This is a genomic window from Chloroflexota bacterium (genome assembly GCA_035652535.1).
In the GTDB taxonomy this organism is placed as follows: domain Bacteria; phylum Chloroflexota; class UBA6077; order UBA6077; family SHYK01; genus DASRDP01.
This window is the reverse complement of sequence record DASRDP010000058.1, coordinates 1-57,671: the sequence shown is the minus strand read 5'-3', so window position 1 is coordinate 57,671 and position 57,671 is coordinate 1. Positions and strand designations below refer to the sequence as shown.

The 57,671-nt window shown below is 65.9% G+C and carries 57 protein-coding genes (1 of these 57 running past the window's edge); 10 read left to right on the top strand and 47 right to left on the bottom strand.

Translation table 11 applies throughout. From position 1 onward, the window contains the following. The 8 genes from VFC51_06320 to thiE form a co-directional block, all read right to left on the bottom strand. Positions 1–907: the 5' portion of a DUF512 domain-containing protein gene (locus tag VFC51_06320; GenBank protein HZT06628.1), read on the bottom strand. It extends 539 nt beyond the left edge of the window; only the first 907 of its 1,446 coding nucleotides appear in the window; its start codon is at positions 905–907; the stop codon falls past the left edge of the window. Further along, complete coding sequence (locus VFC51_06315) at positions 897–1,574, bottom strand: lysophospholipid acyltransferase family protein (protein ID HZT06627.1); 678 nt, start codon at positions 1,572–1,574, stop codon at positions 897–899. Before VFC51_06315 ends, VFC51_06320 begins: the two co-directional genes overlap by 11 nt. Next, complete coding sequence (cmk, locus tag VFC51_06310; protein ID HZT06626.1) at positions 1,567–3,165, bottom strand: (d)CMP kinase; 1,599 nt, start codon at positions 3,163–3,165, stop codon at positions 1,567–1,569. Before cmk ends, VFC51_06315 begins: the two co-directional genes overlap by 8 nt. Further along, positions 3,162–3,527, bottom strand: a complete 366-nt coding sequence (locus VFC51_06305; protein ID HZT06625.1) for a YraN family protein — start codon at positions 3,525–3,527, stop codon at positions 3,162–3,164. The genes cmk and VFC51_06305 overlap by 4 nt, the downstream gene beginning before the upstream one ends. Next, on the bottom strand, positions 3,520–4,140 hold the full coding sequence (locus tag VFC51_06300) for a ribonuclease HII (GenBank protein HZT06624.1): 621 nt from the start codon (positions 4,138–4,140) through the stop codon (positions 3,520–3,522). The genes VFC51_06305 and VFC51_06300 overlap by 8 nt, the downstream gene beginning before the upstream one ends. A gap of 31 nt (positions 4,141–4,171) precedes the next feature. Next, positions 4,172–4,531 carry a 50S ribosomal protein L19 gene (rplS, locus tag VFC51_06295; protein ID HZT06623.1) on the bottom strand — a complete coding sequence of 120 codons (360 nt, stop codon included), beginning with the start codon at positions 4,529–4,531 and terminating at the stop codon, positions 4,172–4,174. A 13-nt stretch (positions 4,532–4,544) separates the two neighbouring features. Beyond that, a complete protein-coding gene (locus tag VFC51_06290) occupies positions 4,545–6,722 on the bottom strand; it encodes a sodium-translocating pyrophosphatase (GenBank protein HZT06622.1) in 2,178 nt (725 codons plus the stop codon). A gap of 217 nt (positions 6,723–6,939) precedes the next feature. Next, positions 6,940–7,596, bottom strand: a complete 657-nt coding sequence (gene thiE / locus VFC51_06285) for a thiamine phosphate synthase (protein ID HZT06621.1) — start codon at positions 7,594–7,596, stop codon at positions 6,940–6,942. A 38-nt stretch (positions 7,597–7,634) separates the two neighbouring features. Here thiE and VFC51_06280 point away from each other — a divergent pair, with 38 nt between their 5' ends. Together VFC51_06280 and galU are read left to right on the top strand one after the other, a co-directional pair. Next, positions 7,635–8,795 carry an AI-2E family transporter gene (locus VFC51_06280; protein HZT06620.1) on the top strand — a complete coding sequence of 387 codons (1,161 nt, stop codon included), beginning with the start codon at positions 7,635–7,637 and terminating at the stop codon, positions 8,793–8,795. Positions 8,796–8,834: 39 nt separating this feature from the next. Further along, positions 8,835–9,719 carry a UTP--glucose-1-phosphate uridylyltransferase GalU gene (gene galU / locus VFC51_06275; protein HZT06619.1) on the top strand — a complete coding sequence of 295 codons (885 nt, stop codon included), beginning with the start codon at positions 8,835–8,837 and terminating at the stop codon, positions 9,717–9,719. A gap of 40 nt (positions 9,720–9,759) precedes the next feature. Here the strand turns inward: galU and VFC51_06270 are convergent, their stop codons facing one another. From VFC51_06270 to VFC51_06250, 5 genes are all read right to left on the bottom strand, one after another. Then, positions 9,760–10,275, bottom strand: coding sequence for a hypothetical protein (locus tag VFC51_06270; protein HZT06618.1), 516 nt, complete (start codon positions 10,273–10,275; stop codon positions 9,760–9,762). A 93-nt stretch (positions 10,276–10,368) separates the two neighbouring features. Further along, the gene (gene ruvA / locus VFC51_06265; protein ID HZT06617.1) at positions 10,369–10,917 is read right to left on the bottom strand and encodes a Holliday junction branch migration protein RuvA; all 549 of its coding nucleotides are present in this window, start codon (positions 10,915–10,917) and stop codon (positions 10,369–10,371) included. 17 nt (positions 10,918–10,934) lie between these two features. Further along, complete coding sequence (gene ruvC, locus VFC51_06260) at positions 10,935–11,459, bottom strand: crossover junction endodeoxyribonuclease RuvC (protein HZT06616.1); 525 nt, start codon at positions 11,457–11,459, stop codon at positions 10,935–10,937. Then, on the bottom strand, positions 11,456–12,208 hold the full coding sequence (locus VFC51_06255) for a YebC/PmpR family DNA-binding transcriptional regulator (GenBank protein HZT06615.1): 753 nt from the start codon (positions 12,206–12,208) through the stop codon (positions 11,456–11,458). The genes ruvC and VFC51_06255 overlap by 4 nt, the downstream gene beginning before the upstream one ends. 83 nt (positions 12,209–12,291) lie before the next feature. After that, the gene (locus tag VFC51_06250) at positions 12,292–12,993 is read right to left on the bottom strand and encodes a rhomboid family intramembrane serine protease (GenBank protein HZT06614.1); all 702 of its coding nucleotides are present in this window, start codon (positions 12,991–12,993) and stop codon (positions 12,292–12,294) included. Between the two features lie 128 nt (positions 12,994–13,121). Between VFC51_06250 and fusA the strand changes: the two genes are divergently transcribed. Beyond that, positions 13,122–15,164 (top strand): elongation factor G, encoded by a 2,043-nt coding sequence (fusA, locus tag VFC51_06245; protein HZT06613.1) that lies wholly within the window; start codon positions 13,122–13,124, stop codon positions 15,162–15,164. Positions 15,165–15,206: 42 nt separating this feature from the next. Here the strand turns inward: fusA and VFC51_06240 are convergent, their stop codons facing one another. The 22 genes from VFC51_06240 to VFC51_06135 all read right to left on the bottom strand — a co-directional run bounded on the left by VFC51_06240 (position 15,207) and on the right by VFC51_06135 (position 36,283). Next, positions 15,207–15,413, bottom strand: a complete 207-nt coding sequence (locus tag VFC51_06240) for a zinc ribbon domain-containing protein (GenBank protein HZT06612.1) — start codon at positions 15,411–15,413, stop codon at positions 15,207–15,209. A 21-nt stretch (positions 15,414–15,434) separates the two neighbouring features. After that, positions 15,435–16,376, bottom strand: a complete 942-nt coding sequence (locus VFC51_06235; protein HZT06611.1) for a bifunctional riboflavin kinase/FAD synthetase — start codon at positions 16,374–16,376, stop codon at positions 15,435–15,437. A gap of 19 nt (positions 16,377–16,395) precedes the next feature. After that, positions 16,396–17,370 (bottom strand): tRNA pseudouridine(55) synthase TruB, encoded by a 975-nt coding sequence (gene truB, locus VFC51_06230; protein HZT06610.1) that lies wholly within the window; start codon positions 17,368–17,370, stop codon positions 16,396–16,398. Positions 17,371–17,406: 36 nt separating this feature from the next. Next, positions 17,407–18,462 (bottom strand): bifunctional oligoribonuclease/PAP phosphatase NrnA, encoded by a 1,056-nt coding sequence (locus tag VFC51_06225; GenBank protein HZT06609.1) that lies wholly within the window; start codon positions 18,460–18,462, stop codon positions 17,407–17,409. Then, positions 18,455–18,805 (bottom strand): 30S ribosome-binding factor RbfA, encoded by a 351-nt coding sequence (gene rbfA, locus VFC51_06220; GenBank protein HZT06608.1) that lies wholly within the window; start codon positions 18,803–18,805, stop codon positions 18,455–18,457. The genes VFC51_06225 and rbfA overlap by 8 nt, the downstream gene beginning before the upstream one ends. Positions 18,806–18,843: 38 nt before the next feature. After that, the gene (infB, locus tag VFC51_06215; GenBank protein HZT06607.1) at positions 18,844–20,622 is read right to left on the bottom strand and encodes a translation initiation factor IF-2; all 1,779 of its coding nucleotides are present in this window, start codon (positions 20,620–20,622) and stop codon (positions 18,844–18,846) included. Positions 20,623–20,741: 119 nt separating this feature from the next. Next, positions 20,742–21,068, bottom strand: a complete 327-nt coding sequence (locus VFC51_06210) for a YlxR family protein (protein ID HZT06606.1) — start codon at positions 21,066–21,068, stop codon at positions 20,742–20,744. After that, a complete protein-coding gene (gene nusA / locus VFC51_06205) occupies positions 21,065–22,267 on the bottom strand; it encodes a transcription termination factor NusA (GenBank protein HZT06605.1) in 1,203 nt (400 codons plus the stop codon). The genes VFC51_06210 and nusA overlap by 4 nt, the downstream gene beginning before the upstream one ends. A 156-nt stretch (positions 22,268–22,423) precedes the next feature. Next, positions 22,424–23,491, bottom strand: coding sequence for a M50 family metallopeptidase (locus tag VFC51_06200; GenBank protein HZT06604.1), 1,068 nt, complete (start codon positions 23,489–23,491; stop codon positions 22,424–22,426). 72 nt (positions 23,492–23,563) lie between these two features. After that, on the bottom strand, positions 23,564–24,712 hold the full coding sequence (gene dxr / locus VFC51_06195) for a 1-deoxy-D-xylulose-5-phosphate reductoisomerase (GenBank protein ID HZT06603.1): 1,149 nt from the start codon (positions 24,710–24,712) through the stop codon (positions 23,564–23,566). Beyond that, positions 24,709–25,560, bottom strand: a complete 852-nt coding sequence (locus VFC51_06190) for a CDP-archaeol synthase (protein HZT06602.1) — start codon at positions 25,558–25,560, stop codon at positions 24,709–24,711. The genes dxr and VFC51_06190 overlap by 4 nt, the downstream gene beginning before the upstream one ends. Positions 25,561–25,630: 70 nt before the next feature. Next, positions 25,631–26,386 carry an isoprenyl transferase gene (locus VFC51_06185; GenBank protein ID HZT06601.1) on the bottom strand — a complete coding sequence of 252 codons (756 nt, stop codon included), beginning with the start codon at positions 26,384–26,386 and terminating at the stop codon, positions 25,631–25,633. Beyond that, positions 26,386–26,946 carry a ribosome recycling factor gene (gene frr / locus VFC51_06180; GenBank protein ID HZT06600.1) on the bottom strand — a complete coding sequence of 187 codons (561 nt, stop codon included), beginning with the start codon at positions 26,944–26,946 and terminating at the stop codon, positions 26,386–26,388. Before frr ends, VFC51_06185 begins: the two co-directional genes overlap by 1 nt. Before the next feature lie 35 nt (positions 26,947–26,981). Beyond that, positions 26,982–27,698, bottom strand: a complete 717-nt coding sequence (gene pyrH, locus VFC51_06175; protein HZT06599.1) for a UMP kinase — start codon at positions 27,696–27,698, stop codon at positions 26,982–26,984. Beyond that, a complete protein-coding gene (gene tsf, locus VFC51_06170) occupies positions 27,699–28,214 on the bottom strand; it encodes a translation elongation factor Ts (GenBank protein ID HZT06598.1) in 516 nt (171 codons plus the stop codon). 38 nt (positions 28,215–28,252) lie between these two features. Further along, positions 28,253–29,101 carry a 30S ribosomal protein S2 gene (gene rpsB / locus VFC51_06165; GenBank protein HZT06597.1) on the bottom strand — a complete coding sequence of 283 codons (849 nt, stop codon included), beginning with the start codon at positions 29,099–29,101 and terminating at the stop codon, positions 28,253–28,255. Positions 29,102–29,217: 116 nt separating this feature from the next. Then, a complete protein-coding gene (hslU, locus tag VFC51_06160) occupies positions 29,218–30,705 on the bottom strand; it encodes an ATP-dependent protease ATPase subunit HslU (GenBank protein HZT06596.1) in 1,488 nt (495 codons plus the stop codon). Between the two features lie 21 nt (positions 30,706–30,726). Next, a complete protein-coding gene (gene hslV, locus VFC51_06155; GenBank protein ID HZT06595.1) occupies positions 30,727–31,293 on the bottom strand; it encodes an ATP-dependent protease subunit HslV in 567 nt (188 codons plus the stop codon). An 84-nt stretch (positions 31,294–31,377) separates the two neighbouring features. After that, positions 31,378–32,466 carry an endolytic transglycosylase MltG gene (gene mltG / locus VFC51_06150; protein ID HZT06594.1) on the bottom strand — a complete coding sequence of 363 codons (1,089 nt, stop codon included), beginning with the start codon at positions 32,464–32,466 and terminating at the stop codon, positions 31,378–31,380. Next, complete coding sequence (gene ruvX, locus VFC51_06145) at positions 32,463–32,888, bottom strand: Holliday junction resolvase RuvX (GenBank protein HZT06593.1); 426 nt, start codon at positions 32,886–32,888, stop codon at positions 32,463–32,465. The genes mltG and ruvX overlap by 4 nt, the downstream gene beginning before the upstream one ends. A gap of 63 nt (positions 32,889–32,951) precedes the next feature. Next, a complete protein-coding gene (alaS, locus tag VFC51_06140) occupies positions 32,952–35,651 on the bottom strand; it encodes an alanine--tRNA ligase (GenBank protein HZT06592.1) in 2,700 nt (899 codons plus the stop codon). Further along, complete coding sequence (locus VFC51_06135; GenBank protein ID HZT06591.1) at positions 35,648–36,283, bottom strand: GNAT family protein; 636 nt, start codon at positions 36,281–36,283, stop codon at positions 35,648–35,650. Before VFC51_06135 ends, alaS begins: the two co-directional genes overlap by 4 nt. Positions 36,284–36,595: 312 nt before the next feature. On the opposite strand from VFC51_06135, the gene VFC51_06130 reads away from it, so the two are divergent. From VFC51_06130 to VFC51_06115, 4 genes are all read left to right on the top strand, one after another. Further along, entirely contained in the window at positions 36,596–36,934 is a 339-nt protein-coding gene (locus tag VFC51_06130) for a metallopeptidase family protein (GenBank protein HZT06590.1), read from the top strand. Positions 36,935–36,987: 53 nt separating this feature from the next. Further along, positions 36,988–37,446: a hypothetical protein gene (locus VFC51_06125; GenBank protein HZT06589.1), complete on the top strand. Its 459-nt coding sequence runs from the start codon at positions 36,988–36,990 to the stop codon at positions 37,444–37,446. 30 nt (positions 37,447–37,476) lie between these two features. After that, complete coding sequence (gene trmD / locus VFC51_06120; GenBank protein HZT06588.1) at positions 37,477–38,169, top strand: tRNA (guanosine(37)-N1)-methyltransferase TrmD; 693 nt, start codon at positions 37,477–37,479, stop codon at positions 38,167–38,169. Positions 38,170–38,313: 144 nt separating this feature from the next. Beyond that, entirely contained in the window at positions 38,314–39,045 is a 732-nt protein-coding gene (locus tag VFC51_06115; protein HZT06587.1) for a glycosyltransferase, read from the top strand. Between the two features lie 9 nt (positions 39,046–39,054). On the opposite strand, the gene VFC51_06110 is transcribed toward VFC51_06115, so the two are convergent. After that, the gene (locus VFC51_06110; GenBank protein ID HZT06586.1) at positions 39,055–39,948 is read right to left on the bottom strand and encodes a fumarylacetoacetate hydrolase family protein; all 894 of its coding nucleotides are present in this window, start codon (positions 39,946–39,948) and stop codon (positions 39,055–39,057) included. A gap of 129 nt (positions 39,949–40,077) precedes the next feature. Further along, positions 40,078–40,743 (bottom strand): isochorismatase family cysteine hydrolase, encoded by a 666-nt coding sequence (locus tag VFC51_06105; protein HZT06585.1) that lies wholly within the window; start codon positions 40,741–40,743, stop codon positions 40,078–40,080. A gap of 113 nt (positions 40,744–40,856) precedes the next feature. Here VFC51_06105 and VFC51_06100 point away from each other — a divergent pair, with 113 nt between their 5' ends. After that, positions 40,857–41,747 carry a hypothetical protein gene (locus VFC51_06100; protein ID HZT06584.1) on the top strand — a complete coding sequence of 297 codons (891 nt, stop codon included), beginning with the start codon at positions 40,857–40,859 and terminating at the stop codon, positions 41,745–41,747. A gap of 45 nt (positions 41,748–41,792) precedes the next feature. Here the strand turns inward: VFC51_06100 and VFC51_06095 are convergent, their stop codons facing one another. Further along, positions 41,793–42,755, bottom strand: coding sequence for a TAXI family TRAP transporter solute-binding subunit (locus tag VFC51_06095; protein ID HZT06583.1), 963 nt, complete (start codon positions 42,753–42,755; stop codon positions 41,793–41,795). Between the two features lie 191 nt (positions 42,756–42,946). Here VFC51_06095 and VFC51_06090 point away from each other — a divergent pair, with 191 nt between their 5' ends. Then, complete coding sequence (locus VFC51_06090; protein HZT06582.1) at positions 42,947–44,641, top strand: asparaginase domain-containing protein; 1,695 nt, start codon at positions 42,947–42,949, stop codon at positions 44,639–44,641. A gap of 10 nt (positions 44,642–44,651) precedes the next feature. Here VFC51_06090 and VFC51_06085 read toward each other — a convergent pair whose 3' ends face one another. From VFC51_06085 to VFC51_06065, 5 genes are all read right to left on the bottom strand, one after another. Continuing rightward, complete coding sequence (locus tag VFC51_06085) at positions 44,652–45,644, bottom strand: ABC transporter substrate-binding protein (GenBank protein ID HZT06581.1); 993 nt, start codon at positions 45,642–45,644, stop codon at positions 44,652–44,654. Positions 45,645–45,779: 135 nt separating this feature from the next. Next, positions 45,780–46,823, bottom strand: a complete 1,044-nt coding sequence (locus tag VFC51_06080; GenBank protein HZT06580.1) for a hypothetical protein — start codon at positions 46,821–46,823, stop codon at positions 45,780–45,782. A gap of 61 nt (positions 46,824–46,884) precedes the next feature. After that, entirely contained in the window at positions 46,885–47,883 is a 999-nt protein-coding gene (locus VFC51_06075; GenBank protein ID HZT06579.1) for an amidohydrolase family protein, read from the bottom strand. A gap of 580 nt (positions 47,884–48,463) precedes the next feature. Continuing rightward, entirely contained in the window at positions 48,464–49,663 is a 1,200-nt protein-coding gene (locus VFC51_06070; GenBank protein HZT06578.1) for a VOC family protein, read from the bottom strand. Positions 49,664–49,737: 74 nt separating this feature from the next. Beyond that, positions 49,738–50,250, bottom strand: a complete 513-nt coding sequence (locus tag VFC51_06065; GenBank protein ID HZT06577.1) for a GNAT family N-acetyltransferase — start codon at positions 50,248–50,250, stop codon at positions 49,738–49,740. Positions 50,251–50,446: 196 nt separating this feature from the next. On the opposite strand from VFC51_06065, the gene VFC51_06060 reads away from it, so the two are divergent. Next, positions 50,447–52,435, top strand: coding sequence for a VWA domain-containing protein (locus VFC51_06060; GenBank protein HZT06576.1), 1,989 nt, complete (start codon positions 50,447–50,449; stop codon positions 52,433–52,435). Between the two features lie 4 nt (positions 52,436–52,439). Here VFC51_06060 and VFC51_06055 read toward each other — a convergent pair whose 3' ends face one another. The 4 genes from VFC51_06055 to VFC51_06040 form a co-directional block, all read right to left on the bottom strand. Further along, entirely contained in the window at positions 52,440–52,943 is a 504-nt protein-coding gene (locus tag VFC51_06055) for a YceI family protein (protein ID HZT06575.1), read from the bottom strand. 117 nt (positions 52,944–53,060) lie between these two features. Next, a complete protein-coding gene (locus tag VFC51_06050) occupies positions 53,061–54,998 on the bottom strand; it encodes a S8 family serine peptidase (GenBank protein ID HZT06574.1) in 1,938 nt (645 codons plus the stop codon). A gap of 6 nt (positions 54,999–55,004) precedes the next feature. Further along, positions 55,005–55,484 (bottom strand): DinB family protein, encoded by a 480-nt coding sequence (locus VFC51_06045; protein HZT06573.1) that lies wholly within the window; start codon positions 55,482–55,484, stop codon positions 55,005–55,007. Beyond that, positions 55,481–57,193: an ABC transporter substrate-binding protein gene (locus VFC51_06040; GenBank protein ID HZT06572.1), complete on the bottom strand. Its 1,713-nt coding sequence runs from the start codon at positions 57,191–57,193 to the stop codon at positions 55,481–55,483. The genes VFC51_06045 and VFC51_06040 overlap by 4 nt, the downstream gene beginning before the upstream one ends. Positions 57,194–57,671: the final 478 nt, after the last annotated feature.

The window sequence follows — 57,671 nt, the reverse complement described above, 5'->3', positions numbered from 1 at the left end:
AAGAGCGGTGCGCCGGCAGGCGCCTGCCCGCGAGGAGGTACAGCTCATCGCTGGCATACGCGAAGCCCACGCCGAGGGCACGTCGACACCGACGTTGGGCCGATTCCACGATTCGGATCGCGGAGTCGGCGTCGGATGCCTCGACGGCGCGCATGGTCGCAGGCTGGTTATGGGTGGTGAAACCGACAGGCACCACGGCTGCACTCTCGACGGTCGGGTACCGAGCCATCAGGTCGCTGATGGTTCGCTGGAGGTGCTCGCCGTCGTTCTTGTCCGGCATCAAAACGATCTGCGCATGGATCCGAATGTCGTGGGGGGCCAGCTCATCGATCTGCGCCAGTATGTCCGGGGCGTGTGGGTTTCCGAGGATCTCACGGCGGAGGTCGAGATCTGTGGCGTGGACCGATACGCGGAGCGGGCTCAGCCGCTGGAAGATGATGCGCTGCCACTCGTGCTCTGAGAGATTGGTCAGCGTCGTGAAGTTCCCGTAGAGGAACGAATAGCGAAAATCATCGTCTTTGATGTAGAGGCTTCTGCGAAGACCCGGCGGCAACCCTCCAATGAAGCAGAAGGCGCAGCGGTTGTTGCAGGTCTTCATTCGGTCGAAAGCCGCGCTGGCGAACTCGACTCCGAGATCTTCGTCCACGCGCTTGTCCACCGCGATGACGATCCGTTCGCCGTTCCGCTCGACGTCGAGCTCGACGTGCTCGGACGTGGCGTCAAGGCGAACGTCGATGATATCGCGAGGAACGAGCCCGTTGACCGCGAGGACTCGATCGCCCGCCCGCAGGCCAGCAACCGCAGCGGGTCCATCGAGGAGCACGCGGATGACGTCGCCGTGGGGGAGGCGTGCGCGTCTTGGTCCGATGGGCTGGGTGACGTCGGCGCTGGCCACCCTACGATGCATGGACGATGTCTCCACTCGATCCATATACGCCCCGTCGATCCAGCGGGAGCAGGGCCGCGATGCGCTCCATAATGCGTCGCGACAGCGCCTCGGCGTCTCCATCGTCGGCTGTAAGCGCGAAGGGCTCCCCGAACCGAACCTCAATCGGCGGCCGGTGGACCAGGCTTCCGACGCCCGCGACGTGTTCGCTTCCCACGATGGCGACCGGCAGAATAGGACATCGGCCTCGCGTGGCCAGGTAGCTGACGCCGACATGCGCCTCACCGAGTCCGCCGGGCTGACGGGTGCCTTCGGGAAATACGACCACGGCATGACCGCGGTGGAGCAGGTCGAGCGCGGCCCGGATCGCGCGCACATCATGCTGTCCGCGCCGCACGGGGAAGGCGCCCCCGGTCAGGCGCGCCGCAAGCCGCGCGTACCATCGTCGAAACAGCTCAGATTTCGCCATGAAGGTGATGGGCCTGGGGGAGGCCGCCACGAGGATCAGCGGGTCGGCGATGCTGGCGTGGTTCGAGACGATCAGGACGCCGCCGCGGCGCGGCACGCGATCACCCCCGATAACGTGGGGACGCGCCAGCGAAAGCCCGACGCCCTGCGCCGTCCGACGAATGGCGTGGTACAGGGCGCCGCCCGGCGGAACGGGCGACCAGGAACCGGCGTCAAGCACGATCGCGTTCTGCCGCGGCGACGAGATCGACGATGCGATCCGTGACGTCTTCGATGGTGAGACCGTCGGTCTGGATGACCGTCGCGTCCGGTGCGGGTCGGAGGGGAGCGACGGCGCGGGACCGATCCGTTTCATCACGCCGCGCGATCTCTGCCCGCACAGCCTCCGAGGACGCCACGCCGGTGGATTCGAGCGCGCGTCGTCGCGCGCGCTCGTGCTCTGACGCATCGAGAAACACTTTCACCGCAGCGTCGGGAAAGATCACTGTGCCGATGTCACGACCGACGGCCACGATCCGACGTGCTTCTGCCGCCCGCCGCTGGACCGGGATCAGCGCGGCTCGCACCTGCTCATGGGCGGCGACCGTCGACACGTGAGCGTCGACGTCCGGTGAGCGAAGCGCGTTGGTCACGTCGCGCTCGTCGATGAACACCACCGTCGCCGCCTCCGTACCGGCCCCGCGCTCCGCCACGCGCACCTTCAATGAGCGTGCGAGTTCCGCGAGCGCGCGCTCGTCGGACGGGGGAACGCCACCCTCGAGGGCAACCAGCGTGACGGCCCGATACAGGAGCCCGGTATCGAGAAAGGTGGCTCCGAGCCGCCGTGCGACAGCCTGTCCGACGGTGGACTTTCCCGAAGCGGCCGGCCCATCGATGGCGACCACTAGCCGTGCCGTGTCGCCGGGATCGAAACCCGGCGATTCGGCTCGGCGCGGGCCGCTCCGCAGCGCCCGACGCTCGACGCCGCGGGCATATCCACGCGAGAGCTGCGCGATCTCCTGTCGGCGCAGAGGTCGATATTGTCCGGGCCGCAGGCCCGCGAGCCGAACAGGACCGATTCGCACCCGGACGAGGCGAGAGACCCCGACTCCCGCGGACGCGAGGAGTCGACGCACCTCGCGGTTCCGACCTTCGCGCAGAACCACGCGCACCCAGTGTTCGCGCGCGCGGCCTCGCTCGCCCGTGGGCAGCGCGTCGGGAGCTGCTATCTCCACGGCCGCCGGGACGACCGGCTGGCCGTCAATGACGATGCCACGCCGCAATCGCCGCAGGTCGCGGTCCGTGAGCGCGCGATCGATCATCGCCACATACTCTCGCTCCACTCTGTACCGCGGGTGCGCGACGAAATTCGCGAAAACGCCGTCGTTCGTCAACAGGATGAGCCCTTCTGAGTCGCGGTCGAGCCTCCCGACTGGGAACAGGCGGCCATGGCCCGGCGCCAGCTCCGCGATCGTGCGCGCCGCGTGCGGATCGCGCATGGTCGTCGTGACGCCGATCGGCTTGTACGCGGCCAGGTAGGTCCGCTCCTGCGGAGCACTTATGACGTGTCCGTCGACGCTGATCTTCGCCGCGTCGAGCGCAACCAGATGCGCCGGGTCCGTAACCGTGTGTCCATCGACCGCCACGCGTCCCTGACCAATCTGGCGCTCAGCCTCTCGCCGCGAGCAAAACCCGAGGACCGAGAGTGCCCGACCGAGCCGCATGGGGGAGGATTGCGTGGGAGGAAGGATGCCACGCGTCCGCGCGTTCGGACGATCCCCAATGGTGCGCGTCGAGCCTTCGCGCCCGGGCCTGGCGGTTAGCGCCCTCACACCGCCTCCACCGCGTTCACGACGTGGCGAATCTCCCCCGCGCGGCCGTCGGCCGTCAGCTCGACGGCGACGACGTCCGCGCGCCAGTCGTCGTTGCTGTTTCCTGCCCGCTGAAGGTACTGTTGAGCAAGCGCTATCATGCGATGCTGCTTTCGCGGAGAGATCGACTCCTCAGGCAGCACAAAAGTCGTTCGAACGGTCCGGACCTCCACGAAGACCAGGCAATTGCCATCACGCGCGACGATATCGATCTCACCATACCGCGTGCGAACATTGCGTTCCAGGATCCGGTAGCCCTTGCGGGAGAGAAAAGCGGTGGCGATCTCCTCTCCCAGACGCCCGGTTGCCCTTCGGCTATCCATCGACGCTGCCGGTAAGCTCGACGAGGGGCGCAAAACTCCGCCGATGGTGGCAGGAGGGTCCACGCTCGCGCAACGCGCGCGCGTGCGCAGCCGTCCCGTATCCGCGATTTTGGCCGAAGCCGTACCCGGGGGCATCGACCTCCAGGCGCTCCATCAACCGATCCCGCGCAACCTTGGCCACGATCGACGCGGCCGCGATGCTCGCGCAGATTGCATCGCCGTGGATGATCGCGGTCTGCGGGAACTGGGGAGACCAGAGGTGAAATCCGTCCACGAGCACGTGGTCGGGCTGAGCCGACAGGCTGCACACGGCGCGCCACAGGGCGAGCTGGCCGGCGAGTGCCAGCCCCATCTCATCGATGACCTGGGGAGGGACTACGCCGAGCCCGATTCCTCGCGCGGATGCCCGGATGACACGATCGGCGGAGGCGCGCTGAGCGGGGCTGAGCTGCTTGGAATCGCGGATGCCGGCGAAGGAAGTCCGACGGTCGGTTCCGCCGGGGAGGCCCTCGATCAGCGACTCCACCAGCGACCGATCGTTGGGGAAGACCACAGCGGCCGCGACCACGGGGCCGGCCCACGCGCCGCGGCCAGCCTCATCCACACCGGCGATAGTGCCGGCGCCATGGCTCCAAAGGAGCGATTCAATTCGCAGGTCGGGGCGTACGGCGCTCGCGGATGCGCGCTGCTTTGCCGGTGAGTCCGCGGAGATAGTAGAGCTTGGCTCGGCGGACCTCCCCATGGCGGACCACCTCCACCTTGTCAATGCGCGGAGAGGCGAACAGGAATGTTCGCTCGACGCCGATGCCATGAGCAATCCGCCGCACGGTAAACGTGCCGTCGACCTGCTTTGGCCGGTGCTCGCCGACAACGATCCCTTCGAAGACCTGCACGCGCTCTTTGCCGCCCTCGACGACGCGCACGTGCACCCGCACCGTGTCTCCCACTTCGACCGTGGAGTTTTCGGGTCGGCGTCCGTCGAGCAGCTCGTGGAGTTCGGTCATCGTTCGCCTCTCTTTAGATGAACAGGGGCGCCAGCACGAGGGTGATGGTGCTCAAGAGCTTCACCAGGACGTGCAACGATGGGCCCGCCGTGTCTTTGAACGGATCGCCGACGGTATCACCCACGACGGCCGCGGCGTGCGCCTGGGTGCCCTTCCCCAGCACGCCCCCGCCGACGTCGCGCAGGTGCCCAGCCTCGATGTACTTCTTCGCATTGTCCCATGCGCCGCCGCCGTTGTTGAGCACCGTGGCGAGGATGATCCCCGCGATCGTTCCAACCATCAGCAACGCGCCGACGGCCTCGGGCGCGTCGAGATGGAGCGCCTTGAAGAGGAGCCCGACGACCAACGACGCGAAGATCGGCAGCATGCCCGGCGCAATCATCTCGCGGAGCCCGGCCCGCGTCGTGATGTCGACGGCCCGGCCGTAATCCGGACGGACGGAGCCTGCCATGATTCCCGGTTCTTCGCGGAACTGGCGGCGAACCTCTTCGATGATGGCCGAGGCGGCCTTGGACACGGCGCGGATTGCGAGCGAGCTGAAGAGGAACACCAGCATGACCGCGAGAAGCGCGGCGACGAAGATTTCCACCCGCGTGAGGTCTACCGAGAAGTTATAGGTGCAGGTGGTGAGGGGTTGGCCCAACTTGCGACAAACGCCCTCGCGCACGGTGTCGCCATACGCGCCGAACAGCAGGAACGCGGCCAGCGCCGCCGAGGCCATCGCGTAGCCTTTGGTGAGAGCCTTGGTGGTGTTGCCGACCGCGTCCAGGCGATCGGTGATATCCCGGGCCTGCCCGCCAGCGCCGGCCATCTCGATCACGCCGTTCGCGTTGTCGGTGATGGGCCCGAACGTGTCCATCGCCAGCACGTATGCCGCCGTCATGAGCATCCCCATCGTGGCGACGGCGGTTCCGAACAGGCCGCCCTCAGCGGGTGACAGCGGCGGCTGGCCGGCGGCGACCGGAACCACCGCGGCCGCCTGGGAGCCCAAGCCGTAGGCGGCGAGGAGCGCGATGCCCACGGCGACGGCCGTGGACGCGGTGGTCTCGAACCCAACGGCGACGCCCATGACGATAACCGTCGCCGGTCCCGTCTGTGCAGCGTCCGCGATCTCGCGCACCGGACGCCAGGATCCAGCCGTGTAGAACTGCGTGATGAAGACGATAGCGATGCTGGTGACAATGCCGACGAGGCCGGCCCAGAAGAAGACGACGGCGTGGAGCTCGGTCGTCGTGACGTAGAAGAGCATCAAGGTGGCAAGCCCGACCGCGATGAAGTACCCGAAGTTGAGGGCGTTCATCGGGTCCTGGTCGGGGTCACGATTGATCCTTCCCCACAGCGGCACGCACAGGAGCCCGATCATCGTCGCGAAGACGCCAAAGGCGCGGACGATGAGCGGGAAGAGCACCCACTCGGCATGCCCTGTTCGTGTGGCGATGGCAACGCCCAGGATCATCGCCCCGATATTCTCGGCAGCCGTTGATTCGAAGAGGTCGGCGCCACGACCAGCGCAGTCGCCCACGTTGTCGCCGACGAGGTCCGCGATGACGGCGGCGTTCCGCGGATCGTCCTCGGGGATCCCCGCCTCGACCTTGCCTACGAGGTCAGCGCCCATGTCCGCGGCCTTCGTGTAGATGCCTCCGCCCAGCTGCGCGAAAAGGGCGACGAAGCTGGCTCCGAAGCCGAAACCCACGATCGTCGCGGGAGTGCTGATGGGGTCGTGTCCGTAGAGGTAGTAGATGCCCGCGACGCCCAGGAGGCTCAGGGCGACGATGAGGAACCCGGAAACCGCTCCGCCGCGAAGCGAGACGGTGATCGCCTCGTTGAGGCTGCGCTGGGCTGCCGCGGCGGTGCGAACGTTGGACTGCACCGCGACGTACATCCCGATGATTCCAGAGAGGGCGGAGGCTGCGGCCCCCACGAGAAATGCGATCGCGGTCTTCACCCCGAGGGATGAGTCGCCGGTGATTCCGCCGAGGACCGCGCCGACGAGGATGGCTGCGACGATCGCGATCATCGCGATCGTCTGGTACTGCCGTCGGAGAAAGGCGGTAGCTCCCTCGAAGATCATTCCGCCGACTTCCTGCATCGCCTTTGTGCCGGTGTCGCGGCGGAGAACGTCCCACGCGAGATACATGGCGAAGAGTACCGCCACGATCCCAGCGATGGGAATCACCAAGGCAAGATCCATAAGCTCCTCTCCTCCTTCATTGGCGGACGGCGCGCCATTGCGCCGGGAATCAACGGATCAGTCCGAAGTCGGCAGCACGCGGCGACGCGTATTGGCGCTGGGAGCCCAGATCGTCGCCGGGCTCGAGTGTCATGGTTCCGGTCGGAAGCCGGGCAGACGATCACCGCCTGCCTGCGGAAATCGAGCAGACGAAGTGTACCAGTCTGGCTGGCGGCGATCAAGATGACGAGCGGCTGAGGGCGCGCAAGAGGCGTGTGGCCGCCAATCCCGGATCGGGCGCGCCAAACAGCGCGCTCACCACCGCGACTCCGGTGGCGCCCTGCGCAAGGACCGTTGGCGCCCTGGCCTCCGTTATCCCCCCGATCCCAATGACCGGGAGCGCCGTGCTGTGTACGACCGTTCTCAGCAGGTCGAGACCCGCGTACTCCGCGTCGGGCTTCGTCTCCGTGGGGAAGACGGCACCGAAACCGATGTAGTCGGCCCCAGCCGCGACGATCGCGGGGATCTCCTCCGCATAGGAGGCCGACGCCCCCAGGAGCAGGTCCGGTCCCAGTATGCGGCGACCCGCGTCAAGCGGAAGGTCATCCTGCCCCAGGTGGGCCCCGTCGGCCCCGCAGGCCAGCGCGACGTCCACTCGGTCGTTCACGATCAGGAGGCCTCCGCGTGCGTGGATTAGCGTCGCCAACGCCCGTCCTAGTACGACGCGGCCGCCGTCCGACCGCGCCTTATCACGATATTGGATCAGCCGTACGCCCGCGTCGAGGAGCCGGTCGACGATCTGCAGCATTCGCTCGTCCGACGGCGACTGGTCGGTGATCGCGCACAGGCGCGTGGCGGCGAGGATCTCAGAAAATCGCGTCGCCCGGTCAGACATGCGGTCTCCTCGATGATAGAATCGCTTTTGGAGGCCCGTTGCGATTCGATGTAACCACGCCGCCCACGCGGGACCCCTGGTTTCGGGCGCTCATCATCCTGCTCACGATTATCGCTGCGCTCTATCTTGGCCAGATGGTGTGGGGCCTCGCCGCGCGCGTCGGCGACCTGCTGGTCCTGTTTCTGGTCGCCTGGATCATTTCCTTCGTCCTGGAGCCCACCGTAGTGGGCCTCACCCGGCTTGCGTGGCTATCGCGCACGGGCGCCGTGCTCCTGGTGTACCTCGCGGTGCTGGTGGCCATGACCAGCGCGTTCATGGTGCTCCTGCCCGCCGTCGCGGACCAGAGCGCCCTCGCCGCTCAGCAGCTTCCGCAGATCGTCGAACGCGTGTCCATCCTTGGCAGTGGGATGACCGCACTCCTCGCCGCGCACGGAATTGCCGTCGGGACGTACGCTGACGAAGTTCTGCGCCCCATCGAAGCCGCACTCGTCGCCAACGGATTGTCCTTGGCGACCGGGGCCGCGTCAATTGCTGCGCAGATCCTCCTGATCGTCGTGCTCTCCGTCTATTTCATGTTGGACGGTCCTCACCTTGGAGCGGCGCTGCTCCAAGCGGTTCCCACACAGTATCGCGACGATTTTCTCTACTTCACGGGAAGTCTTCAACGGTCGTTCGGCGGGTTTCTGCGGGGGCAGTTTATCCAGTCATTTGTCTACGGCCTCGGCGTTGCCATCATCATGGCCACAGTCGGCCTGCCCTACGTTGCCCTGGCGAGCGTAGCGGCGGGCGTGGCGATGTTCATTCCGTTCCTGGGCCCCGGCCTGGGCCTGATTCCAACCGTCCTGGTCGTCCTCGCCGCTGATGCCGGGCGCTGGTGGGTCGCGCTCTTGCCGACGCTGGTCCTCAACATCTTCGTCGTCAACGTCATCCAGCCGAAGGTGATGGCGCAAGAGATCGGACTGCACCCGACCGTGGTCCTGGCCGCCGTGCTCATCGGCGCGCGCCTCGCCGGTCCGTGGGGCGCGATTTTCGGTGCGCCCGCTGCCGCGGTGATCGCCACCATGGCATCCTTCTATAAGCTCACCGTTACGGAGCGCCGAGCGCGCGTGCTCTCCGTCGCCGGCGCCGTCGAGCCGGAGCCCCCAATGCGGATCCATGAGCTGGACGAAGAAGAGCAGCGGGTCACTGCTGAACGTTAGCCCGAGCCGTCCAACTGATTCTGCTCAGGAGATTGGTGAATGAGGATGACCGTTCGGAAGGCGGTGATTCCCGCGGCTGGCCTCGGAACGCGGTTTCTCCCCGCCACGAAGGCGCTCCCGAAGGAGATGCTTCCGATTGTCGACAAGCCAGTGATTCAATACGTTGTTGAGGAGGCCGTAGCCTCGGGAATCCGGCAGATCGTCGTGATCACCGGCCAATCCAAACGGGCGATCGAAGACCACTTCGACGCGCAGTTTGAGCTGGAATCCCGGCTCGAGGCAGCCGGCCGAATGGACGATCTCCAGATGGTACGGAAAATCACGGAGCTGGCCGAGTTCGCGTACGTGCGACAGGGACAGCCCAAGGGAAACGGCCACGCCGTCCTCTGCGCGCAGGTCGCCGTCGGCTCAGAGCCCTTTGCGATGGTTTGGGGTGACGACATCGTCGACGCGGCGACCCCGTGTCTTCGCCAAATGATCGCTGCCTACGAACAGTTTGGCGGCGCCATTGGCGCCGTGATGCGCGTCGCGGACGCTGACGTCTCGAGGTACGGCATCATCGACGCCGAGCCGATGGGCGGACGGATGCATCGCCTTCGCAGGATTGTCGAAAAACCGTCGGCGCACGACGCGCCGTCAAACCTCGCGACCGTTCACGCATGGATACTCCCGCCCAGCATCTTTCCGATCCTCGAGTCCACGCCACCCGGCAAGGACGACGAGATCTGGCTCGTGGATGCCATCATGCGGCTCCTTGAGGACGAGCCCGTATACGCGATGGAGTTCGACGGCCGCCGCTACGACGCAGGGAACAAGCTCGAATTTCTCCAGGCCACCATCGATTTCGCTTTGCGAAGGGACGATCTGGGCCCGGGGCTGCGCCGGTACCTCGAATCGATCCTCGCGAGCGAACCCGTCCGCTGACCCATGTGCGTCGAGAACAGGAGCCGCCGCGGACTCCGCGTCAGGCGACGTCTGGCAATTCGTGCCGCTTCAACCCGTAGGATCGGTCTCCGCGCACGACCTGCCGGAGCACGTCGAGGGGCATGAGGAGCCACTGGCATCGTCCGGTCGGGCACCACTCCCGCAGTTGCTCGCGGATGTGCTCGAGCGGCATCGGCTGGTTTCCGTTTGCCAGGAGAATGCGAAATACCGCCTCGAGGGCCGACATGTCGGTCGTGATGTATCCGCTCTTGCGTGAGCAGCAGTCGCGAATGATGGGGATGGGTCGGGTGCCGTACTGGACTCTGCGGACCTCGTAGGTCACGCGTCCGGTCCGACGTTCCGCCACTGGGTACCGCTCCTCGGTCTCCTCGCCCAGCCGCGCCTGACATTGCGCGCACATGCGCGCCTGCACGACTTCGTTGAAGATCAGGTCATGACGGTCGTACCACTCCCCGTCGATGAAATAGCGCTCTTCGGGCTCCGACTCCGCCAGCGCAACGTCTTCCACCTCTAGCTCCCGATCGAACTCATCCATATGTTCCCCTTCTCTCCCCGCTCACACCGGTCGTGGACCCCGCCCGGTCGGACGTGCGCGATTCAGAACGCCCCGGGGCCGCCAAATATTTCTTCATCGATCGGCCAGAATTCCAAGGGCCGATCGGAGAAGATCCTCAACGGTGTCCCGCGCGCCGGCGTTCTCGACGGCGCGCTTCGCCTCACCGCTGGAATACCCCATCGCCATCAATGCTCCGAGCGCGGCCACCTCGACATCTGAGACGGCCTCGGCTTCCGCCTCCACTGCGCCCACCTTCCCACGAAGATCGGTCACGATCCGCGCGGCTGCGCGCGCGCCGACTCCCGGGGCGCGCGTGAACGGCTGCGCATTGCCCAGGTTGATGGCGCGCCGAACCTCGTTGGCCTCCAGCACCGACAGAATCGCCAGGGCCGCTTTGGGTCCGATGCCCGAGACCGTCATCAGCAGCTCGAACAGGGCCAGCTCATCTCCGGTGTGAAAGCCATAGAGGGCGAGTTGGTCTTCACGTACGTACAGGTAGGTACGGAGCGCGATTTCGTCCCCGGGGACGAGCGCCGAAGTTGTTCTGGCAGGGACCGACACACGAACATCCACCGGCCCGACCGCGAGCACAACGTCGTTCGGCCCGACGCGCTGGACCACTCCCCGAACGCCAGCAATCATTGCGCGCGAGCGGCGGCGTTCGAGACGATGGCGTCGAGATCGGCGCGGCGGGCGTGGCAGATCGCCACGGCAAGCGCGTCCGCGGCATCGTCCGGCGTGGGAAGCGAATCCAGTCGCAGCAGCAGGCGAATCATCTCCTGCATCTGCCGCTTTGAAGCCCGGCCGTACCCCGTGACCAGCTGCTTCACGGCCGTTGGCGTGTATTCCGCGTACGCCGTGTCGCCACACACCGTCGCCAGCATCGCAACGCCCCGGGCTTGCCCAACGGAAACCGCCGTCGTGACGTTCCGAGAGTGAAATAGCGACTCCATCGCAACATCGGTTATCGAATACCGCCGAATGACCCCGCTGAGGCCCTCGTACAGCGCCCGGAGACGGGCTGGGAGCGCGGTGCCGGACGGAGTGGCGACACACCCGTGTTCCAGGTGAGCGAGGGATTCGCCGCGGGACTCCACGACACCATAGCCGAGCAGCGCGATTCCCGGATCGATCCCGAGAATCGTCCGAACGCGCTCGCTCACCGCTGCTCGTACTCGGCGAGCGCCTCCTCCGAGATCTCCAGGTTCGTGTAGACCTTTTGGACGTCGTCCAGGTCTTCGAGACGCTCCATCAGCCGCAACGTCGAAGCCGCCTCCTTCGGGTCGAGCGAGATCGACGTCGTGGGCACCATTGCCAGCTCCGCGCCGGTGATGTTCGCCTTGCGCGCGGCGAGGGCGGATCGAGCGCTCTCGAGATCGCCCGGAGCGGTGTACACCTCGACCGTGCTGCCGTCCACGCGCACGTCCTCCGCCCCGGCGTCGATCGCCCAGAGGCTGATCTCGTCTGGATCGTTCCCGTCCGCCTCGATGGTGAGCAGCCCTTGCTGATTGAACATCCACGCGACGCAGCCCGCTTCGCCGAGGCTGCCGCCAGCGCGGGTGAAGGCGCTTCGCACCTCGGCCACGGCCCGGTTGCGATTGTCCGTCAAGACTTCGACCAGGATCGCCGCCCCGCCGGGCCCGTACCCTTCGTAGGTCACCTGGTCGAGGGCTGCTCCCTCGGGGCCGCCGGCGGCGCGTTTGATGGCGCGGTCGATTGTGTCAATTGGCATGTTCGCGGCCCGCGCGCGATCGATCGCGAGGCGAAGTCGCGGATTGGCGTCGGCGTTGGGGCCGCCCTCCCGAACCGCGACGGAGATCTCCCGTCCCAGCTTCGTGAAAATTTGACCGCGCTTGACGTCAGCGACCCCTTTTTGCCGCTTGATCTGTGCCCACTTGGAGTGTCCTGACACCTGTTCCCTAGCTCGTCCTCAGAAGTCTGTCCAACTGCATAGACAACGTTGCCGAGTGCACGCGCGCTCGACACTATCGGATTCTACCACGCGGTCCTGGAGACCGCGGCCCGACGCGGCCGAAAGACGAGGGCGAGCACGAACCCCGAGATGAACCCGCCGATGTGCGCCCAGAATGCGACACCTCCGGTTTGCTGCGTGCTCACCTCGAGCGCGGCAACACCCGAGAGTAGCTGCGTCAGGAACCAGAAGCCAATCAAGAAGAGGGCGGATATTCGCGGCACGGTCAGGAAGGGCCCGATGAACAGAATGGTCCGCACGTCGGCTCTGGGGTACAGCAGCAGGTACGCGCCCAGGACGCCGGCGATTGCGCCGCTGGCGCCGATGCTGGGTACCGTCGCCGTCGTGTTGATCAGGACCTGCGTAAGGCCGGCGACGACACCCGTCACCAGATAGAAGAGGAGATACCCGAGGTGGCCGAATGCGTCCTCGACGTTGTCGCCGAAAACCCAGAGATAGAGCATGTTGCTGGCGATGTGCAGGAATCCCCCGTGCACGAACATGGACGTCAGGAGCGTGACGTAGACGGGTCCAGGGTCGGCGGGCGGGATGTCGCGTCCGGTGGAGATCTCGACGGGAACCACGCCCACCGATTGGGTGAATCGATCAAGCTGCGTCCCGTTGAGCGTTAACTCGTACAGAAAGACGGCGATATTCAGGGCAATGATGAGAATCGTGACCCAGGGAAACGACCTCCGTCGCGGACTGTCGCTGATTGGAATCACGTCAGCTCCCTTCAGAACGCGCTTCGGGGCGCCCGAAAACCCCTCTGCTATATTAACCATGCGTGCTGGGATGCGAGCCCTGACGCGCCACCGCGCTCACGGTAATCCGCTTTTTGGGAGAGTAGGTCATGAAGAGCTACACGGCTGATGCAATTCGCAACGTCGGATTGTTCGGCCATGGCGGCGCCGGCAAGACGACGCTCGCAGAGGCGATGCTCTTCCACGCGGGCGCGATCAGTCGGCTCGGACGCGTCGATGACGGCTCCGCCACCACCGACTACGACCCCGACGAAGTGAAGCGCAAGATGTCCATCAGCGCCGCGCTTGCGCCGCTGGAGTGGACCGACACGAAAATCAATGTCATCGACGCTCCCGGCTACGCCGACTTCTTCGGCGAGGTGGTCCAGGCGATGGCCGTCAGCGACACTGCGCTGCTCGTGGTGGACGGCGTTTCCGGTCTCCAGGTCGGCACCGATGCCGCTCGCCGACAGGCCGCCGCCGACGACCGCCCCATCATGGTCTTCGTCAATCGGCTCGATCGCGAGAACGCGAATTTCCATCAGGTGTTCGACCAGCTCCGCGAGCGGTTCGGCACGGGCGTTCTCGCGCTCTCGATCCCCATCGGCGCCGAAAGCGCGTTTCGCGGCGTCGCGGACGTCATTGCAGAGCAGGCCATCCTCGACGAGAAGGGAGCCCCTGCGTCAGTTCCGGATGACGCGGCTGGGGATGTCGCGCGGTATCGCGAGATGTTGATCGAGTCCGCGGCGGAGCTGAACGACGATCTCCTGACAAAGTACCTCGAAGAGGGCGAGCTTTCCACAGACGAGATCCGCTCCGCGATCCGCTCGGGCTTCGCCGATGGACGCGTGGTGCCCGTCCTGGCCGGATCCGCCCTCCAGGTGCGGGGGATCCGGAGCCTTCTCGACGCCATCGTCGCGTTCGCGCCGCCGGCTTCTCAGGCAAAACCGCGAATCGAATCGGGAGATGGAGCCGACGGAGTCGCGGCGCTGGTCTTCAAGACCATTTCCGATCCGTTCATCGGGAGGCTGAGCTTCCTCCGCTCCTATCGTGGTGAGGTGCACTCCGACAGCCACGTCTGGAACTCCGAGCGTCGGAAGGAAGAGCGCATCGGGCAGCTCTTCATGATGCGTGGGAAGCAGCAAGAGCCGATCCCGTCGATCCCCATGGGTGACATCGGGGTGGTGCCGAAGCTGAGCGAGACCCGAACGGGCGACACGCTGACGACAAAGGACCACCCGATCACGCTCGCCCGCATCAAATTCCCGGAACCGGCGTACTCTGCCGCCATCGAACCGAAAACGAAGAATGATCTCGAAAAGCTGAGCCCGTCCCTCGCGCGGATGATCGAGGAAGACCCCACCCTGTCGGTGCATCGCGAGTCCTCCACTGGCGAGATGATTCTGTCCGGTCTCGGCGAATCGCACCTGGAGATCGCCTGCGAGCGGATGCAGCGCAAGTTCGGCGTCAACGTGACACTCTCGACGCCGCGCGTGCCCTACCGCGAGACGATCCGGTCATCGGCGAAAGCGGAGGGCCGGTACGTCCGACAGACGGGTGGCCACGGCCAGTACGGGGTCTGCTGGATCGAGCTGGAGCCGCTCGAGCGGGGCGGAGGGTTTGAGTTTGTAGATCGGATCGTCGGGGGCGTGGTCTCGCAGAGTTATCGGCCAGCGGTCGAGAAGGGCATTCGCGAGGCGATGGAGGAGGGCGTCCTGGCCGGATATCCGGTCGTGGACGTGCGCGCGACCCTCTATGACGGAAAGGAACACCCCGTCGACTCGTCGGAGATGGCATTCAAGATCGCCGGCTCGCTCGCGTTCAAGAAGGCGGCCTCGGAGGCCGGCCTCGAGCTGCTCGAGCCCATCATGGAGCTCGAGATCACCGTCCCCGACGAGTTCACCGGCGACGTCATCGGCGACCTGAACACGAAACGCGCGCAGGTGCACGGGATGAACCCCGAGGGGGGAACGACGACGATCTCGGCGGACGTCCCCCAGGCCGAAATTCTCCGCTACGCGACCGATCTTCGAGCGCTCACCCAGGGACGCGGCACGTACTCGATGCGCTTCTCGCATTATCAGGAGGTGCCGGCCCACGTGGCGCAGCAGCTCGTGGAGAAGCTGAAGGCGGAACACGCCGCTCAGAAGTAGGGCGCAGCCTCGGCCTGCCGGGCCCGATGACTGGCGCGCTCCTCAGGCGCAGCTGCACGCCCCACCGCAGGCGCACCCCCCTGCGCCGATCCCATCGTCCCCGTGCCCGCGACCGGCGATGACGGAGAGGGTGCGCAGCGCCCCTGCGTGGCACTCCGGGCAGACCGCGGGCTCGGCCGAGGCGCTCATCGGCTGGAGCTTCTCGAACTTGGTGTCGCACTGGCGGCAATAGTATTCGTAGACGGGCATCCTACCGCTCCTTGCGCTGTATCACGATCGCTCTGATCGCTCTGCCACGAGTTTGCGCGCCCGGTCCACGTCCCGATCGATCTGCAATCGAAGCTCGTCGATGGACGCGAAGCGCTGAGTCCCCCGAAGCTGTGCAAGAAAGGATACGGCAAGTCGGGCGCCATACAGGTCTCCGGCGAAGTCCAGGATGTGCGTTTCCAGCAGGCGCTCGGCCTCGTCGAAAGTCGGCCGTCCCCCGAGGTTCACGACACCGAACCGCCTCTGGGTGGGCGATGGGTCCGGTCCGTCCGGACTCGAGGTGACGGTGACCATCACGAAATAGACGCCGTCTGCAGGCAGCGCCCGTCCGGGGGGTGGCGAGACGTTGGCCGTCGGAAAGCCGAGCAACCGCCCACGCCGGGCCCCCGGTTCCACGATGCCGGAGATCGTGTATGGGCGCCCCAACAGCCTCTCGGCGAGCCCGACGTCGCCCGACGCGAGGGCTGATCGCACCCACGAGCTGCTGATCGGTCGACCCGCGTGCATCAGAAGCGGCACCGACGTCACGTCAAAGCCCATCGATCTCCCAAGCTCCCGGATCACGGGCACTGTACCGGCGCGGTCGTGCCCGAGGGCGAAATCTTCGCCAACCCAGATCTGGCGCGGCCGACACCGCTGACTCACGTCGCGGAGGAATTGTTCGGCCGTCTCGGACGCCACGGCAGCGTCGAACGGGACAACTTCGACGCACTCGACGCCGAGGTCCCGAAGGAGCGACGAGCGCTCGCCGGGATCGGTCAACGCCTTGGGCGGACGCTCTGGACGGAGAAACGCCTCGGGATCAGGATCGAACGTGATGCAATGCGCTGCCAGGCCGGCGCGACGCGCGGATTCGACCATCCGGCGCACGAGGTCCTGATGGCCTCGATGGACGCCATCGAACACACCAATGGTGAGGGCAACTTCCGGAGTGTCGTGCTCCACGCGCTTACCTGGACCTCATTTAGGACAGATGGTGCGCCGGGCTCCGAACAAAGCTGAGGACGGGCTGCCACTCCTCGCCGTCGCGTTGAACGGCGACGCCCAAGAGGTCGCCCTCGACGGAATAGATCCGGGCTCGGGGCGCGGCGGAGATGGGTCGCTCATCCCGCGCCGTCGGGAGCGGCCTATCGGGTCCGGCCTCGGCGCCCGCCGCGCACCATCGTCGCCCGTAGAGGAAGTCTAACGACCGCGACGATGGCGAGACAACAGCCGGCGTCTCGCGCAGCGCGATGTCCGGTGGCCAAACGAGCGAGAGCCACGCTGCGCCACCGCCGAGCGCTTCGAGCGAAGCGAGATCGGTCGCTTCACCAATCCCGAAGGGCCCGACGCGGAGACGGACGAGCGCTTGCAGGTGCGCGGGGCAGGCCAGCGCCTCGCCAATGTCGCGCGCAAGAGCCCGAATGTAGGTACCCGATCCGCAGTCGACGAGGAGCGAAAGCAGGGGCGGCGACCAGACCGCTACCTGTATTGCGTGAATGACGACCGAGCGCGATGGGAGCCGGGTCTCCAGGCCGCGCCGCGCCGCGCGATACGCGCGCTCCCCCCCGACGTGCACAGCCGAGTACGCCGGTGGGCGCTGATCGATCTGCCCGATGAAGCTCCGCAGCGCCGCGCGAATGTCGGACTCTTCAAGATTCGACGGGTCGCCGACAGCTAGTGGCGCTCCCTCCGCGTCGTCCGTGGTCGTGGACAAGCCGAACAGCACGTCGGCCCAGTACATCTTGCGGTCCCAGGCGGAAGCATCGACGGTCCGCGTCGCGCGTCCCAGCGCGAGGGGCAGAACGCCGGCCGCTGACGGATCGAGCGTTCCGGTATGCCCGACGCGCTGCGCGCCGGTGAGTCGTCGCACGCGAGCCACGACGTCGTGCGACGTCAGCCCAGGCGGTTTCAGGACGTTCAGGTACCCATCGACGTGCGGTGCGGATGGCCTGGCCATGCGGTCGGCAGCCAATCGATTCAAACGCTTGCCGGATCACGGCCGCTGCGCGGACACGGACGGAGGCGGAGCCGACGAAGCGAGCTCCTCGAGAACGCGCGGGATGAGCCGGTCCGCAGCCTGGCGAGGCGGCGCGTCAATTGTGCATCCGGCCGCCCGCTGATGGCCCCCGCCGCCAAAATACCCGGCGATCTTCGTGGCGTCGACCCCGGGAATGGTGCGTATGCTGACCTTGGTGGCACCCGTTTGGGTTTCCTTCAAGACGACGGCGACGCGCGTGTTTTGAGACGCCAGCAGAAAGTTCACCAGCCCTTCGGCGTCCTCGAGGGTTGCCTCGGCGGCAGCCAGCATGTCGCTGGTCACCCAGGTCCAGAGGAACCCCTCGGCTTCCTGAACTTGGGCCATTGCCGCGCCCCAGAGCTTGATGGCGGAGAGCGGGCGCGTGCTGAAGAGCAGCTCAGCGGTGCGGAAGATGGGTGCCCCGGCCGCCGCAAAGCGCGCGCCCAAGCGAAGCGACTCCACCGTGGTGCTCTCGGTCCGGAACCCCTGAGTGTCTCCCACGAGTGCCGTCATCAGGCACGTGGCGCTTGCCGCGTCGAGAGCCAGTCCGCTCGCGTCGAGGACCCTCGTGACGACTTCGGCAGTGGCGGCCGCCGCGGAATCGACATAGTTGACGGTGCCGAACCGCGTGTTGGTGTAGTGGTGATCGAAAACGACGATCGGGCAATCGTGCAGGACGTCACGGTGAAGCTCGTAGAAGGCCGCCATTCGATCAGGGGTCGGCGTGTCCATAACGGCCAGCGCATCGCCGGCGTTGAGCAGGAGGGTGGGCGCCTCGCCAGGACCCAGCCGATCCGGAAACGAAACGATGGACTCGTTGCCCGGGAGCGACGCAGCGAACGACGGACGGCGTCCGACGCAAACGGGCGTTGCGTCCCACCCCTCCCGCCGGAGGATGTTGCACAGGCCGAGCATGCTCCCGAGCGCGTCCGGGTCTGGGTCCGCGTGGGCCGTGATGAAGACCCGCCGCGATCCCGCGAGGGCGCCCTGCAGCGGCGGCCCGAGACTCGCTGTCGACGGGCTCCTACGCACCGTGAATCTCGCGCAGCAGCTCCTGAATCCTGGCGCCCTCGGCGATGGTGCGATCGAGCCGAAAGTCCAGATCAGGCGTCCGACGGAGGTTCAGGCGCGCTGCCAGCTCGCGTCGAAAGAACGACGTCGCGCGGCGAATCTGCGCGACGGTGGCCTCGGCTTCCTTCTCGTCCCCGAGGACGCTCACGTAGATTCGCGCTATGCTCAAGTCGGGCGCCGTTTCAACCCCGGTGATGCTGATCACGCCATGGAGGCGGGGATCGCGGGCTTCGCGGGCGAGCAGGTCCGCCAGCTCATCGCGGATCTGGTCGTTGAGCCGCTGCATGCGGCGGGATGTCGGCATCGCATTTCACCCTTCGGCTTCTCGCTGCGAGGCCGCGATCAGCCGCCGACGGTTTCCTTGGTGAACGCCTGGATGACGTCGCCTTCTTGATAGTCGGCGAAGCCCGCAATGCTGATGCCGCATTCGTACCCGGCCTGGACCTCGCGGACGTCATCTTTGAACCGCCGCAGACTCTCGAGTCTGCCCTCGAGAACGAGCTGGCCGGCCCGGAAGATTCGAACCTGGCTGTTGCGCGGAATCGTGCCCGACGTCACATAGCACCCGGCGGCAGCGCGCGTTCGCCCGATCTTGAACACTTGGCGAACCTCGGCCTCGCCCACGACGACTTCGCGATACTCCGGCTCGAGCATGCCGCTCAGCAGCTTCTCGATGTCTTCGGTCATGTGGTAGATGACGTTGTACGGCCGGATCTGGACCCCCTGCGCATCGGCGGCGCGGCGCGCCCCGGGCTCGACGCGAACGTTAAAGGCGATGATGGGCGCCTTTGACGCGACCGCGAGCATGACGTCGGATTCGGTCACATTTCCGATGTCCGCGTGGATGATCTTGGTCCGCACTTCACGCTGCACGTGTTCCTGCTCGGCGATGCTCTGAATGGCGCCGGTGATGGCCTCCAGCGATCCGCGAACGTCAGCCTTCACGATCAGGTTCAGCTCCTTGAGCGTCCCGGCGCGAATGCCTTCCATGATGGATTCAATCGTGGCCTCTCGCGCGCCCGCCGCCCCCTGGGCCTCGGCGGCTCGTCGCCCAGCCTGACTGAGAGCGCGCGCCGCCCGCTCATCAGCGACGACCTGGAAGCGAGTGCCCGCCTCGGGCACGCCGTCGAGGCCAAGGACCTCGGCGGGCATCGCCGGCTCGGCGTGACGAATGCGCTTGCCTTTGTCGTTGAAGAGCGCTTTGATCCTGCCCGAGTAGCCGCCCACGACGATAACGTCCCCGACGCTGAGCGTGCCGTTCTCCACCAGCACGGTGGCCACCGGACCACGAGCCTTATCGAGCTTCGCTTCGATCACGCTGCCCGTCGCGGTGCGATGGGGGTTGGCCCGATAATTTCCCATTTCAGCGACGAACAGGATCATTTCGAGCAGCGTTTCGATCCCTTCACCGGTGCGCGCCGACACGGGCACCATGACCACGTCGCCGCCGTAGTCTTCGACCACGAGACCGATCTCCGTCAGCTCCTGCTTTACACGCTCGGGATTGGCATCTGGTCGGTCGATCTTGTTGAGCGCGACGATGATGGGGACCCCGGCCGCGCGCGCGTGGTCGGCCGCCTCACGGGTCTGGGGCATCACGCCGTCGTCCGCCGCGATCACCAGGACGGCGATGTCGGTCACCTTGGCGCCGCGGGCGCGCATGGCCGTGAACGCTTCGTGGCCGGGCGTGTCCAGGAAGGTCACGAGCTGGCCTTGCGCCTCGACCTGATACGCGCCGATGTGCTGCGTGATTCCGCCAGCCTCGCCCGCCGTCACTCGCGTCTTTCGGATCGCGTCGAGGAGGCTCGTCTTGCCGTGGTCGACGTGACCCATGACGGTGACCACCGGCGGACGCGGCTGCAGGTCCTCGGGCCGATCGGGCTCCTCTTCGCCGGCAGACCCATCGACCTGGATCGACATCTCGCGTACCTCGAGACCGAGGTCGCCCGCGACGATGGCCGCGGTTTCGTAGTCAATAGTCTGATTGATGCTGGCGATGATGCCGTTCTGAAGCAGCTCTCGAATGACGTTCGATGGCGAAACGCCAATCCGATCGGCAAAGTCCTTCACCGATATCGACGGCGGCAGCTCGACGGGAGCCTTTGGCGCGGCGGGCGCCACCGCCGCGGGTGCTTCACGCTCGGCAGCATTCTGACGCGGACCACCGGAGGGTCGACGCCGCGGGCCGGGCCGACGTGGAGGGCGACCATGCATATCTCCTCCCTACTCTTTCTTCAATATCAGGCCGGCAGCGGGGCTGAGGCATCGGAGAACCCCGTCCCGCCACCGCGCTTGAGGCGAAACCCCTCCCGGACGAACCGGTGAAGCTCGTCGAGATCCGAACTGGATATCGCTGTTTTCAGGACGTGAGCCAGCGATGTCGATCGAAGGGCCGCGGCCCAGCATTCCTGGCGCAGGCAGACGTACGCGCCACGGCCAGACACCTTGCCGGTCGCATCGATTCGGACGTTTCCTTCGCGGGTGCGCACAATCCGCACCATCTCCCGTTTGGGTCGCTGCTCTCGGCAGCCTGCGCACGTCCGAAGCGGCACATGCCGCTGCTTCATTCTCGCTCCGAAGTCGCGTCGACCGCTGCTTCCACCGGGTGCTCTTCGGCGGGCGCTGCCGCGTCGGGCTCCGGGGGTGAGCCGGCGCCTTGACTGGGCCCGCTCGCGTCCGCTTCACTCGTCGCGCCCAAGGTGCCACCCGCCGCCCAGGCTTCGAGCTCGGCGCGCGCCAGGGCCGCGTCAGACTTTATGTCAATTCGCCACCCGGTCAGCCGTGCTGCGAGCCGGGCGTTTTGCCCTTCCCTGCCAATGGCGAGCGAGAGCTGGCGCTCCGGAACGACGACCGTGGCCGTCTTCTCCTGCTCGTCCACGTCGACGCGCTGGACCTGCGCGGGGCTGAGGGCCGACGCGACAAAGGTCGCGGGATCGGGGTCCCAGGGAATTACGTCGATCTTTTCGCCCCCCAGCTCGTTGACGATGTTTTGAATACGGACCCCTCGAAGCCCCACGCATGAGCCAACCGGATCGATCCCCTCCTGATGGGCATGGACGGCGACCTTGGACCGAGCCCCGGGCTCTCGCGCAATCGCCTTGATCTCCACGGTGCCGTTGAAGATCTCCGGGATCTCTTGCTCGAAGAGCCGCTTGATCATCATCTTGTGGGCGCGCGAGACGAGCAGCTGGGGACCCTTGTGCGTCTCGTGCACTTCGACCAGGTACACGCGAAGCCGCTGACCCGAGAAGTAGCGCTCGGTGGGGACCTGCTCCGACGGCGGCATGATCGCTTCCGTCTTCCCGAGCTCCAGCACGACGGTGCGCTGCTCGATGCGCTGGACCACGCCGTGGATGATCTCGCCGACGCGCTCGGAGAACTCGTCGTACACCCGCTTGCGCTCGGCTTCCCGCAGCTTCTGGACGATGTGCTGCTTGGCCGTCTGAGCGGCGATGCGTCCGAACGAGCGGGGTGTCACGTCCTCCCAAACCGTGTCGCCCACCTTCGCCTCCGGCTCGATTCGCCGTGCCCGCTCAACGCTAATCTCGTTCGCATCGGTCGGATCCAGGACGACGGTGCGTTCGGCCAGCACTCGCGGCTCGCCGGTGTCCGGGTCGATCCGGGCGACGACGTTCATGTTCGCGTCGCTGAAGTTCCGCTTGTAGGCGGATACTAAGGCGCTTTCGAGTGCCTCAACGACAATATCTGGCGAAACGCCTTTTTCGTTGGAAAGCATATTGATCGCGGTTAAAAACTCGCCTTTCATCCGCGTTCCCCGTTTTCTCCGTGGCGCCTCGTCGCTTCGAGCGCAACAAAAAAGTGGGGGTGAACCCACTTTCAGCAGTCCCTCAACTGCGAAACATTATATCAAGCTCCCCCAAACGGGGCCAGGATCACGCGGTTCCGCTTAGGCTAAGAAGGGTTAGCGAATGCCCCAATCGATTGGCACCGCTGGCGTCACGAGGTCGTGGAATGAGATCAGGACCATGATGGACACCAGCACCGCCATACCCACGAGGTGGATGAGGCCCTCGCGCTCCGGAGGCACCCGTCGCCCGCGAACGGCCTCCAGCAGGACGAACACGAGGCGGCCGCCGTCGAGAGCCGGTAGCGGCAGCATGTTGGCGACGGCGAGGCCTGCGCTGAATGCGCCCATGATGAGGAGCACCGGGAAGAACCAGCCGCTCGAGAACGCCGCGGACGTAGCCTGGGCGGCGACCTGCGTCATCCCGGGAAGTCCGATCGGGCGCACCGCGTCCGGCGAGATCTGGCCACGCACCGCCAGCACCGGCGCCGCGACCGTGTACGCCACGATGCTCACCGATCGCCGAATCCCGAACCCGACCGATTCGATTGGACCGTGCGGCACGGGCTGGGCACGTCCTCGCAATCGGATTCCGATGGGACCCTGGCCCTCCGGCCATTCCGTTCGCGGCGTCACCACGACGCTGACCTCATCGCCCGACCGATTGATGGTCAGATGGATTGGCTGGCCCAATCGCTGGGCTGACTGCTCGCGAAATTGGTCCAGCGAGACCACGGGAGCGTCGTCCAGCCGCTCGATGCGATCGTTCTGCTGAATGCCCGCCGCCTGGGCCGGAGATCCCGGCGACACCTCTGCCACTTCGACTTGCATGTGATCGGAGTCGGGCCAGCCGGATGCGTAGGCGGCGGTAAATACGGCAACCGCGACCAGAAAGTTCATTGCCGACCCGGCAGCCAGCACCAGTGCGCGGATCCGTTTCGGCTGGCTCGCAAAGCTGCCCGGCGCGCTCGGGTCCTCCTCGCCGAGCATCTTGACGTAGGCGCCGAGCGGGATCAGGTTCAGCGTGTAGTCGACGCCGCCGCGCCTGATGGAGAAGAGCCGCGGGGGAAACCCGATGGCGAACTCCTCCACCACCACGCCGCTACGCTTGGCGACGATGAAGTGACCCAACTCGTGCGCGATCATCAGAAACCCGAGAATGGGCACGATGGCGAGATATTCCAAGATAGTCCCTACTCCCGCTGGGCCGCTTTACTGGCGAGGCTCAGCAACGATGGTTCGAATGGCCGCGTTCGATCAGATTTGGAGCGTGCGACAGGTTTCTCGCGCCCACGCGTCGACCGCGAATAGCTCCTCGACTTCGGCGCCATCTTCCTGATAGCGATCGAGGGTCGCCGCCACGAGCGCGGTGATCTGAGTGAACCTTACTTCCCGGCGCAGGAAACGGTCCACCGCGACCTCATTCGCGGCGTTCAAGACCGCTGGATGGAGCCCTCCCGCCGCAGCCGCTGCACGCGCCAGGGCGACGGCAGGGTACCGTCGCTCGTCAACCGGCTCAAAGGTGAGCGCACCCAGCTCGGCGATGGCCAGGCGGGGTAGGTCGAGATCGACGTGGTGCGGATCGAGCAACGCCGCCGCGATGGGGAGTCGCATGTCAGGCACCGCGAGCTGCGCCTTGACCGACCCGTCGGCAAAGACGACGAGCGCGTGCACGATACTCTGCCGGTGAAGAGCCAGCGCGACGCGCGGCGCTGGCACGTTGAACAGCCAGCTCGCCTCGATGATCTCCAGGCCCTTGTTCATCAGGGTCGCCGAATCGATCGTGATCTTCGGACCCATCGACCAGGTCGGGTGGCGGAGCGCCTGCTCCGGTGTGGCCATTTCGAGGTCCTCGGTCGGCGTATCGCGGAAGGCCCCGCCGGAGGACGTGAGGACGAGCTGCGCGACCTCCTCGATGCGCTCCCCCCGCAAGCATTGCCAGATGGCACAGTGTTCCGAATCGATGGGCAGGATCGTTCCCCCGTGCTCGGCGGCTGCGCGCGTCACGATCGCGCCTGCGCTGACGAGCGTTTCCTTGTTGGCGATGGCGACGGTCTTGCCCCGACGAAGGGCGACCAAGCACGCGGGAAGTCCGACCAATCCGGGGGTCGCAAGGACCACGACGTCCGGCTCGGTCACGTCGATCAATTGGGAGAGCGCATCGCTCCCGTGTATGAGCTGGAGATCGGTCCGCTTCTCAACCTCGGCCGGAGCGAACACCGCGACCGCGTCGGGCCCCCATCGCTCCACCTGCCCCTCGAGCACAGGAGACCAGTGCCCGGCCGCGAGGCCAACGACCCGAAAGCGTTCGACTCCCTCGGTGGACCGCCCATGAAGCCGCTCGATGACGTCCAGTGTCTGCGTCCCGACAGAGCCGGTGCTGCCGAGAACGACCACACGCCTCATCGGCTGGCAAATCCGTCGGTGAGCGTGATGTACCAGAACGCAAGAAAGCTCGATACCAGCAGGCCGTCGATGCGATCGAGGAGCCCGCCATGCCCTGGCATGACCCAGCCTGAGTCCTTGGCGCCAAGATGCCGCTTGATGACGGACTCCATGAGATCGCCCAGAACCGCGCCGAGGGCAATGACGAACCCGAGGGCGAACACGCGCAAGCCGAGCTGGCTCCAGACCGCCCCGGCGACCGCGGTAACCACGAGGGAGGCCACGAGTCCCGCGACGGTTCCCTCTCGCGACTTTTGGGGGCTAATGCGCGGGACCAGGCGATTCTTGCCCCATCGACGGCCGATGAGGTAGGCGGCGCTGTCGCACGCCCACGTGGCGCCGAGAATGACGACGAGCCACAGCAAGCCGTCTGGACGCTCCCGGAGGGCAATGCTCGGCGCCAGTAGAACGCCGACGTAGAGGCCAAACGCGAGAGCGAGGGCCCAGCCAATGAGCGGGCGCGTCGCGCCCGGCGCATCCTCTGCGCCCGGGAGCGATTCACCCCTCGGCGCCTCAGACTGCGGCACCCGCTGCCATGCGGGCAAAAGTCCTCCGATAATGGCGAGTCCGAGCAGCCCTGTCCCCATGGCGGGCGCATGAAACGCGGTCGACAGGGGCAGGGCGGACGAGGCCAGAATGGTGACGACCGGGGACGCGGGGACACCCCCCTTCCGCTGCAGCTCGCTCAGCTCCCAACCGGTCCAGCCGGCGACCAAGACAACGAGCGCGGCAAACCAGGGCCCGCCGGCGAATGTCAAGAGCACAACGATCGGGGCAGCAACCAGCGCAGTGGCGAGCCGGATGAGCAAGCCGCTGGCCGTCCGAGCGCCCCCTACTGGGATGGCTGGCGGTCTCGCCAGACCGGCGGGCGGAATGCGGCTACGCGCTGCTTCGTTGGTGTTCGCCCGGGACGGCTCCGAATCGCCGCTGACGGCGACCGAACTCGTCGAGGGCGCTTCGGAATTTTCCGACATCAAAATCCGGCCAGTACACGTCTGTGGCCCAATATTCCGCGTATGCCGCCTGCCAGAGCAGAAAGTTGCTGAGGCGAATTTCACCAGCCGTGCGAATGATCAGATCGGGATCGGGCATCCCGGAGGTGTCGAGATTCGTGGAGATCACTTCCTCCGTGACGTCGGACGGGTCCACGCCCTGTGCCATGATTCGCCGCACGGCGCGAACGATCTCCGACCGGGAGCCGTAGTTGAACGCCACGTTCACGATCAGTCCGGTGTTCATCCGCGTGGTCTCGACCGCGTTTCGGATGCGCTGAGCGAGGGATGGCGGGACGTGTTCCAGGGTGCCCAGGTGACGAATTCGTACTCCCTTCCGGCACAGCTCCTGCGTTTCTCGGTCGATCACCTCACTGAGGATCGAAAAGAGCGCGTCAACCTCGTCGTAGGGCCGCCGCCAGTTCTCTGTGGAGAACGCGTAGAGCGTGAGGATTTTGACGCCAACATCGGCGCACGTCTGGATGATCCCCCGGATGTTCTCGGTGCCGGCCCGGTGCCCGGCCGAGCGCGGGAGGCCACGTTCGGCGGCCCATCGACCGTTGCCGTCCATGATGATCGCCACGTGCTCGGGGACCGCGATACTGGGCTCGACCACCTGCCCGGCCCTCGCGTTGCGCTCCATCAGGGCTCCAGGATCTCCCGCTCTTTGGACTTGAGGATCTCGTCCACCTGGGCGACAGACTGGTCGGTGATCTTCTGCAATCGTTCCTGGCCCCGTTTCAGATCGTCCTCGGAGATGGTCTTCTCCTTCTCCTCGCGCCGGAGGGATTCAACCGCGTCGCGTCGGCAGTTGCGGACGGCGACGCGCGCCTCTTCCGCGCGCCGCTGCACGAGTCGCACCAGCTCTTTGCGACGCTCGTCGTTGAGCTGGGGAATGGAAAGCCGAATGATCGTGCCGTCATTGTTGGGGTTCAGGCCCAGGTCCGATTTCTGGATCGCTTTTTCGATCAGCGGGAGGGCGCTGCGGTCCCACGGTTGAATGGTGATGAGTCGAGCCTCAGGAGCCGAGATGGTCGCGAGCGCGTTGACCGGTGTTGGAGTCCCAAAGTAGTCGACCATGACGCGATCGAGCAGCGCTGGAGACGCGCGACCAGTCCTGATGGTGCTCAGCTCGTGTTTGAGCGCCTCAATGCTCTTGTGCATGCGCTCCTGCGCCGTCTTCTGGATATCATCCACCGACATGCGCGGACGCCTCCCCTACCTCATCCGGGCTTCGCCTACGAAATAAGCGTGCCGACTGCTTCACCGTCCAAGAGCCTTGCGAGATTGTTCGGATTGGTCAGATCGAAGACAATGATGGGCAGACTGTTGTCCATACACAGTGACAGCGCCGTACTGTCCATCACGCCCAGGCCTTGCGACAGTGCGTCAATGTAGCTGAGCCGATCATAGCGCTTTGCGTTCGGATTGCGCAGTGGGTCATCCGTATACACGCCGTCGACCCGGTTCTTCGCCATGAGCAGGACATCGGCGCCGACTTCCAGCGCGCGCAGGGCCGCGGCCGTGTCCGCGGTGAAGAAGGGATTGCCGGTGCCGGCGCCGAAGACCACGACCCTCCCCTTCTCCAGGTGCTGGATCGCCGCCTCGCGAATGTACGACTCCGCCACCTGCGCCATCGTGATGGCGGACTGCACGCGTGTCTCCACGTGCAGGCGTTCCAGGGCTCCTTTGAGGGCGAGGGCGTTGATCACCGTCGCCAGCATTCCCATGTAGTCGGCCGTCGCGCGATCGATCCCGGACAGGGAGGCCTGTTCGCCTCGCCAGATGTTCCCGCCGCCGACGACTACCCCGATCTGCACCCCGCGCTCACGCACGCCGTGTACCTGAGAGGCGACGTAGTTGACCGTCCCCTGATCGATGCCATAGCCGGCATCGCCCTGGAGCGACTGCCCGCTCATTTTGAGCATGACGCGGCGATACCGGGCGCGAGACATCTACGCGCCCAATTCGTACCGTGTGAACCGGCGAATGACGATATTTTCGCCCGTGCGCGCAGCCGTGTCGCGCACCAAATCCGCGACGGTGCGCTTCGGGTCTTTGATGAATGGCTGGCTCAGGAGTGGCAGATCCTCGGTCGAGCCGGCGCTCTCGCCGCCGCCCTCGCCGTCGCCCTCGGCGTCGCCGACAGATGGCGGGTTCGTCGCCGCGATCTGCATCGCGATGTCGTGCGCAAGCGCGCGGAAGTCGGGCGTGCGGGCGACGAAGTCGGTTTCGCAGTTGACTTCGACGATCACGCCGATCTTGCCGCCAGCGTGGATGTACGCGTCCACGATTCCTTCGGTCGCCTCGCGCCCGGCGCGCTTCGCCACCTGGGCGAGTCCTCGCTGGCGCAGCAGCGCCGCAGCTCGATCGAGGTCCCCGTCAGCTTCGACGAGTGCACGCTTGCAGTCCATTACCCCTGCGCCGCTCTTCTCGCGCAGCTCTTTGACCCGGTCGGCGGAAATCTCCACCCGGAGCTCCTTTCTTGGTGGGCTATGTGGTGCGTGAGCTATTCTGCCGGCGCGACTTCGGTCGGCGTCGCCGGCTCCTGCCCGTTTTCAAGGAATGCCGCTTCCGCGGCGGCCGTCACGTCGGCGGCGACCGCGGCCAGCTCTCCCGCCTTCTCTTCGCCCTCGCCTGTCTCTTCCGGCGCGGCCTCGACCATCGCCGCCTCGCGGATTCGCGTGCCCTCGAGCGCGGCGTCCGCGATCCGACTGGTCACCAGGCGAATCGCTCGGATCGCGTCGTCGTTGGACGGGATGGGGTAATCCACAACGGTGGGGTCGCAATTGGTGTCTACCATCGAGACGATGGGGATCTCCAGCCGAAGCGCCTCGGCGATCACGATGTGCTCGCGCTGGGGGTCGACGATGAAGACCGCGTCCGGGAGACGCTTGAGCGCTCGAATCCCCCCCAGGAGCTTATTGAGACGCTCGATCTGATCCTCCAGCCGCGTGGCTTCCTTCTTCGGAAGCCGCTCGAAATCACCGGCCACCTTGCGCTCTTCCAGCTCATCCAACCGCCGGATGCGCATCTGGATCGTTTGGAAATTCGTCAGCATGCCGCCGAGCCAGCGATGGTTCACATAGGGCATACCGGCCCGGGACGCCTCCTCGCGGATCGCGTCCTGCGCTTGCTTCTTGGTGCCCACGAAGAGGATCTTGCCTCCATCCGCGGCGAGGTTCTTGACCCACTCCATCGCCTCGTCCAGCCGACGGACCGTTTGCTGAAGATCGATGATGTGGATTCCGTTGCGCTCCGTAAAGATGAACGGGCGCATCTTCGGGTTCCAGCGTCGCGTCTGATGCCCAAAGTGCACACCGGATTCGAGGAGCATTTTCATCGAGACCGTGGCCATTGCGACTCCCTCCGTTGCTGCCTCCGCTGTCATCAATCTGCGTGGGACCTCGCGGCACGGCCACGGCAGTCCGACAGCGTGCGAATTTGCCTGCGGGCTTGGTCGATTATAGCCTGCTACAGGATGAATCGATTGAGGTCGTCGTTTGCGACGAGCGCGTCGGTACGCTCCTGGACGAAGGCGCGGTCGACGACAATCGTGGATCCGGCCAGGTCCGGCGCGCGAAACGACACATCCTCCAGCACGTGTTCGAGGACCGTTTGCAGGCGGCGAGCGCCAATGTCCTCGATCCGGCGGTTGGCCTCGGCCGCCACCTCGGCCATCTGCTCGATCCCATCCGGGGTGAACTCCAGGCTCACGCCTTCCGTGTCGAGAAGGGCCCGGTACTGGTTGCACAGGGAGTTCTCGGGCTGCACGAGGATCGCCTGGAGGTCGTCTTTGGTGAGCGCGTCCAGCTCGACGCGCAGCGGAAATCGCCCCTGCAATTCTGGAATGAGGTCTGATGGCTTCGCGCGCGTGAAGCTCCCCGCCGCGACGAAGAGGAGATGCCGTGTGCTCACGGGCCCGTAGCGGGTCATCACCACCGAGCCCTCGACGATGGGGAGCAGGTCGCGCTGGACGCCTTCTCCCGACACGTCTGCGCCCGCGTCGTGTGAGCGACCGGCCACCTTGTCCAGCTCATCGATGAATACCATGCCACTCTCCTCGACGCGCTCGAGCGCCTCATCGACGACCGCGTCGAAGTCGATGAGCTTGTTCGCCTCCTCTCGGGCCAGGATGCGCTTCGCGTCGCGAATGCAGACGACGCGCGAGCGCGGCCGGGGGCGCGCCATCATGGGCGGTGGCGGCTCGTGATACAGCTCCGCGCCGTCTGCCGGTCCGTAGTCCCAATACGGATCGTAGGGCTCGACATCGGGGACCACCTCGATCTCGATCATGGCGTCGTCCAGCTTCTCTGAGCGAAGCAGCCGGCCGATGCGCCGTCGGCTGAGGTCGTCCACTTCGACGGTCGCGTCCTCGCCACCCGACGCGGCCGCCTGGGCCGAGCGCACCGCCTGAGGAATACGCACCGGAGCCCTCCCGCTCGAGCTGCGCAGGGATCCGGCTTGAGCCTGGGCGACGACGTAGTCGACCAGCCGGTCCGTCGCGCGCTGCTCGGCCTTCGCCTGAACATCCTGGAGCCGTCGATCGTGGAGCCGAGCAACGGTGTCCTCCACCAGGTCGTGGATGATCGACTCCACGTCGCGCCCGACGTACCCGACTTCCGTGTACTTCGTGGCCTCGACCTTGATAAACGGGGCCTCCAGCATGGACGCGACGCGGCGGACCATATCCGTCTTGCCCACGCCCGTGGGTCCGATCATCAGGATGTTCTTGGGCATGATGTCGCGACGCCGCTCGTAGGGAAGCTGGCGGCGGCGATGCCGATTGCGGAGGGCAATGGCCAGCGCCCGCTTCGCCGCGCCCTGTCCGACGATGAATCGGTCCAGCTCGGCGACGATCTCGGCCGGTGTCAGGGCATCCATTCGTCGACGGCGTCGCCCGTCACGGCTCGCACGTGTCGGAGAGCTCTTCGAAGCGGCCTGCGAACGCTCGTCGGTCACGCGCGACCTCCAATTGCCAATTCAGGGTGTCGGCACTGCGCCATAGGTGACGGTATCCACGGAGATCTGGTCATTTGTGTAGATGCACATGGCGGCGGCGGTCTCGAGGGCGATCCGCGTGATATCGGGGGCCGGGAGGTTCGTGACCCGAATCAGGGCGCGAGCCGCGGCGTGCGCATATGGGCCGCCAGATCCGATGGCGGCAAGGTCCTCATCCGGCTCGATGACGTCGCCCGTGCCCGAAAGCACCAGGATTCCTTCTCGGCCTGCGACGAGGAGCCAGGCGTCAAGCTCCCGGAGAAAACGATCGCTTCGCCACTCGCGCGCCAGCTCGACGGCCGCGCGGCGGACGCTACCATGGTAATGTTCGAGCTGACGTTCAAATCGTTCGAAGAGAGCGAAGGCGTCGGCCGTTGCACCCGAAAATCCAACGAGCACTTCGTCGTGGAAGATCCTGCGGACCTTCCGCGCGCCGGCCTTCATCACGAGCTCGCCAACGGTCACCTGGCCGTCGGCGCCCATCGCCACCTCACCGTTCCTGCGAACCGCAAGAACCGTGGTGCTCCGTACTTGGTGGTTCGTGCCCACTCACAGCCTCATGGACCGTGCGCCGTCGTCAACGGCCCAAAATTATAGCATCGTGGTCCTCACCCCCCGGGGCGCCGGCCGGGGCTACCGAGAAGCAGTGGCGCTGACCCGCGCCACGTTGCGATTGTGATCATCCAGCGTCGCGGAGAACAGGTGCGTCCCGTCGCCCTTCGCGACAAAGTACAACCATGGGTCATCCGACGGAGCGGTCACTGCCCGCATCGCGGCGAGCCCGGGATTGGCGATCGGGCCCGGCGGGAGACCACGCACACGGTAGGTGTTGTAGGGCGAATCACGCTGAAGATCTTCGCGCCCGAGGTCGCCGGCCCAGAGGCGCGTCTGTGACAACGAGCCGAACGGGAAGCGCGCGTACTGCACGGTGGGGTCTGCTTGCAGGGGCATGCCCTTCGCAAGCCGGTTCTCGAACACAGCGGCGATCTCTTTCCGCTCCGACGGCTCCGTCGCCTCGCGCTCGATGATGGACGCCAGGGTGACCATCTGGTGGAGGGTGAGTCCACGGGCCGCGGCGCCCTGGACCAGGCTGTCGGTTACCCGCTGCTGAAACTGCCCGTAAAGCGTTTCGAGCACGCTCTCCACGGTCGGATCGGGGCCAAAATCGTAGGTCTCCGGAAACAGGTAGCCCTCAAAGGACGTCGCGTGCGCCGGAAGCGCGACGCCGAGGGCTTCGTCGTGCCCGGCCACGGCGTTGAGGAACTGCGCCGCGTCGACCACGCCCCGCGCCTGGAGGTACTGGGCGATCTCTTCGGCGCGCCAGCCTTCCGGGATGGTGATGAGGCGCTTCGAGATCGTCGGCCCCCGCAGGAGCGTGTCGAGGACCTCGCGAACGCTCATGGTTCGACGTAGCTCATAGTCTCCCGCCGCGATGTGGGCCGCCGCGTCTCGCATCTCCACTTCGATCCGAAACGCGGACGTCGATCGAATCAATCCAGCCCGCATCAGATCATCCGCAACGGCGCTCGCGGACTCGCCGGGCCGGATAGCGAAGGCCACCGGCGTCGGGTCGTCGCCGACGGGCCCGCCGTCCAGCCCGCGAATCGAATCAACCCATCGGGCGATGGCGTTTACGCCAATTCCGCTGCTAGCAGCCCCGAGCCCAGCCGCCCCCGCCGCCGCGACGAGGATGACGGCGAGCGAGATGAGTCGCCATTTCATGGCAAATCCGGCGCTGGGGGCGGATCGCTCGGGTCTGCGTGTGTGCGCTGCGCCGAATCGAGGTAGCTCTGGAGGATAAGAGCCGCCGCGATCTCATCGTCGCGATGGGCGAAACCCAGCCGATGGGCCATCGCCGTCGTCAGGCGCTCGTCCCACAGGAGGACCGGGACGCTTACGCGCGCGGTCAGCGCCTCCGCGAACTGCTCCGTCCGCCTTGTTTGGCGACTCGCTCCACCCGCCAGTGTGACCGGGTGGCCCACAACGATCGCCTGGGCTCCCGTCGACTGAACGATCTGTTCGATCGCCTCAGCGTCCTTGTTGTACGAGCGACGCGGCACGACGCCGTCCGGCGTGGCGATGATTCCGAGCTCGTCGCTGAGGGCGACGCCGATCCGTTTGGATCCCACGTCGAGCCCAATCACTCGTGACAACGAACCGTACGTCGCACAGGCGCGCACGCCGGTAGGTGGCGAGCCACCGCAACATCAGCGGTCGCCGTGCGCGCCTCCCACGCTGGTCGCCGACCGCGCGACCACGTTGTAGACCTCGGCGAGGGCAGCGTCCAGGCCGGCCGGGTTGTTTCCACTGCCCTGCGCCAGCTCGGCCCTGCCGCCCCCGCGGCCGCCGACCATCGGCGCGATCGCTTGCACGATACCGCTCGCGGGGATGCTTTCCGCCAGATCCTTTGTCACCATGGCTACGAGGGACACCTTCCCATCGGCCACGCCCGCGATCACCAGCACGCCTGACTGCAGGCGGGCGCGCAGCTCGTCGCCCAGGGAGCGAAGAGCTGCCGAGTCCGAAACATCGGTCCGCGTCGCGAGGACGCGAATTCCATTCACATCGCGAGCGTCGGAGAGGAGGTCGCGGGCGCCGGTCGAGGCGAGCTTCCGCTGCAGCTCCTCAACCTGCCGCTGCAGGAGCCGGGCTTCTTCGCGTAGGCGGTCGACCTTCTCGACGACATCGGTCGGTCCGGACCGAACGCGGCTCGCCACCTCTTCGACCGTCGCTTCGAGCCGCTGCACGTATTCCAGGGCGGGGGCGCCGGAAACGGCCACGATCCTTCGGACTCCCTGCGAGATCCCGGACTCGTCGATGATCTTGAACAGCCCGATGTCGCCCGTCGCGCGGACGTGCGTGCCGCCGCAGAGCTCCCGCGACTCCGCCATCTGCACCACACGCACGCGCTCGCCGTACTTCTCACCGAAGAACGCGATCGCGCCGGTCTGGCGCGCGGCGTCGAGGTCCATGACGTCGGTCACGACCGACTCGTTGCGCCACACCCGCTCGTTGACCGCCCACTCGACGCGTCGAATCTCTTCGGGCGTCAATGGCTTTCCATGCGAGAAGTCGAAGCGTAGGCGGTCGGGAGCGACGACGGACCCGCGCTGTGCGACGTGCTCCCCCAGCTCGTGCCGCAGCGCCCAGTGCAGCAAATGGGTAGCGGAGTGGTTGCGGCGAATCGCGTTCCTGCGCGCCACGTCGACATCGAGATGGACCCGGTCCCCGACGCGAATTGTTCCGGAGACGACCTCCCCTACGTGCACGATCAGATCGCCGCCGGGCTTGCGCGTATCGTGAACCTGAACGATCGCGCCGCCTTCGCTCTTGATCGTGCCGGAGTCGCCGACCTGTCCACCCTGTTCACCGTAAAAGGGGGTTCGATCGGTGACGATGAACACCGGACCACCCCCGCACGCGGAGACGCGCCTCCCTTCGACGACGAGCGCCCGCACGGTCCCCACAGCCGCGGTCGCGTCGTATCCGAGGAACTCGCTTGGTCCGAGGTCGGAGCGAACGGCCATGAGCACGTCCTCGACCGCCTCTTCGCCGCTGCCCGCAAAGGTTGACCGACGCCGTTGCTCGGCCATCGACGCGTAATAGCCTTCCAAGTCCACGTTGAAACCGCGGCGCTCGGCGATCACCTCGGTGAGATCGAGGGGAAACCCGAAGGTGTCGTACAGCCGAAACGCGACGTCGCCGGGAATGACTCCGGACCCACCCATCTGGGAGAAGGCCTCTTCCAGCATCTCGACGCCGCGGTCGAGGGTCTCGCGGAACCGGTCCTCCTCCATCTGAGCAACCTGGAGGATCGTCGAGCGCCGCGAGTCAAGCTCCGGATAGACGCCGCTCATCTCGGCGATGACCTGATCGGCGATCCTGTGGAGAAACAGTTCGCTGATGCCCAGCAGCCAGCCGTGATAGATGGCGCGCCGCATGATGCGGCGGAGCACATACTCTCGCCCCGTCTTCTCCGGCATCACGCCGTCCGCGATGAGGAACGCGGTCGACCGGGCGTGGTCGGCTATGGCTCGAATCGAGACGCTCTCCCCGCGGTAGTCCTCCGGATCGAAAGGTTTCCCGGAAATCCGGGTTATCTCCGCAATGATGGGGCGAAACAGGTCCGTCTCGTAGTTCGATCGCTTGCCCTGCAGCACCGCGCTCAGGCGCTCGAGCCCCATGCCGGTGTCAACGGATGGCGCGGGTAGAGGCTGGAGGGATCCTCCGGCCTGTCGCTCGAACTGCATAAACACGAGGTTCCAGATCTCGACCCAGCGGTCGCAGTCGCAGGCTGCGCCTTTGCAGACTGGCTCGGGGCACGGAAGGTCGTCGCCCTGGTGGTAATGGATCTCGGAGCACGGCCCGCATGGGCCAGTGTCGCCCATTTGCCAGAAATTTTCCTTCGCGCCCAGGCCGATGATGCGATCGTCGGAGAGGCCGGCCTCTGCACGCCAGAGGGCGCGGGACTCGTCGTCCGGCGGAAGGTCGAGGTCGGAATCACCGTTGAACACGGTGACGACGAGCCGATCCGGTGGAATGCTCATCTCGCGCGTCAAGAACTCCCAGGCGTAGGCGATGGCCTCGCGCTTGAAGTAATCGCCAAACGAGAAGTTCCCCAGCATTTCGAAGAACGTGTGGTGGCGCGCCGTCCGTCCAACGTTTTCGAGGTCGTTGTGCTTCCCTCCTGCGCGGAGGCAGCGCTGGACGCTCGTCGCTCGCGAGTACGGGCGCCGTTCGCGCCCCGTGAACACGTCCTTGAATTGCACCATTCCCGCGTTGGTGAAGAGCAGCGACGGGTCGTTATAGGGCACGAGGGAGGAGCTGGGAACAACGGTGTGCTTGCGTCGCGCAAAATACGACAGGAAGCGAGCGCGCGCTTCGGCGGAATCGATCATCGCACTCAAGCGTCCGGTTTGCCGTGCCCCGTTTCGAGCACAAGCTCGGGGCGCTCGGTCTCCTCGTCCAACGGTGTGGGTTGAGTCAGACCCCAGAGCGGCTCGAGACGGTCGAATTGCTCGACTGTGATGGCCATCTCGATGCTGTCGCACCACTCGCCCTGGACATAGGCGATATTCCTGCGCACGCCCTCGACCTCGAACCCGCACTTTCGGTATGAGGCGATGGCCCTCGTGTTGAAGTCATACACGCTGAGCTGGACCTTCTGAATGCGGACGTCTCGAAAGAAGTACTGGAGCGCGAGCCGCATCGCTTCAGAGCCGTATCCCTGCCCCCAGTAGTCCTTGACGCCGATGCCGATGAACAATCGGCACGTGCCGATGTCCCGGTACAGGCGGTCGAAGCCGAGCATCCCGATCGCCTGTCCCGACAGCGTACTGATGATGAAGAGGCCGCTGGTCGGGTCCGTTCGGTACTGCTGAAATCGGCGCTTCACCTCGTCCATCGACATCCGCTTGCCCGGATCGGCGTTCAGATACAGACCCATCTCGCTGTCGTTTTCCCATTCCCACACAAGGGGCAGGTCGTCCTGTTCGACCTCGCGGACGAGCACCAGGCGACCTGCGCGAGTTGGGAGCATCTCGTTCTCCAGCCCTGATGGATGCGACGCGCCGTGCCGCGTGCTTGGTGCGTTTGCTGGTCTGGCGGCGTTGGACTTTCGGGCCACCGTAGCTAATGGTACTCCACGCCGACAGCGCGGGTTGCGTAGTCCCGACTCCGTCGGGGCGGGACCATACAGCCCTCGCCCGCCGGCTGCGCGAGCGGCGCTCCGAATTCTCTTGCCATCTAGATTGGTACTATAGGGATATTCGTCCGCGAAAGCCGGGCACCACAAGCCATTGGGGTGCGCATGCAAGGAGCGAGGATACGGCGGCCAGTCCGACACCGGGGTGTGATCTGTTCCCGCTGGCGCTTCTGGTGCCTGGTTGAGCAAGCGTGCGGGGCTCTCCCGAAGCACGTCCGTCGACGCCTGCGCAACGTGGCCGTCGTCGTGGAAGACGGGCCGCCGGTCGGTGAGGACGGTGACACACTCGGCTACTATCAAGGAACGCCGATCGGCGAGCGCGGATTGAGCTACTCGATGGTCCTGCCGGACAAGATCAGCATTTATCGGGCGCCCCTCCTGGCCGCCTGCCGTAGTCAACGCGAGCTCCGTCAGGAGATTCAGCTCACCGTGCTGCACGAGGTCGGCCACTATTTCGGACTTGGCGAGGACGACATTCCCTTCTAAGATGTCGAGCGCGCGCTCGGCAAGTCGCATTGAATTCGCGCGCCGGAGGCACGATGTTCGGGCAGCTTGGCAACTCGGGCTCGCCGCCCGAGCTGAAGTTGGAGATTCAGGACTATCTGCGCGACGTCGTCCCGTTGATCGAATTGATCGAGCGCGAGTTCCAGACGTGGATGGACATGGGGAGTGAAGACGCCACGACGCTCTCCCTGGAGCGCGACTCCGATGGTCAGCACGCGGCCGTGTACCTGTGGCGCGTGGGCCAGGCCGCTACCGACTTCGTTCAGCACGAGATCATTCGTCCAGCGCGGCGCTTTCACATGGCCTACTCCTATTGCCTGGAAGCACGCGCCGCCGCCGCGGACCTCTTCCGCGAGGCTGCTGACCTGGCGCTGATCAAAGACCCGGGACCCAAGGTTGGCGAGGCGAATCGGAAGCTGCTGGAAGCCCGGCGCCAGTGGGACCGCGCCGTCAAAGCGCGCAAAGATCTCGAGACGCGGCTCGCGGCCCTCTAGGGCGCAGCCGGGAGGAGAACCCCCGTCCGCATCGACATCCTCACGCTCTTCCCGGAGATGTTCGAGGGGCCGTTTCGCGCCAGCATCGTCCAGCGCGCTCAGGACCAGGGACTGGTGACGATCACCATCCACAATCTGCGGGACTGGGCCCACGACCGGCATCGCACCGTCGACGACACGCCGTTCGGCGGGGGGCCGGGGATGATTCTGAAACCGGAGCCGATCTTCGAGGCGGCCGACGACCTGTGCACGCCATCGTCCGAGATCGTCCTCCTCACACCCAACGGGGAGCCGCTTCGACAGACGACAGTCGTCGAGCTCGCGACCCGCGAGCACCTCCTGCTGATCTGCGGGCATTACGAGGGTGTGGACGATCGAGTCGGCGAGTATCTGGCTACCAGGCAGATCTCGATCGGCGACTACGTGCTGAGCGGAGGAGAGATCCCAGCGATGGTGATCGTCGACGCGGTCGTTCGCCTGCTCCCCGGCGCGGTTGGCTGCGCGAGCTCGTGCCGGGAGGAGGCGTTCAGCGAGGGCATCCTCGAATACCCGCAGTACACCCGGCCGCGCGAGTACCGGGGCCACGAGGTGCCGGAGATTCTTCTCTCCGGGAACCACCAGGCGATCGAACGGTGGAAGCGACGAGAGGCGCTGCGCCGCACGCTGCTTCGGCGGCCGGATCTTCTGACCCCGGCCCAGCGCGAGGAACTCGAGCGCGATTGAGCGCGATCCGTCATCTCACCGGCCACGGAGCCCTGTGACTTCCGGTCACGTTGCCCCCGAGCCACGTGCCGTCTAAAATGCGTTGGACCTCCGCCCACCTCCTCGAAGATCCTCCGTGTTCAATTCCACGACCGGAGCATGTGTGTGAACGCCTCGATCGTCATTCGGGCGAAGAACGAGGCCCGGGACATTGGCGACACACTCGAGCGAATTCAACGACAGACATCGGTTCCCCAATTCGAGACCATCGTGGTGGACTCGGGCTCGAGCGATGGAACGGTGGAGATCGCCCGCCAGTACGGCACAAGGATCATTGAGATCCCTGCCGCGTCATTCACCTACGGCCGTGCGCTGAACATCGGCATCGCCGCGGCGCGGGGTGAGTTCGTCGTGGCATTGAGCGCCCACGCGCTGCCCACCACCGACGCGTGGCTCGCCAAGCTGTTGGAGCCCTTCGCGGATCCGTCGGTCGGCGCGGTCTACGGGCGACACGTCCCTCGGGAGAACGCCACGCGGCTCGAGCTCTTCGGCATGCGCCTTTCGGGCGTGACGAGCGACCGGCCGCGACGGCAGCATCGGGACATGATGTTCTCGAACGCGAATGGCGCGTTTCGGCGCCACCTCGCAGTCAAACACCCCTTCGACGAGCGACTGCCCGGGGCGGAAGACCTTGCGTGGGCCGACTGGATCGAGCGCCACGGCTGGGTCGTCTGCTACGAGCCGGCGGCAGCAGTGTTCCACTCCCACGGCGAATCGCTGGGACGCCTCGTACGGCGCATGATCCACGACCAGCCCACGATCTGGGGGCTGAAGCTGGGCATTCTGGCGCGGCGTGAGGCGCCGCGCGCCGCGCCAGCTCCCGCGTACCGAGAGTAGGGCCTCGGCTCAACCCGGAACGCCGGGCGGCCGCCAGTGCGCCGTCTTGCGCGGCCCGTACGACCGGATCGTGAAGTGCAGGCGCTCCATCCCCTCGCACTCCATCTCCACCCGATCCCCGTCGTTGATGGGTGAGAGGCCCACGTGGTGCACGCCGCACGAGATCACGTCGCCGGGCTTGAGGGTGAGGTACTGGCTGAGCCACTCGATCTGGGCGCGGATCGGATAGGTCATGGCCGAAGTGCTGTAGTCCTGTTTGAGGTCCCCGTTGAGCCAGAGGCGGACCTGGACGTGCTGCGGGTCCGGGATCTCGTCCGCGGTCGTGATGACCGGTCCCATCGGCGCCCACGTCTCGAGCGCCTTGTGAAAGAACGTCGTTCGCCGGTTCGGGATGCCACGCGCGGAGATGTCGACGAAGTTCAGATAGCCGAACACGTAGTTGAGCGCGTCCGCCTCGCGGACCTTCTTCGCGGCGCGGCCGATTACGTACGCCAGCTCCGGCTCGGGGTGGAAGACCTCCGCCTCCGGGATGTCGGGCAGCTCCACCGTATCGCCGTCTCCGACGATGCTGGTGGCGCTCTTGTGGAAGAAGTCGAGGGGCGACGCCGTCGCCATCGGTCGGTCCTGGTAGTTGGAGAAGGCGCACAGGGCGTTGCTCGGCCGGGGTAGAGGCGGGCGAATGCGAACCGAGCTGATGGGCACGCCTCCCTCCGACGCGACGATCTGCTCGATCTTCGGGCGCAGCTCACCGAAACGGTCGATCAGCGTCTCCATCAGTCCCTCGGCGCAAAGAACGGGCGGGAGACCTTGGCGATCGACCTGCGGCAGCGCTCTGGAGATGTCGACCACGCGGTCGCCCTTGAGCACGCCGGGTCGATAGTCATCGAAAAGCAGGAGCTTCATTCATCCTCCAGGTGCGCCGATCTCGGCGCATGGGGTTCAGCACCACCGGCTCGCCAGTGTACGCCGCTGACGGCTGGAGCGCAAATCGCATGGGCGCCCGGCGCGATGGGGAACAGAGCGAGTCTGTATTCATCGCCGCGACGACCAGATCGCCCGAATGCGGTCGCTCGTCGTCACGGCCTCCGGGTAGCGAAGGACCGTCGCCATCGACCGCAGCGCCGTCGCATGGGCCTCGGGATCCGTCGACGCGACGCAGTCCTCGACCACCGCGACGTAGTAGTCGTAGTTGGCGGCGTCCCGCGCGGTGGATTCCACACATCCCTGCGTGACCACGCCGCCGATCACGATCGTCTTGACGCCGCGGGCGGAAAGGAGGAGGTCGAGGTCGGTGCCCGTAAAAGACGAAAGGCGTCGCTTTTCGATGACCACGTCTGTCGCCACGTCGTGCGGGAGCCCGGAGATGAGATCGTGTCCCCATGTGCCCTTGATGGTGCTCTCGACTCCCTTGAAGTTGGCCCCTCTCCGCAGAATCTCCGGCCCGGAGAGGCCAGCGCCGCCGGGCCCCAGCGTGTACTTTGTGAAGAAGATCGGAACCGTGGCTTGTCGCGCCGAGTCGATCAGCCGGGCCATCGACGGCACTATCGCCTCAATCTGCGACAGGTCGCGCCCATTTCGGTCGCTTGCCCCGCCCGGCGAGCAGTAGTCGTTCTGCATATCAACGATGAGAAGCGCCGTGTGGCGTGGCGCAACTCGTTCCTCCAGGGATCCAAGCACTTCGATGCCGGCGAGGTCCATCCCCGTCATCCTCCGCGATCACTGTTCGATCTCGAACGCCTCTCAGGGCGCCGGTGGTGCCTGCCTTCCTCGTACAGTGTCGGCCAACGACTGGCGTTCCTGGCGTTGGTCGCTTGACCCTTGATCGGGAATCCGTCTACAGTGTCCGCGCGAACCGCGAGAACCACAAACTGACCCTCAGCCGGATAGGGACGAGGCCGGCCAACGCGATCGAGTGCTTCGACGGAGTTGTGACGCTCATGCCACTGTTCCGCCAGAGTCCGGACCGCCGCGAGTATGACGAGGTGCAGCGGCAGATCGGGCACCTCGAGGACGAGATTGCGATCCTCTCCGGCCTCCAACGCGATCAGGAGGTCGCCGGGGCGGCCACTTCCAGCGTCGACCGGTCGCTGAAGCATCTCCGCGCATCGCTCGCCGGCACCGAGTTGGTGTCCAAGCGAGAGCAGCTCCAGGCGCTCCAGGAGCGACGGACCCAGCTGCTCAGTCGAAACCCGGACCTCGCCAAACCTCTGCCTCCGCCAAAGCCTCCGAGCCAGAACGACCGGCGAAGGACGGTGATCGTCCTCAGCATCGTCGCCATCACCATCGCCGCCGCCGGCGCCGCCGCGACGGGGAAGCTCCGCGTGCAACCCTCCATTCGCTCATCCGTGACCATGATCGCGCCGACGATCCAGCAGCGGGTCACCCAGCGCGGCGAGCAATTCTATTCCCAGGCCTTCAACATCGTGTACGAGGGCGGAACGGTCACGATCTCGGGCGATCCTGCACCCACCGGAACCTTCTCTGTTGACGACCGCATCGCGCTCAGTGTCGCCCGCCCGGACAAGACCACCGCGACATGGGAGCACTTATTCAACGAGGACTGCCAGAGCAATCGTCCTGACCAGCCCGAAGACCTCACCAGTCTCTTTCAAATAGGCGTCAACGTCGTCACCGTGTCGCTGTACGATGTGTGCGGCACGGCCGAGGGAACGCTCGGCCCGGTGCTCCTGTCCGTTCACTGATCCTGGCCCCGCTGCGAGCCGCGCGCTCGCCGACGGCCGGATCGATCACAGATACCCGCGGCTCCGCCAGAATCGCTCCGCCGCCGGGTGCAGGGGAATGGTGAGGGGGCCCTCCCGCGTGTTCTTGCACATCAGGTCGAGCCGCATGGGTCCCTCGCCGTACCACGGGATCCGGTCCTTCCGCGCCTCCAGGGCCGCGCAAAACGATTCCACAATGTGGTCTGAGGTGCTCGCCAGCGTGAACACGGGCCAGCCGCTGAAATCGACCGTCCACACGTCCTCTTTGAGAGCGGGGAACTCTTCGCGCGTGATGGCGACTCGCTGGAGGCCCATCCGCTCCAGCTGCTGAAGCTGCGGCTCGTCGACGGGAAGGAACCTCATCCCCAGCTCGAGGGCACGGTTCGCGTACATCGGCATCGCCTCGTCGAAGATGGCGTCCACCTCGCCGCGCTCGACCGCTCCGATCCGATTTGGGCCATCCGGAAACTCACTGTCGTACCGCACCTGACCACCCCACCGGTCGATATCGTCGAAGGAGATGCCGTAGACGGCGAGGACCTGGCTGGCGATCATGTGAACGGAATGGTCGCGCTGGCCTCGGAGCGAGAGCCGCAGCGGATAACGCGCATCGCGGAGGTCCGCCAGGGACTTCAAGCCGGTGCGCTCCATCACCGCGAATCCGAACTGGTCGAACTGGGGGAGCACCATGATCGCTCGAAGGGGAACGGGCTCTTTGAACGGACCGGCCCCCCGGACGGCCATCGCGAGCACGCCCCCCGGATTGCAGATCGCCACGTCCGCTTCGTTGGCCAGGAGGGCGTCGATGGAGTTCGGCGCGTCGCTCGCAAAGAATCGCACCGGCCATTCGGTTGCGCCCTGCGCACGAAAATGGATCAGCACCTGCTTCTCGGTCCACTCATCCGCCGCAACCAGCTCCGACGCTACCTCGAGCATGAGCCGCGACCGCATGACGACCGGTTGACGAATGACGCGTGGGATGGTCAGCATGGATACCTCCGAATCGAGTGGGCAACAGCGCCGAAGTTGGGGAGCGCTGCGCTGCCATCATACGGGATCGCCGGTTTGCCGAGGTTCAGCCGCTTCCCAGGTATCATCTGCGACGTCCGTGGTCCGAGCCGCGGATCCCGACGTCCGGACGACCCGCATCGTTTTTCGAGCGCGACCGGAGGTGAGCCAACGTGAAGCCCAGGATCGCAATCTTCTCTGGACCGACTGCGACGATTCAGAACAGCGCTCCCCTCATCACCAGCAACAAGGCCCGCAAGAAATACGGTCTACCGCTCCGCACCCACCCGGACGGGTCGCCGATGCGGTTTGACGCCCTTCGACCGCAGCGGCTGGCGACGCCGGTCACGGTGTACGTCGAGCAGTTCAGCGCCCATCCGTTGGAGGCCGACGCCGCTGAGCTGTACGCGCCGCCGGACGGCTATGTGGACAAGCACGGGCAATTCCATCACGAGCGGCAAAGTCCTGACGACAGGCCCGTGTACGAGGTCACCCTTGAGCCGGATGACGGCCTCTACCTTCTCCCGTACATGGCGCGCCAGGCCGACGGCTCGGCGTGGGAGGGCGACGGGGCATATCCGGGCGCGCCTGCGCACCTCACCCGCCAGCCGTTTTATCCGGATGCATCGCGCATCGTGGAAGAGATCGACCGACTGGGCATCGGCGAGGAGGGGACGGCCGACATCCTTGGCGGGAAGACCGAGTTCGACTTCATTCGCGCCGCGCCCTCGGGTGGCTACACCAAAGGGCTGGCAGAGACCCTCCGAACCGATTTCGGCAGCGGCGACGTCGCGCCGGAGCGCGCGGGCGAGGATTTCTTTGCGTATCGGCCTCCGCATCTCGGCCGCGGGCCCAGCGGCGTCAACCTGGCTCGCCTCACCAACGTGGTCCAGCGAGCGCTCGCGTCCGGCAGCTATGCGGGCGCCGTTTGGCTGGAGGGGAGCCCGTCGGTCGAAGAGACGATCTATTGGCTGAACCTCCTCATCGACACGACCGTCCCGATCGTGGGCAACGCGGCCCAGCGTCCCCACGGCACGCTATCTGCCGACGGCGACCACAATCTGCTCGATTCAGTGGACTACATCCTGTCGCGCATCTGGGTCGGCGACGACGGCCGCGACGTGGTCGGTGCGGTGGCGCTTCAGGATGAGCAGATTTTTACCGCGCGGGAGATCCAGAAGGGTGATGCGCGGCCCGGCGGCTATGTGGCGACCGGTGGGCACGGCGGCATCATCGGAAGTATCGGCCAGCCCGGTCCGCCCGTCCTCACCTTTCGTCCCGTCCGCCTGCACACGTGGCGGTCGGCCGTCAATCTCACGCGGCTCCCGCGCTCGGTCTCGGGCGTGCGACGGGTGGCAGACCGCATCGAATCGATTCCTGTCGAGATCAAGAACGCCGAGGGAGAGCTTCTGCCCACGGCGATTCCCCTCGTGACGATCGAGAAGACCGCGCGATTCCTCGCTCAGCGGCCGACCGTGGCCGCTGAGGATGAGGTCGACATCCTCGCCCGGATCGAGCAGAACCTGCAGACGGCGCCGCTGGCCGGGTTCGTCGCTGAGGGAACCTCACCCTTTGCGCGGATGACCGAGTCGGTGACGGCCGCGCTCAACCGCGCGGTCGCGTGCGGGATGCCGGTGGTTCGCGTCGGTCGGGGAAACGCGGAGGGGTTCGCGCCACCGGCGGAGCGCGACCTGACGATCTCAGGCAGCAACCTGACCGCCACGAAGGCGCGGTTGCTCTTGATGGCGTGCTTGATGCGCTTCGGCGCCTTCCCGCCAGCGAAAGATCCCGCCCATCCCACAGACGCAGAGCTGAAGGCCGCGCGGGTCAAGCACGCGGAATATCAGGCCATCTTCGACAGCCATTGATCATGGCGCTCTAGATCTTGAACTCGTCGTACGCCGCCGGAACGTACAGCTCCTCGTAGGCGACGTGCCGCGGCGCGATGCCCTGCTCGAACACGATCTGCGCGAGGTGGCCGTAGTGCCGCCGATTCGGCTCGGCGCCATACGCCCAGAAGTCGTCGCCCATGAGCGCGATGTCGTCCTCGATCGCCGCCAAGGCCGATGGGATCGTCGTGACATTTGACAGGCTCTCGCGAAGGCGAGCGACGGTGAGGTCCCGCGCGCGCACCATGGCCGCGTAGAGGTTCATCGGGACCCACGGGTACCGCTCCGCAACGTCGTTGCGAATGGCGAGGATGTGCATGATGGGGAAGAGCCGCGTGCGGCGGAAGTAGTCGCGCTCGACCTCGCGGTAGCTCGGGAAGAGGCGGCGCACGTTCGGCGAACCGTCGGCGAACGGCCGCGGCTGCCTGGCCGACATGAGAGCATCGATCTCGCCGCGCTCCAGCATCTCGTCGAGCGTGCGGTCCGGCGCGGGCGGGTGAATCGTGACACCCGGCGGCGGGTCGAAGGCCACGCGTGGCCGCCGACCGGGATTCTGCTGTCCTCCCGTGAACCACTCCATATCGGCGGGCTGCACGCCGAAGTCCCGAGCGAGAAAATCGCGGATCCAGCACATCGCGGTCATCTCGTATTCGGGCGCGCCCATCCGCTTGCCCTTGAGGTCACCAGGCTCCGCGATGCCCGCGTGCGCGTTGACATAGACCGCGTTGTGGCGAAAGGCGCGTAAGGGAAACACCGGGACCGCCGTGAACGGGCTCGCACCCTGGGCCTTCAAGACGATGTACGCGGCGCCCGCGAACTCGGAGGCATCGAACTCGAGGAACCGCGCCTGGCGCCAGAAGATCTCCTCGATGGTCATGGGGAAGGCGTGAAGGTCGATCCCCTCCGGCTGCACCTCCCCGGTGAACAGGGGAACGTGGCGGTCGTAGTTGCCGAGCGCCATGGTGATCTGCACGTTGGCCATCCTGCCCCCGCCATTGTGGTCCTCGGGCGAAGCGAACGGTCGCGCGCCACCGGGGCGATCGCGTCGCCCGGGGTATGGAACGGGGAGGGGCGGCCGCCGCCCCTCCCCGCGCAGTGTCAATGGATCGCAGGAATGCTAGGCGAAGCGGGCCAGCTCCGCGCTCGCGACGCCGGGCACGCGGACGTCGACGGCCGACCAGGACTCGCCCTTGTCGTCGCTCGCGTACAGATCGCCGCTGCGCTGCACGGCGTAGACGCAATTCGGCGCCTGGCTGTCGATGACGATCGCTTCCGCAAACTCGTGGTCTGCGCCCTCCAGACCGCGCTGGAGCCGATCCCAGCTCCGCCCGCCGTCCTTCGACCGAATGATGATGGACTCGGCGCCGGTGGGTCGTCGCCATTGGTTCGGCTGGCCGTGGGCCAACGACGCGTAGAGGGTTCGCGGGTCCTGTGGGTCCATGGTCAGCGGGACCGAGTACTCCTGCGTGAAGTTCATCGCGGTCGTCGACCAGGTCTCTCCGCCATCGGCGCTCGCGTAGAGCGCCCGGCCGGGCGCTCGCCCGGAGCGCGAGTCGTGGCCGCCGGTGGCGATGTAGACGTTGTCCGAGTGCTGCGGATCCACGACGATCGTATGCACGTCGCAATCGAAGTTGTTGTTCAGCAGGCGCCAGGTCTTGCCGCCGTCCGTGCTCTTCAGGATGTAGCCGACCTGGAGCGCCGCGTAGATCACACTCGGATCGTTGGGATCGATGGTGATGTCACGGACGTGAGGCTCCACGGTTGCGACAGGATAGGGCACGGTTGCCACGAACGGGATGTCCCAGACCGAGTCGAGTCGATCCCAGCTTGCGCCGAGGTCCTCGCTCACGAAGATGTCGATCGGCTCGCATCCGGCGTAGATCCGGTTCGGGTTCTTCGCGTCGACGGCGACGCCGCGAACCTTGCCCGGGCCCCGCTTGCCGTAGCAGGGCTTCTTCCAGCTCTTGCCGCAGTCATCGCTCACCCACACGCCGTCGCCGCGGGTACCGGCGATGACGCGGTTCGGCGAACCGGGCACGACCGCGACCGACGGAACCGCCCACGACTGCAAGCCCTCGCTTTCGGTGTCCCAGGCGTGCCCGTCGGTGCTCTTGAGCGTCACCACGCCGTGCTCGGTCCCAATGTACATTCGGGCTTCCACGTTCGGGCTCCTCCTAACCTCTCAAGATCTGTTTCAGGATATCGACAATTGCTTCCGGTGTCTACGGCAGCTTGGCTCGAGGGAACACCTTCTTGGCCACGTCTTCGAAGACGTTCTTCTTGTCTTTCTCTGCGATGGTCGGAATGCTCTCGATCACTGGCTTGAGGTCGTCCAGCATCTTTCCGGACGTGGGATCGCGGTACGAGCCGGTGCCCGGATTCTCGGTGCCGAACATGCAGCGGTCGCTCCCCACGATGCGGAACAACAGGTCGAGCGCCTCCTGGTTGTAGAGGACCGTGTCGAAATAAAACTTCTTCAATTGAGCGTCGAAGCCGCCGCTGGTCTCGAAGTGCCGGCCGAAGAACGCTCGATACCGTCCCACCTGGTAGGGGACGGCCCCGCCGCCGTGGGCGACGATGATCTTCAAGTTGGGGAACTTGTCGAACACCCCGCTCGACACCATCGAGATGATGCACCGCGTCTCCGTCGCGATGAAGTAGTTCGAGTAGGTGTCCCAGGGGTCTTTGCACGCGGCCGAGTGGATGAGGGCTGGGATGTCGAGCTGGACCATCTTCTCGTAGAGCGGATACCAGTACTCATCACCCATCCCCGGCGCGTGATGCCCGTCCGCCTCATAGGGGTCCGGGTTGATCATGATCCCGACGAACCCCAGGTCGTTGACGCATCGGTCGATCTCTTCGAACGTGTCCGAGATCGGTGAACCCGCGCACTGCGGCAGACCCGCCACGCCGCGATAGCGGTCCGGCGCCAGCTTGACGCTCATGGCGATGGCGTCGTTGTTCGCCTGGACCCACCAGTGGACAATCTTGTCCGGCTTCTCGGAATGCATCAGCTGGAAGGGTCGGGGCGACAGAAATTGGATGTCGGTGCCAACTTTGTCCAGGTTGTTCGCAAGGTGGTTCTTTACAGAGTTGGCCATCGACTCTTCGGTGATCCCCGCGTTCCCTTTGCCATGCGCCCCGCGGCTGGAAAGGAGCTGGGCCTTGTAGGCGTAGAGCGAGGGCGGCGCGTTCGTATGCCCGTGGATGTCGACGATCATGGAGACCTCCTCAGAATGTGGTGGCGGTCAAGCGCAGCGATGATACCAATCCCACAGATCGTGCGCAGCCGGCGTGGTCGCCTGCGTCACGGGATGGCGGCGCCTGCTTGCTCGCACGCTCCGCGCACTACCTGTTCTTCGGCAGACCCAACCGATAGGGTTCCCGACAGGGACTGACACGCGGCGCGGATGGCCGCTTCCGCTCGCGCGGCGCCCTCGCCGTCGCGGAGGTCGCGCGCGCGCATCTGGTCTGCGACGTGCGACGCCACGACCGCAGCGGCGACATGCCAGCGAGCCGCCGGTTCTGCGATGGCGCTCGGCTCCGGCGATATGCGGCTGGAAACGGGAGCCGCTCCTGACGATGCACCGCTTGCCGGGACGCTGTCCCCTGCCCCCGAAGGCGGACCTGAGCGCGCCCCGCTGCATCCCCAGACGGAGGCGAAGAGCACGAACGTGCCGACCAGGCCGACGGCGCTCCTCCCGCGCCATCGGACGCCGGCGAGCGGGGTCGCGCGGCCTCTTCGCGGCTCCGGCGCGTCGATGATGACGGCGCCGTGCCGCAGGACGATCGCTCTTGCCCTCAGCCCCACGGACCGAGAAACGGCTCGCCCTTGTACGTGTCGCTCAACGGCTCCAGAACCTCCGGCCAGTTGGTCGGATCGATCTGCCGTCGTGCCGACCGTGGATGCGGGGTCCCGTCCCAGCCGACCTGCTCCATGTAGTAGTAGATCTGGATGCAGTGGCCATCGGGGTCGAACGCGTGCGCGCAGTAGTCGATGCCGGGGTAGAGCACAGGCGGAATGAGGTTCGTCTCCACGCGAACGCCGTGCTCCCGGAGGAAGCGCACCCCGTCGCGGAGCTGCTGATAGTTCGCGACCTGCACGCCAAAGGACATGCACGAGGTGTGGGCGCTCAATCCCAGCCGGTCGCGCCAGCTCTTCGGAAACAGTCCGATGGAGTGGTGCTCCGTATTGCAGCGGAGGAAGCGGCACCGATCCCCCTGCCACACAGAATCTTCCGTGACCTCGAGGCCCACGACATCGGTGTAGAAGGCCGTAGCACGATCGACGTCCTCAACGAAGATGCAGACGGGCCCGTGGCGCACAATCTTGAAGGGCCGCGGGAGCATGACGCCGGATACGTCGTAGATCGCCGGCATCGTCTCCACATGGCGATAGCCCGCGGTAAACGGGACGCCGGTCGTCGCCAGCGATTCCTCGACTTCTTCGAGCTCGGATTTGACCGGTAGCACCACCTTTTCGCGAATGGGACGGCGGTATTCCGCGGGCTTGGAGTGGCCGTCCCATCCGATCTGCTCGATGCCGTAGTACAGCTCATTGATGTGCCCGTCCGGGTCGGGGAAATAGGTGGCCCAGTTGGATCCCGCTCCATCCCGCCCGGTTCGCTGAATGGGGATACCCCGCTCCTTCAGGTAGTCGACGGCATTCACCGGTTCGCTCAGACTCTGGGTCTGCCAGGTGATCTGGTTGATGGTGTTGTCGGGACGTCCCGGAGGCGCTCCCGACGCCGCCGCGCGCGCCTCCATCGCCTGTCGGTTGAACATCGCGAATGCATGGTGGTCGGTGCCAAAGCGCATGAAGTGGCCGCCACCGACCGGTCCCTCGTCGGAGATCTTGAACCCGAGGAGATCGCTGTAAAAGTGGGTGCACGCGTCGATGTTGGTGGCGTTGAAGCCAAAATGGCCCAACCGACGCACCTTGAAGGGTCGATCGAGCAGCACACCACCGACGTTGTATTTCGTCGCAACCTGGGTCGCCATCCCGTCTGTCCTCCTCTCGTCTCGTCGTCCGACGCTCGGCCGGGCTATTTGACGTCGATCATACCCTGCATCGGTCACCCACTCGCCGCTGCGTTGGATTTCAGCAAGAAACGGTACGCCATAACCGTGCGCCCCGACGACGGGTGGAAGTCGTATTCCGGCACCCGCTCGAAACCCATTCGCTCGTACATCGCCCGCGCGATGGCCATCATCTCGGTTGTATGCAGCGCGAGCGCTCCGGCGCCGATCTGGCGCGCACGCTCGACGGTCGCCTCCATGATGGCGCGGCCAAAGCCTCGGCCGCGCTCGGCAGGCGGAACGGCGAGGAGGCGGATTCCCGCCCAGCCCTCCGGCCACCCTTGCGCCGCCGCCTGTGGCCCCGGATGGTAGAAGGTCACGGAGCCGACGATACTCCCGTCGCGCTCCGCCACCAGGAGCTCGCCCTCATCGGCGCGGCTCCACACGTCGGCAGCCCGATCGAGATAGCGTTGCCACCGATCGGGCATACGTGCCGCGTATTCCCGATAGGCTGCCCGGATCAGGTCCGACGCGGCAGAAAACTCGTCGAGCCGGGCGCTACGCAACACGACGGACTCCCCGTTAGGACGGACCGGCGCACCCACCGCGACCTCGCAACAAGAGCCGAGACTTCCGCTCCGATAGCTTACCCCACCGATCGCGCGCGGCGTGCGCTGCCCGCGTGGCTTTGGCCGGTGATCTTTGCTATCGTCCAGGAACAACGCCGCGCCCCTGACGAATGGAGCCGAACGAGAGGTTAGTCTCATGCCGGTCTACCACTACAGCCGCTGGGACGGCTCGCAAGCTGTCGAGCCCTTTACGGCCAGCGATCTCATGGACCACCTGGCAGACCGGATGCTCGAAGATGGCGATCTTTGGGGAACGCTGCGCGAAATGCTCCAACGCGGCGCGCAGCTTCCGTCGGGCCGGCGGATGTCGGGGCTGCGAGACCTGCTCGAGCGGCTTCGCGAGCGCCGAGGACAGAACCTCCAGCGCTACAACCTCGGCTCCATCATCGGCGACATCAACAAGCAGCTCGACGAGATCGTGAAGGCCGAGCGCGAGGCGATCGAACGGCGTCTGGCCCAGAGCCAGGAGGGCCCCGGCGGCGACGACCTGCGCGAGATGCTCAAGGGTATGGCACAGAAGCGTCTCGATCGACTGCAATCGCTCCCAACGGACGTTGGCGGGCGGATTCAGCAGCTTCGAGACTACGAGTTCATGGACCAGGGCGCGGCGCAGCAGTTCCAGGACCTCCTCAAGTCGCTCCAGCAGCAGGTCATGGACGCATATTTCCAGGGATTGAAGCAAAGCATCGGCGCCATGACGCCCGATTCGATGCGCCAGATCGGGCAGATGGTGCGCGACCTGAACCAACTGCTCGATGAGCATCGCCACGGCGATGATTCCGGATTCGAAGGCTTCATGAAAAAATGGGGGCACATGTTTCCCCCCGGCATCGCCAGCGTGGAGCAGCTCGCGCAGCACATGCAGCAGCAAATGGCGCAGATGCAGGCTCTGCTCGATTCAATGACGCCCGACATGCGGCGCGAGCTCGAGCAGATGCTCGAGCCGCTCTTCCAGGATGAGGAGTTGCAGCGCGATCTGGCCCACCTCATGGCGAGTCTCGACGGCATGTCTCCCGACGCGCGATGGGACGCGTATGACTTCGCCGGGGACGAGCCCATCACCCTTCAGGAGGCGATGCGCCTCATGGGCGACATGCACGGGCTTGACGAGCTGGAGCGCGAGCTGATCGACGCGGCGCGCACGAATGACGCCAGCAGAATCGATGCCGAGGAAATCGGACGGCTCGTCGGAGATGATGCCCGCCAGATTGCAGAGGAGCTGCGCGATTTCGTCCGGATGCTGGAGGAAGCGGGACTCATCCAGCGAAACGGGAAACAGTGGACCCTTACACCCCGAGCCATGCGGAAGATCGGCGAACGCGCGCTCGAAAGTATCTTCGAGCGCGCGGAGGGCGGCCTTGCCGGCGAGCATTCCTTGACGCGCTGGGGATGGGGCGTGGAACGGCTCGACGACACGAAACCCTATACCTTCGGCGACGCGCTCGAGATCGACACGAACGGAACCTTGATGAACGCACTCCGCAGACAAGGACCGGGGACGCCCATTCAGCTCGCGAAGGATGACTTCGACGTGTTCCAGACGGCGTCGGTCAATCAATGCACAACCGTCATCATGCTGGATATGAGCTATTCGATGATGCACGGGGGCCGGTTTCAGGCGGGGCGAAAGGTCGCCCTCGCGCTGGATAGTCTGATTCGCACGAAGTTCCCCCGCGACACGCTCCAGGTCGCCGCCTTCTCCTACTTCGTGCTTCCATTGGAGCCCCACATGCTGCTCGAGACCTACTGGATCGACCCGCGGGGCACCGACTTTCCGGAAGCGCTGCGCCAGGCTCGAGCCATGCTCGGGAAGAAACGCGGCGGCACGAAGCAGATCATCTTGATCACGGATGGCGAGCCCCATGCGAATGCCTGGGGGTTCGGCAGCTACGAAGGCGGCTGGAGCATGCGGCAAGCCATGGACGACACGCTTCGTGAGGTGACCCGCTGCACGCGCGATGGGATCCGGGTCAACACATTCATGCTCGACACGGAGCCCGTCGTGACGACCTTCATCAAGAGCATGACGAAGATCAACCGCGGGCGGATCTTCTTTGCGGACCCCAGCCGCCTCGGCGAGTATCTGATCGTCGACTATGTGAAAAACCGCCGGGCGCCCGCGTAGCCGTCTATTTCTGAACGGCCTCCATGTCCAGCTCGAGGCGGATCGTGTCGCCCACGGTCCACGTGACCTTGGGGTCCCCAAGCGCGAAGTCGAAGCGATCGATCATCGCGCTGGCCGAGAACCCCCGATGCATGAGATTCCGATCCTCGGCCTCGCCGTTGTACGCGACGGCCAGCTCCACTTCGCGCGTCGTCTCCAGAATCGTGAGCGCCCCGATGAGCACGTACCCGTCGTCGCACCGCTCCGCGCGGAGGGACTCGAATCGAATGGTGGGATAGCGCGCAACGTTGAGGTAGTTCTCGCCGCGCAGCGCGTCGTCGCGGCGCTCCAATCCCGTATTGATGCTGTCGGCCGCGATGGTCGCCGACAGCCGCCATTGCGTCGGGTCGTCGGATTCGAGATCCACTTGAACGTCGGCGCGATCGAACTGGCCCCGAATGGTGCTGATGCCCAGGTGGCGCGCAGAGAATCCGATGCGGGAGTGGTTGGGGTCGTATTCCCATCGCATGAGCGCGACTCCTGCCATGCGTCGTTGGGCCGCGCGGGCCCTCGTCGGCCACGAACGGTACCTGATCTCGCAGCGCTGGTCAATTCATGCCTGTGCGCGCGAAGCAGAGCCGAACGGTTAGAAGGTCGAGAAGCCGGGCAGGCCGCACACGATGTCGCTGTATCCGACGAGTGCGCTCCCGTTCAGCGCGCCCACGATGAAGCAGGTCAAGCCGTTTGTCGGACGGCTCGCGCTCGTCACGCTGTTGGCGAGCATTTCTGTTCCCGCCCCGATCGTCGCGAGAACGTACCCGGTAGGCGCTGGTCCGTTCGGCGGGCCCCAGGTGAGCGCCGCCATGGTGGACTGATTCAGCCGCACAGTGAGATTCTGCGGGTTCCCGGCAGGCGTGTGGACGCCGATGGACGCGCACTCGAGATCCGACTGCTGCTGGGGAACTGGACCCAGCGGAAACACCGAGTAGCAGTTGAGTCCGGGGACCGCTCCAGTGTCGAGGTATCCCGTCTGGCTGGCGGGCAGCGGCGCAGGTGGCAGCAGACTGAGCACGCCGTTCGCGAGACGCGCCACCAGATATCCAGATTGGCCGGTGCCGGGGTCCCAGCTCAGCTGGACGCCGGATGCCGCTGCTGTCACGGCGAGGTTCCGCCCGCCGATCGACCCGGGCGATGGCGTTCCTGTGACCGGGGGCGTCGCCGTCGTCCCGGGCGACGGCGTGCCGGTCGGCTGTCCGGTCGAGCCGGTCGCGATAGTGGAAACCGCGGCGCCGCAGTTGAGTCGTCCCCATCCGAAGGACGAGTCCCATCCCGGCGCGCCGAGGTCCGCGGCCGTGCCCTCGAGTATCGAGAGAATCGTGCTGGCAGTCGCTCCCGGGCTCGCCGACTTCATCAGGGCGGCGCAAGCGGACACGTGCGGCGTCGACATCGACGTCCCGCTCGCTTCGGCATACCCGCCATCGTTCCACGGCGCAACGATGCGCACGCCTGGCGCCGTGATCGCGACGGAGGAATTCTGATTCGAAAAGGCCGCGTGGCGATCCGAGCTATCGGTCGCCCCCACGCCGGCCACGCCGTTGCACCCGGCCGGATATTCGAGGTCCGACGTCCCGTCGTTTCCCGCCGCGGCGACGACGACGAGCCCATTGGCGGTCGCGTGGTCGATGGCAGACTGGAGATAGCCTGGACATCCGGTGTCGAGGGCGCCGCCCAGACTCATGTTGATCGCGACGGCGCCCGAGGTGGCCGCAAAGTCAATGGCGGCGGCCACATCGGACAGGTAGCCGCTCCCCTGGCAGTCCAGCGCTTTCAGTGGGATGACGCGCAGGCCTGGCGCGACGCCGGCGATGCCCACCGACGGCGCGCCGGAGATCGTGCTCGCCGCGGCGATCGTGCCCGACACGTGACTCCCGTGACCGTTATCGTCCGACGGCTCGCCGGGGGCCGAGCACCCGGAGGACAGCGGGGTGGACAGGAACACGTGATCCGCCGCGGAGTGGCCAGATGCGTACGCCCACTGGGTTGCGAGGTCCTCGTGCGCAAAGTCGATTCCGGTGTCGATGACAGCAACCCGGACAGACGATGCGCCGACGGTGACTCCCCACGCCTGCGGCATGCCGATCTGGGGAAGGTTCCACTGGTCGGTCGCATACAGCGGGTCCGTGGGTGTAGGGTTCCCGAGCGTGGAGACGATGAAGTCGCGTTCAACGGATGCGACGGCTGAGTGCGCCGACAGCCGCGCCATGACGGCGGCTTCGCGCCCCGGATCGACCCTGGCGACGACCCCGTGAAGCCGCCCAAGCGTCCGTCCCGGCGACAGGCCCTCCTCGCTCAGGGCGCGATTCACATCAGCGGCGGTCGCGTCCGCGCGGAAGCGCACTACGACGCGACCGGGTGCGGGCCTGCCAGCGTCGGTGCGCTGGTTGGTCGGAGCCGGCCGCACCTGCGCCGATCGATTCCCCAACGCTGAGTCCGATTGAGCGCCCGCGGACGGTCCGGCGAGCAGAGCGACGAGACCTAGCGCAACAACAGCAAGCCAGCCGCCGCGGCGGATCGGAGGCGCCATGAGAAGTTATCGACTCGGCCAGGTGTCCATGATCTGGCGCAGGATGCTGAACTCGCCCAGATGGCCAGCCGAATGGCCCGCGACCAGAAAGACCTCGCGCAGCACCGTGTGCCCCGGGGTGTGGGGTATTGGAGCGAGGAGGTCCGTCGCCGGGTCCGCGACCAACGCGGCGAGGGCGGCACGGTCCGCCCGAAATCGGTCGATCGTCTGCGCCCAGGATGCCGCGTCCGCCACCGCGTCCCGCTTCGGCCAGTACTCGTCCGGCCACTTCGGGGAGACGTGGTTTGGGTTCCGGATGTATTCCAGAATATCCCATTGGCCGATGCGCAGGTGTTCGACAAGGTGCCAAGGCGTGTAGTCCACACGGGGCGGCCGCGCATTGATCGCATCCAGGGGGAAGTCGCGGATCGCCTCTTCAAAACCGCGATCCGTCGCGCGCGCCAAGTGGTCGAGCACGTGCTGGCGCAGCGTGTCTTCGCGGCTCATGACCGCCAGGTCCACTTGTGCACGTACAGGTATCCGATGCCGGACTCCGGAGTTTGGCGGGCGACCGGGCCTTGAATGTCCGACGTATGCGCGTTGACGATGGCGCTGAAGAAGTGCGGGATGCCGGGCACCTCCTCAGAGAAGATCTTCTCCATCTGTGCGAGCTGCTGCACGCGCTGGTTCGTGTCGAGGGTCTTCACGTACGAGGCCATGAGCTGGTCATACTCTGCGTTGGACCAGCCGCCCCGATTGTCCCCCTGCCAGCGATTCTCTGGGCGTGGAATCTGCTGGCTCGTGTACGCCTCGATTCGCTTCTGCCCGAATCCCCGAATCCCGACTCCCGGGATCAGCGCGCGCGCCTGCGCGTCGCGAAGCTGCTCCGCCGAGAACACGTTTGTCGAGGCGTCGATTCCCACGCGGCGCATGCTGTCGGCGTAGACGGCCGCCTCGCGCTCGTTCTTCGGTCCGCTCGAAGACCACACGCCGAGCGACAGGGACTTGCCCGAACGATCCGCATAGATGCCGTTCGCCCCTTTGACGTAGCCCGCCTCCTCGAGATATTGCTGCGCCTGTCGGGGGTCGTACCCGTGCTTGGTGATCACCGGCTCGATCTGGCTGTAGTACGGCGAGGCCGGTGTCGTGAGGGTCGTCGTGAGCAACCCCTTGTTGTCGGAGAGGACCTCCACTGCGGTTGCGGCGTCGATAGAATCGGCGAGCGCGTGGCGAACGCGCACGTCCAGGAGAGCAGCCGGGTCCGCATACTCCGGACGGAGCTGGATCACGGACAGGCGCAGCTCGACCGGGGCATAGAGCACCTTCCCCCCTTCGGTGCCCGCCCACCGTTCCTCGAGGGTCGCCCCGTCGGTCTCCGAGAAGACGAAGTCGCCCACGAAGTGCACTTGGCCGGACAGGAGACCAGCCATGGCTGCGTTCGGATCGCTGAACACCTGGACCCGAATCTTGTCGATCTTCGGTCGCCCGAAGACATACCCATCGAACGCGGTCCCGTCGATGTAGGTCCCTGGCTCCCAGCCGCTCACGCGATACGGGCCGAGCCCCACATACTCGCCGGTCCAAAAGGCGAGGCCTGCGAAGGCGACCGGATCGAGCTGGCCGAGCGAATCCTGGAGAAGGTGACGCGGCAGCGCCTGGAAGTCATTCTGCATCGAAATCGCGTCACCGTAGAGTCCCTTCCATCGAATCAGGACGGTTCGCGCGTCGGGCGCGCTCACCTCCTCCATCTGGCCGACTGGCGGCGCCGTGGAGACGCCGAAGTCCGGGGTCGCGTACACGCGCCATCCGAACACGAAGTCGTCCGCTGTGAGTGTCGTCCCATCCTGCCACGTAAGGTTCGGCTTCAGGGTGTATTGCGTTTCCATGCGCCCGTCCGGCAAGACACGCCACGTCTCGGTGTTGACCTGGGGCAGCGCCTCCGCGAGATAGGGCTGCGGGATGCCGCGCTCGTCCGAGTAGTCGAGCGTCGCGTTGAAGAGGGTGGTCGGCGGCGCGAGCGCGCCCGTCACCGGAACGATCGGCTTCGCCGCGACGCTCGGGAGCTCACCGCGAACCGCGATGACCAGAGTCCGCTGAGCCTGCGTCGCCGGCGACTCCACCGCCCGCGAGGCGGAGGGCGCGGGACTCGGGGCGCAGCTCACCAGCGCGCCTCCGACCGCGATCAGCCACGCGATCTTCACGAAACGATGCTGCAAATCTCCCTCCGGTGATGTACCGCAGCGGCGGTGCTGTCGTCCCGGATTTTCGTCCGCAACGATCTGCCGATCAGTCTATCACGACGCGCGAGGCCCGGCCCCTCGGGGTGCGCGCGAACCGCGCACCCCGGTGTAAACCGGTGGTAACGCCAATTTACGCGTCGTTCACGGCCTTCTATTTCGCCGGCAACGTTTCCGCCGCAAAGATACTCCGGACGTGCGCCTGCGCGTACCGAACGGGAACGCAGCCATCCCTCGACCGGCCACCTCCAATCCCAGCATGAACGGCCCGTTGCCCTGCATGGCCGGCGGGATGGCGGAACGCATCGAAACACAGGAGGGTGTATGTCTAAGAGTTCACTGCCGCGCCCGCTGATCTGGATCGTACTGGTCACGCTCTGTTTGGGCTTCCTTGCGCCGGTGCGCTCGGTGGCCGCCCAGAATGAGACGCCGACCGTGATGCTCGCATCCAACGACC

Excerpts from the sequence above, each read along its gene's own strand:
- VFC51_06305 (HZT06625.1), bottom strand. The coding sequence starts at position 3,527 with ATGGATAGCCGAAGGGCAACCGGGCGTCTGGGAGAGGAGATCGCCACC.
- rplS (HZT06623.1), bottom strand. The coding sequence starts at position 4,531 with ATGACCGAACTCCACGAGCTGCTCGACGGACGCCGACCCGAAAACTCC.
- VFC51_06290 (HZT06622.1), bottom strand. The coding sequence starts at position 6,722 with ATGGATCTTGCCTTGGTGATTCCCATCGCTGGGATCGTGGCGGTACTC.
- thiE (HZT06621.1), bottom strand. The coding sequence starts at position 7,596 with ATGTCTGACCGGGCGACGCGATTTTCTGAGATCCTCGCCGCCACGCGC.
- galU (HZT06619.1), top strand. The coding sequence starts at position 8,835 with ATGAGGATGACCGTTCGGAAGGCGGTGATTCCCGCGGCTGGCCTCGGA.
- VFC51_06270 (HZT06618.1), bottom strand. The coding sequence starts at position 10,275 with ATGGATGAGTTCGATCGGGAGCTAGAGGTGGAAGACGTTGCGCTGGCG.
- fusA (HZT06613.1), top strand. The coding sequence starts at position 13,122 with ATGAAGAGCTACACGGCTGATGCAATTCGCAACGTCGGATTGTTCGGC.
- VFC51_06240 (HZT06612.1), bottom strand. The coding sequence starts at position 15,413 with ATGCCCGTCTACGAATACTATTGCCGCCAGTGCGACACCAAGTTCGAG.
- truB (HZT06610.1), bottom strand. The coding sequence starts at position 17,370 with ATGGCCAGGCCATCCGCACCGCACGTCGATGGGTACCTGAACGTCCTG.
- rbfA (HZT06608.1), bottom strand. The coding sequence starts at position 18,805 with ATGCCGACATCCCGCCGCATGCAGCGGCTCAACGACCAGATCCGCGAT.
- VFC51_06210 (HZT06606.1), bottom strand. The coding sequence starts at position 21,068 with ATGAAGCAGCGGCATGTGCCGCTTCGGACGTGCGCAGGCTGCCGAGAG.
- nusA (HZT06605.1), bottom strand. The coding sequence starts at position 22,267 with ATGAAAGGCGAGTTTTTAACCGCGATCAATATGCTTTCCAACGAAAAA.
- dxr (HZT06603.1), bottom strand. The coding sequence starts at position 24,712 with ATGAGGCGTGTGGTCGTTCTCGGCAGCACCGGCTCTGTCGGGACGCAG.
- VFC51_06185 (HZT06601.1), bottom strand. The coding sequence starts at position 26,386 with ATGGAGCGCAACGCGAGGGCCGGGCAGGTGGTCGAGCCCAGTATCGCG.
- frr (HZT06600.1), bottom strand. The coding sequence starts at position 26,946 with ATGTCGGTGGATGATATCCAGAAGACGGCGCAGGAGCGCATGCACAAG.
- pyrH (HZT06599.1), bottom strand. The coding sequence starts at position 27,698 with ATGTCTCGCGCCCGGTATCGCCGCGTCATGCTCAAAATGAGCGGGCAG.
- rpsB (HZT06597.1), bottom strand. The coding sequence starts at position 29,101 with ATGGCCACGGTCTCGATGAAAATGCTCCTCGAATCCGGTGTGCACTTT.
- mltG (HZT06594.1), bottom strand. The coding sequence starts at position 32,466 with ATGAAATGGCGACTCATCTCGCTCGCCGTCATCCTCGTCGCGGCGGCG.
- VFC51_06135 (HZT06591.1), bottom strand. The coding sequence starts at position 36,283 with ATGCTCCCAACTCGCGCAGGTCGCCTGGTGCTCGTCCGCGAGGTCGAA.
- VFC51_06125 (HZT06589.1), top strand. The coding sequence starts at position 36,988 with ATGTTCGGGCAGCTTGGCAACTCGGGCTCGCCGCCCGAGCTGAAGTTG.
- VFC51_06110 (HZT06586.1), bottom strand. The coding sequence starts at position 39,948 with ATGAAGCTCCTGCTTTTCGATGACTATCGACCCGGCGTGCTCAAGGGC.
- VFC51_06105 (HZT06585.1), bottom strand. The coding sequence starts at position 40,743 with ATGGACCTCGCCGGCATCGAAGTGCTTGGATCCCTGGAGGAACGAGTT.
- VFC51_06095 (HZT06583.1), bottom strand. The coding sequence starts at position 42,755 with ATGCTGACCATCCCACGCGTCATTCGTCAACCGGTCGTCATGCGGTCG.
- VFC51_06085 (HZT06581.1), bottom strand. The coding sequence starts at position 45,644 with ATGGCCAACGTGCAGATCACCATGGCGCTCGGCAACTACGACCGCCAC.
- VFC51_06075 (HZT06579.1), bottom strand. The coding sequence starts at position 47,883 with ATGATCGTCGACATCCACGGGCATACGAACGCGCCGCCCTCGCTCTAC.
- VFC51_06070 (HZT06578.1), bottom strand. The coding sequence starts at position 49,663 with ATGGCGACCCAGGTTGCGACGAAATACAACGTCGGTGGTGTGCTGCTC.
- VFC51_06060 (HZT06576.1), top strand. The coding sequence starts at position 50,447 with ATGCCGGTCTACCACTACAGCCGCTGGGACGGCTCGCAAGCTGTCGAG.
- VFC51_06055 (HZT06575.1), bottom strand. The coding sequence starts at position 52,943 with ATGCGATGGGAATACGACCCCAACCACTCCCGCATCGGATTCTCTGCG.
- VFC51_06050 (HZT06574.1), bottom strand. The coding sequence starts at position 54,998 with ATGGCGCCTCCGATCCGCCGCGGCGGCTGGCTTGCTGTTGTTGCGCTA.
- VFC51_06045 (HZT06573.1), bottom strand. The coding sequence starts at position 55,484 with ATGAGCCGCGAAGACACGCTGCGCCAGCACGTGCTCGACCACTTGGCG.